This is a genomic window from Ruegeria sp. CF5 (genome assembly GCF_056537325.1).
Genome location: NZ_JBQFRI010000001.1, coordinates 1,247,629 through 1,295,020, shown reverse-complemented (window position 1 = coordinate 1,295,020; position 47,392 = coordinate 1,247,629). Strand labels below are relative to the sequence as shown.

The window sequence follows — 47,392 nt, the reverse complement described above, 5'->3', positions numbered from 1 at the left end:
GGTAGGCCCACCAAAAGTGTCGCGGGATGGAGCAGCCCGGTAGCTCGTCAGGCTCATAACCTGAAGGTCGCAGGTTCAAATCCTGCTCCCGCAACCAACTTTATAAGTCAGCCGCCGCAAGGCGGCTTTTGTCGTTCTGGGCCAGCCAGCCCAATCATTGCTGCCAACACGCCTTCAAGTTCGATTTGTACGCCGTCCTTCTCATGCTGGACCGTGACACGTTCGATCAGGCTCCGGATGGCTTCCAGCGCCCCGGTGCGGATCGCCAGCTCCAATAGAGCCTGTGCCAGATCGGCGACCTTGGAGCGATAGAGTTCCGACAGGTTCGGGTAAAGGCGCACAGGTGACGGGGTGGGTTCGGAGAGCTTTGCATCCGGGCCGGGATGGGTCTCCCCGTCTCCATTGTGCCCGGTTTATTCTTGCTGCTTTCCCAGGTGAGCGATCAAAAAAAGCGGTGACCACGGTACGTTCACGATCGACCTCCAATTGTGAATTATGGTTCGGGGACTACCGCCTCCCGCACCGACGCGACTCCTTCTGGCTAGGTGCAGAAACGCGACTACGGAACCCACCGTTCGACGAACGTCTTCAGACACTAGTCGGACCGGGGACCGCCGAGGCCGTGCACGGTCAGAGCGGGGCAGGTGAGAAGCCTGCGGGGAAGCGGCTGGCCTCCGACAAAAGGCATCGCGCGGATACGAACCTGAAAGCGAAGGGCCTACTCCCGCAAGCCGGGGGAAGGTGCGGGGGCCGGGTATTGTCTGATGAAGTCTTTCCAACTTGCGGGCCGCGGGTGACGTCTTCGTTGTGTGGGCTATGCCGCGCCGCCGCAGTCGGGAGCGGACCCTCGTCGCGGTCGCAGCATGTGATCCAGGTTCAAAGCCGGTAAGCGGACTTTGCTGCTGTTGGTCATTTTCATTCAAAAGCTGCTCTCAATACCTAAGCGGAACTTCGGCAAATCTAACGGGCCTAAGAAAACGACCTACTTATGGGTCAGAAAATGTTTCAGTTACAGGCCTCCCTGTGCCTCCCGCCACCGATCACGCCCGATACTTGGCAAGTTCATTCCAAACCAATTCAACCCCGGCAGACGTGTTCTGCGACTTGCGCGCTGCGCAAATGTTCCATGTAAGGTTCTGTTTCATCGACACGGGTTTTGCGGTCTTTGCACGGATCAGCTCTGCGAATATGTCCGGCATCCCTCCAACGATAAATTCAGGCTCTGCCAGCAGTCCAGTCAGGAGGTTGTAGTCGTCGCATTCGATATGCGGCTGCGCATTGACCTTTTCGACGGCCTCGGCACCGCCACCAAGTGCTGTTGTCAAAGCGGCTTTCCAATGTTTGTGGAGATGGGGTGATGCAAAGGGAAAATCGAAAATGCCTGCCATAGTTTGCGGGCCGCGCTGGTGAATCTCATGATCTCGATGGGCCACGAACTGGATGGGTTGTTTCTCCATCACCATGATCTCGACATCGTCGGCTTCGGGCGTATAGGTCAGATCACCGAGGAACACGTCGAATTTACCCGCCTGCAATAAGTCGAGTGGACGAGCGTAGGCGCTCACCAGAATTCGGAAGCGCAGGTCAGGCATTGTTCTTCTGACGGCCCGTAAGACGGGCAGGATCAGGGTCCTCGTGGTGAGCGGCCCGCAACCGATCAGCAAAGTGCCCGGCCCGGTTTCGCGCAATCCAGAAACACGGGTCGCATAGCGGTCCAGGTCTTCACGCAGCGCCTGGGCGATTGGCAAAAACTCCTGCCCCGCACGTGTCAATGTGCTGCTGTTGCGGCTGCGATGGAACAAAACAAGTCCCGTGTGCTCTTCAGCCTGCCCGACATAGCGGGACAAGGACGCGTTGGAGACACCCATCGCACGGGCAGCGTTCTGGAAGCTGCCGGTTTCAGCCAATGCGAGAAAGGCGGTCAAAGCGTTTTCGTTCATCATGCGCTCAAGCTCATTTCAGGTTTCGCGTTTTAGTTTTCACAATATGAAATCATGGTAAAGCACTGTTGCGACAAGAAACTCTCAATCGCTATCCCTGATGGACCCCTCGATATTTCCAACACCGATATCGTCTTCTAAGTCCACAGAGGTAACAATGTTCACCCTACGATCTATTGCGGTTTCCGCCACGCTGGCCACGGCGACGGTCTCTGCCTTGCCGGTTTTGGCCGAAACCGACCAGCCCAATATCCTTGTCATCATGGCCGACGATGTCGGCTGGGCCAGTCTGGGTAGCTATCATCAGGGTGTGAAAAGCATCAAAACACCCAACCTTGATCAGCTGGCCGCCGACGGTATGCGTTTGACGGATTATTATGCTCAGCCAAGCTGCACTGCTGGACGGTCAGCCTTTATCACCGGACAATTGCCAGTTCGTACCGGAATGCACACAGTCGGCCTGCCCGGAGACCCTGAAAAAGGTCTGAGCGAGGATGATCCCACTTTGGCCAATATGCTGAAATCTCTGGGCTACACGACCGGTCAATTCGGCAAGAACCATCTGGGGGATATGAACAAATTCCTGCCGACGGTGAAGGGGTTTGATGAATATTGGGGTTGGCTCTATCATCTGAACGCGATGGAATACACATCCGACCCGGACTGGCCGAAAGATCAGAAATTCAACGACACATTTGGCCCTCGGAACATCATTCACGCGTACGCCACGGATACAGTCGATGAAACTGTGGACCCACGCTGGGGTCTGGTTGGCAAGCAACGCATCATCGACGATGGTCCGGCTCCGCCCGAGCGGCAAAAGACGCTGGACGACGAGGTGACAGCCCACACGTTGGACTTCATCAACCGCGCAGTCGACAGCGATACGCCGTTCTTTGTCTGGATGGCACCGGCGCGCGCGCATGTCTGGACCCATCTGAGTCCCGAATACGAGGCCATGCTGGGTGACGGGCGCGGCTTGCAGGATGTCGTGATGAAAGAGCTGGACGACAACGTCGGCAAAGTCATGGCGCGACTGGACGAATTGGGCGTCTCGGACAACACGATTGTCGTCTTTACGTCCGATAACGGCCCCGAAACCATGACCTGGCCCGATGGTGGAACAACCCCGTTCCATGGCGAAAAGGGCACGACATGGGAAGGCGGCTTCCGCGTCCCTGCCATCATTCGCTGGCCCGGCAAAGTCCCCGCCGGAACCGTGAGCAACGGTATTTTTGCGGGTCTTGACTGGATGCCCACCCTTGTTGCCGCTGCTGGTGGGCCTGACGATCTGACCGGATCATTGCTGGAGGGCTACGAAGGCTATCAGGTGCATCTGGATGGGTACAATCAACTGTCGTTCCTGACTGGTGAGGGCGAGAGCAACCGGGACGAGATCATCTACTACGAAGGCCCGGACTTGCAGGCAGTACGCCACGGAGACTGGAAAGCGCATTTCACGATCCAAACCGAAGGGTGGGCTGGCCCCAAAGAGGAACTGAACGCGCCCCTGCTGTTCAACCTGCGTCGCGATCCTTACGAAAAAGCGGCCGAGGAATCGGGGATGTATACCCGCTGGATGGGCAACAAGATGTGGGCATTTGGGCCGGCGGCCAAAATCGTTCAAAACCACCTGTCTACGTTCAAGGACTATCCTCCACGGGGTTCGGACGTCACCAACCAAGGTCATGTTGAAGAACAAATCTCGACCGAAGGCGGGATGTCACAGTAGAAATCAATTCACGGGAGGCACCAATCCTTGCCTCCCGATCCTTACAAGAACTCGTGGGAAACACCTGCGGACGAAAGTCCGCTTATTCACCAAGATTGTCATTTGGACCCAGCGCAGCATCGGTCAAAGTGGGCTCTTCGCGATGCTTCGCTGCCGGATTCACCAATGGTTGGGATCGGACACCGCTGTCATTCACATCGTCAGCGCCGAACTGGCAAGGAGCGGACAAACCCGCCTTTCGTTCATGCCGCTATTGCTGATGCAGAGATCCCTCGCTCCCGCAGCGCGAGAGTTTCGGAAGTCCTGCGAACCTCCCCTTTGCGGCCATTCGCGCTCGCGGAAATCGGCGAGTTTCAAACCGCCCTTTCGCTGCAGCCAGGTCAGACTAACGAGACGCAGACGAAATGCGCTTTCGCCGCGCCGTCCATGAACGTCCGTTTGAGCCATGCAGTTCAGGGAATTGCGCAGCTTCCTAAATGTTGCTTGCAGCCGCTTTCCTGAAGGTGGGCGACGAACGGCCCGCTACGCACGATCTGTTATCGCCTCAGTTAGCGGAGCATTCGCCATACGCGGCGGCGATACAAGGCCCATGCTCCTGCCCCCAAAACGATCACGCAGAGTGCCCCTTTCGTCACGTCCTCCATCGCACCTTGGATTAGCCAGGCGTGTACGACTGTACCTGAGACGATCACGACCGCCGCCACGCTATGGCCGAGGCGCCAGATGCGCAGTCCCAGTTGCTTTCTCACGGCAGCAAGGATGGCGGTTGCGAAGAGGGCCCACATTGCCACCGCACCCCAGACGGAAAACGGAGTCGGAGAGCGGAACAGCAAGACATCTACCACGTCCGGCGGGCTCGTGACCCAAAGACCCGCCACGTGGACAACCACCGCGAAAACCAGTGCCGTTCCGGTCCAGATATGGATGCGCCGCGCCGGGATCCCCGGAAGCACGCCGGTGATTAGAAGAGGTTGAACAAGCAAAAGCGCCAATCCAACGATCCCAGAAAATCCGGCAATGACATAGAGCGGCTCGCGCCATTGCAGAAGCGGGCTTTGCGCTGCGGCGATCAAGGGCACCGCAATTGCCAAGGCTAGAGCCCCCCATGCGACCACGCCGCGCAATAAGCTCATCAGACAGGCCGCAAAACGAACTCAACATGCAGGCTCGTGTCCGATGCCCGCTCCATCACAGGCCGCAAAAAAACCGTCTCGAAGCCGCCATCATCGTATTCTGCATCGTAAGCCAGATGCGCATGCGGCTGACCGAAGGCGGGTACAATCTGTGGCATCTCGATGCGGAATACGCCGTCGGCGTCGGTGAGCGTCGCGCCATGAGACCGCGCGTCCCGTTCGTGACCTTCGGTCGTATGGGCCCACACCTGAATGCGCCGGCCGGCAAGGGGCGCACCGTCGCCCGCGCGTCGCACGGTTCCAGTGGTCCAAAAGCCGCCATTGCCGATCCTTTCCATGATCGGAGCGCCAGGGCGGTAATTGTTGGCTCCTCCCCGCATCGTCGGAGTGGCCGCAACAGTTTGCGCACGTGCCGGCAAGGTCAGGCCGGAGGCGCTAGTGAGAAGCGCGGCCCCCGCGGTTGAAACGATAGCTCTCCGGGTCAGGTGTGGGGTTGTCATGTCGATCTCTCCCAACTGCAGTATCCAATACGTACTTCTGCAATCTGCTATATGTATACAGGTGGAAGGAGCCATTCAAGCACAGCACCCGTCGCTCTGGGCTCTGACCGCCAGTCCAAGCGCACCGCAGTGAATGGCTGCAGTAGCGCCCTGAGCAGACCGTCCATGAGCGACGGGGTGGACCGCGCGACAGGGTCTCCCAATTTGGATGTACACTGCAAGCCATCAATCAGGGTCGTAGTAGGTGATTTCGCACAGCAAAATTTCGGAACATTCATTTGGAAAAGACTGCCCAGGATATTTGCGCTAGGCTTCGGATGGGGCTTGGCGTTTCTTTTCCGGCAAGAACTCGTCCACTACGACATATGCGATAATCACAAAGATCGCCGCGCTTGCAACTTGTAACACGCGCGTAATGCTTTTCACGTCTGCCTCGTCGGAAAAAGGTGCAATGGACCCGCCATAAACGATCAATGCTGTTGTAATGGCAGATCCGGCGGCGGCGGCGAGCGGTACCTGCGATTTTCCGAGCGCACCGAGCGTGAGGCAAAAGAAAAAGCATAGCAGGACGGGCGTCAAAAAAACGGGGGCTATTACGTTTACTTCATAGCAAATGATAGACACCGCGGCGCCAAGTAGGTTGGCGGTCAACATCGATTTGGCGACGGTTTTCCCCATGGCAGGCATCGCCGCTAGTTGCTGACTTAGAAGAGCCACAAAAAACAGAACCAAAAGCGCCGATGCGCCAGACACGAAGAACGCCATGGCAAACGGAACTGTAACAAGTGACATTCTTATAATCCGGCGATACGGATCGAAGTCGGGCGAAGCTGCTGTTTTTTTCTCGGCAGGTGTTTGGGGTTCAACGGGTATCAGAACAAACATCAACGTCGATACGAAACCTGCAAACAGCAGGTTCATCGGAATCCAAAACACAAGTACCAAAGCTAGATCTTGAGACTGCAGCACGAGGTTCGGGATCATTAAAGCGCCCATTAGTGCTATGACACCCGGCAAAACTCCGGCGCCAGAGACCGACCAAGTGAACGACAGGATGATCCCCAGCGCCACCAGAATGAGAAACACAACAGGATATGGCGCGAACACCGATGACAGCAGGAACGAAATAAACATCAGTCCAATCGAGAAGACGAAAAGTTTGCCAAATGCAGCCAAAGGAAGCGCTGCGGGCGCCTGAAGGAACAGCGCGGTGAACACTGCGCCTACAACCGCAAGTGGCCAACCAAAAAACAAACCCAACGAAAACACACCCGTCACGCCCAGCGTCAACCGCGCGACGGAGCGCTTGTCTTCAGTACGCATAGGAAAAGATCGAAACCAAGCGGATGTAGGCGCGACCGACCGTGTTTAGCAAGGAACTGTCGCTGAGATACATGATAACGTCCGCTTGTCCGTTCAACTGAAAACGAAGATCATCCTCGGCATTACCAGCCTCGTAACCGGGCAGAATTATCCGTACCGGGAACCGTTCGGGTTCGCGCAAAAAACCTTTGGTACTGGGTGCGCTTGCCAATTGGCCGGGTTCGTCCCCACCACTCAGCGAAACCGCGGCGCTGAAACTTTCGATTACACCGGGAATAATCTGACCGGGATGCATATCCAGCACCACATCAACAGGAGAACCAACCGACGCCCTGCCGAGGTTATTTTCGGTGAAATAGGCCTCGATCCAGATGTCTGTCGCATCCAGAAACGTCAAAAGATCTTGGCCAGACCTTGCATACGTCCCGGGGGCGATCAAAAGGTTGGATACGACACCTGTTGCCGGAGCACGTAGTTCTGTCCACTCCAGATTAAGTTCGGCATCCGCCAAAGCGGCCAGAGCTCGCTGGATTTTTGGGTTTTCGATTCCGTCATCGCCAAGCCTTTGCTTGGCTTTTTCCAAGTCCGCTTGGGCGTTCTCGAAATTGGCTTCGGACTCCGCCAATTGCCCGCGCGCATCATCGGCCTTTGAGACGGCGATCAAGCCTTTCTTTTCCAACGCAAAGACACGTTCGGTCTGTATGCGCATCGTGTCGAGATCGCTCTGAGCCCTGGCCAGTTTGGCTTGGGCCGCGCTGACTTCTGCTGAAGATGCGCCTACCTCTTGGGTGGCTGCTTCCAGATCGGCTTCGGCCTTGTCGCGATCAATTTCATAGGGTCTGGGATCGATCCGAACCAGAACATCCCCAGCCGAGACGACCTGGCCATTTTGGACAAGAACCTCAGTTACAGTACCAGTGACCTGCGGAACGATTTGGGTGGCAATGGCCTTTACTCTGGCGTTGCCGGTGAATGGGGTTTTTCGGTCCGCGACAAGGTACCAGACCAGAAAGAAAAGTATGATGGCCAGTGTCGTCCAAATTGTCTTTCTCATACAGCTGCTCCATCAGCAGCGTCTTTCGAATCCGTGGGGGCATCGATCCAGACCTTGAACAGTTCGTAGAAGACAGCGAACAGAACAGGCCCCATGAAAATACCGATCAAACCATAGGCCATCATGCCGCCGAGGACCCCGATTAGGATCACAAGCATCGGCGTCTCAAGGCCCTTCGAGATGAAGACGGGACGCAGGAAGCTGTCCATGATCGTCACTGGGACGGCCAGTATGGTGAAGACCAAGGCAGCACCACCTGACATCGAACTCCATGCGTAGATAATCACCGGTAGTAGAACCAAGCCGGGGCCAATCTGGATGATCGATAGTATCAGGCAAATGAATGCCAGCGTCGCCGCCGAGTTAATGCCGAACAATACCAAGAGTAGCCAAACAACAACAGCTTGTATGGCGGCGACGCCGATCACGCCCTTGGTGACGTTGCGGATCGTTGCGCCTGCCAATGTTACGAACTCACCGCCACGTGGGGCGAAGACACGATTGGCAAATCGTTGAAGGCCTTGCACAAGGTTCGGTCCGGGGCTGAACAGGGCGCCCATAATCAAAACGGAAAGCGCAAGGCCCAATAGTCCTATTCCAATGCCCAATACTTTTCCAAACAGAGACTTGGTGATCTCCAGTATTTGTGCCCCATATTTTGCAAGCGCACCGTCCAGGTTTCGTTCAAACATTCCCCAGACGTCAGCGATTTTTTCCCCGACTAGCGGCAGCTCTTTGATGCCGTCAGGGGCTGGCGGGATTTTCAATTCGCCTCTATCGGCTTGTTCGGCAAACTCAGAACCCAATTCAGCGGCACCAGAAACGGCTGTTGCGACGGGCCCCAATGTCAACACAAGGCCCAAGAGAACCAGTATTGTCGCTGCAAGTTTTTTCCGCCCCCCCAGCTTAGACTGCAGCCAATCAAAAACCGGATAAAGTGCCACACAAAGGATCGTCGCCCAGATCACCACACTTGCGAGCGGCGCGACCATTACCAATGCGCTGTAGAGGAATAGTCCGAGAAACAACAAACGAATTGCGAGATCGACAATCTTCGCGTCCTGAGTCTTTTCCATACCATCCCTCCATTGTTTTCTGAATGTTACACTCAAAAAACAAGATGTGTGATTTTTTTGGAAAGGATCGTGTAGTATGTTGTAATTGATAGGTATTTAAATTGATGACTTCAGCCATTAATCAGGGCGCTGCTTTCGAAAACGCCCGCTTTTAGTTCAATTGGGCACCGTCTATTTTTTCGAATTTTTGTCATCCTGAGATAGAATTGTATCAGCCACTGTAGTCGCTGCAGTCACGAAGATGCCGAGCCCCACAATGATGTATATCATTGTAAAAACCTTCCCTGCAGCGGTTTCAGGAGAGAAGTCACCAAACCCGACTGTCGAAATTGTAACAACAGAGAAGTACACGGAGTCGAGCCAACTCCAACCTTCGACGTAGTGATAAAACACCGACGCCCATAAGATCATGCCAGTTGTGAAAGCAAGAAGACCCTTCACTCTGCCATCCTTAAAGGCGACACTGATCCCTTTTGTTATCCTGGTGAGCGAGTTCATGGCTTGACCATAGCACCTAATGAACAATTACATAGTATTATCTGAATTTATTTGAAATCACTTGGCGCGTCTCCAGCCTTGGTACAGGGACGGAGGCGTCAAAAGTTTCTTTTTCGAAGATCTTGTAAGTCTCAAGGTTTAACGGGCCGATCTCGACGGCGCTTTCCCCTCGCTTGGCCTGCATCTTGCCCTTTACTTGCACATACAGCTGGGAAAATGAGCTTTTCTACACCGAGATCACATTCCGCGCATTTGAAAAGGCGGCTTTGGATTTACTTTGACGTGAGGGCAGTCATGTCGAGCATTCAGGCCACTCGATGCACCCTAATCAAACAACTTCGTCCATTCTTTATTGCGTACGTAGTTCTAGTCGCGGCAATCCAGTCATTCTTTTGCCGGAAGCAAGAGGGTGCGTGTTTTTTTGAATATCAGAAGAGGCACGGTACTTCCTCAGATTGATCTGTCGCGTTTGCGTGGACATTGAGCAAGAAAAAGACAGTGATGGGGGGCTTTAGGCTAACACAGCGCCCCACTAACTGGGATGTGGCGCGTGATGTCTACGGAAAGCCGCTGCTCTTCGCAGCACGCAATATTCTTCAACACCTGATCGCTAAAGCAAGGCAGAATTCTCTGGCCAATGAGTATCTCAACAAGTTCCTGTTGGAGGCATTTGGCGAATGGCTGGATGAGAACCCGACTTTGAGCATCACTCAGAACTACAGCGCCCAAGTAAAAGCAGCCGCGTAGATAGGTGGTTCAATATCCCTGACAATCTTCGAAAGGGCTGGCTAAAGAATACGGCCTGCCGGTCCTGTTGAGTGCTTGCAGAGTGAAGCGGGAAACGAGATCCTGGGCAATCAACCAACGAGGTGCAATAGCGGCCACACTAACAACACATTGCTTTTCTTGGAGAAAAGTGGTGCCCGGGGGCGGCACCAACACTTTGCTTTTTAATGTATTTATTCGTTCAAGAGGGCCTCAATCTCCCTTGAAAACATGGCAGCAACTGTCCGATCTTGTCTTGTCGCGTTTGGTGCCATCCAGTAACCTAAGGTGGATATTAGGGTGGATAAAAATTGCGGGCAAAAAAAAGACTTTCAGCTTCCTTCGTAAAAACAGCGCCAGTCGGAAAGCACTGCGATGGGGCTGGACTTTGGCTGGTCAAGCGAGAGGACGGTGGAGCACAATGGGTACTGCGCGTGACCGTTCATGGTCGGCGGCGTGAAATGGGCCTCGGCGGCTATCCAACGCTCTCGCTTGCTGGGGCTCGCGACATTGCTGCACGCTGGCGCACGGTCGCAGCGGCTGGCCGTGACCCGGTGAAGGAACGTGAAGTCGAAGCACAGGCCGCACGTCGCGAAGACATATCGCTTTCGGTGCTGACAACCGATGCCTTCGAAGCTCGCAAGGCCGAATTGAAGGGCGACGGAAAAGCCGGCCGTTGGCTTTCACCGCTTGATAGGCATGTGCTGCCCAAGCTTGGGAAGGTCCCGGTGACTGACATCGACCAACGCGATATTCGCGATACTCTGGCACCAATTTGGCATACGAAAGCTGACACGGCACGCAAGGCATTGAACAGGATCAGTATTGTACTTCGCCATGCAGCAGCTTTAGGTTTGGACGTTGACCTGCAAGCGACAGTGAAGGCCAAAGCGCTTCTGGGAAAATCCCGGCATGAACCAAAGCATATCCCAGCGATGGCATGGGCTGACGTGCCGGCCTTTTTCACCAGCCTTGAGGAACCGACGCTCACGCACCTTGCGATGAGACTTCTAATTCTAACGGGCGTTCGCTCAAAACCGCTGCGCTTCTTAAGGCTCGACCAAATTGAGGGAGACGTTTGGACCATTCCAGGCGAGGCTATGAAAGGTCGCAAGGGAGCGACAAGTGATTTCCGAGTGCCGCTTTCGCAGGAAGCAATGCGCGTTATAGAGCTTGCCCTCCCGCATTCCCGAAACGGTTTTCTGTTCCCGAACACGCGGCAAGGTGTGATTTCTGATATGACGCTCTCGCGGATGATGGAACGGCGGAAATTGGAAGCCCGCCCACACGGCTTCCGCAGTAGTCTTCGCGACTGGCTGGCAGAATCGACCGACGCGCCGCATGAAGTAGCGGAAGCAATGCTTGGACATGTAACCGATTCCGGCGTGGTGCGGGCCTACCGGCGTACCGATTTTCTTGAGCAGCGCAGAGTACTAATTGAGCGTTGGGCTGATCACGTCAGCGGTGGATCTGGGCAAGTCGTTTCGCTGGCAGTTCCGAAGTAAACTGCCGCGACAACCTAATAGCACCGCATCCAGTACATGGCCAGAATTGTGCCCTATATATTGCGCATCCAACATTCGTCCGATAGTGTACGAGACATTGCTGCGCAAGACGTGCGGTTCGTCATTCCCAAGAAGGGACACCCATTGGTGGGACGAACGGCTGTCTATAATAGTTGCGGCTGTCGTCCCGAGTAAGAAGGACGATAGGCGCAATGAGCACAACGTCGAAAATTTCTCCCAAATATCTGACCCTCAACGACCTGCGCGCAAAGCTCGCGAACCGCTCGCGATCTTCGATCTATGCCGACCTTGCTGCCGAACGGCTTCCAAAACCGTTCAAGCTCGGCGGTCGCCTGTACTGGATCGAAGAGGAAATTGACTCCCATCTCCGCGCTTTGCGCGACGGCGACCTCGCCTGACGGTCTGAGTTCGCGGAGAATTAGTCATGGCCATAATACTGATGCGTCGGGTTGAGCCGACCGTTTTTGCGGCACGAGCTTTACGAAGACATCAAATAGGACGCGAGGCGGAGGCTCACGATGAGTGACTTCAATGCCAAACGTGCGCGCACAAAGCGTCCTTGCCCGTTGTGGGTAGACGCGTTCCAGCGCGATACCCAACACCTCGCCGCCGATGAAGTCGGCGCCTACATGCTCGTTCTCATGGCAATGTGGGTGCGCGAGACGTGCGATTTTCCTGATGATGACCGCCGCCTTGCGGCGGTCTCCAGGGTATCTCTTCGCCTTTGGAAGTCGCGCATTGGGATAGCCGTCCGGGAGTTCCTTGATGCCAAGAATGGTGTGCTGATTTCCCGGAGGCTTCGAAAAGAAGCCGATTACGTCGAAGCTCGCTGCAAGGCACAATCCGACAGGAAGTCGGGCAAAAAAACAAATAACCCATTGGGAAATAACAATCCACCAGCAACCACGGATGTAACTGCGGTTGCAACGGCGGATGTGTCCACGGACCAACCTACCCAACTACCCAATAACCCAACTATTACCATTCCTGACGGAATGGACGGCAGCGCCGTCGATCCGACCGATTTTGTTTGGTCGAAGTGCAAGGATTGGCTGGTCTCGCAAGGTGTCGATGATCGACAGGCCCGCAACGTCATTGGCAAGTGGCTCAAGATGAGGTCAGCCAGCGAAGTTCAGACGGCATTCATTGACGCCTACCTCGCCAAAACCGGCGACCCGATCCCCTACATCACCGCAATTCTCAGTAAGCCTGAACAGCCGACCATGGCTGAACTGATGGCGATGGCGCAGGAGGTAAACGCAGGACGATGACCATGTTCGACCGCGAGCGGCGGGAAACATTCCTGACCGACAAGATCACCCGCTATCTCGAACGCAAGGCTCCTCCTCGCAGCCTCCGCGCTCAGGCTCAAGCCGACGAGGTGGCCTCACTGGTTCGTTGCTTCCTGCGCATTGCCCCGAAAGACGGTTACGAGGATTGGTGGCCGAACTTCGAAGATCGGCTTGACGAGGATGCCAAGACCCGCGCATGGCCCACCAACGGGGAAATCAAGGCGGCGGCTCTAGCAATCACCAGCCCGTCCTTCCGGCGCATTGCCGAGGGCAACGAAGTTGACTCGCTGGATGTGATCGCAAAGCGTATGGATGCCGGTGAGGCGGTTCCTGATAGCTATCTCTACGGCCCACGTGCTGTCGAATTGTTGGCAAATGGGAGAATAAGCGAAGACCAGATGCATCGCTATCGCACAGGGTTGTTCGTCCGGCTCAAGGACACCTACGGCGAACCTGTTGCGCTGGCGAAAGAGGCCGAGTTGAAGGCCCGCCACTTCACCGCTGAGGCTGCTGCGTGTAAGCCCTCGGAACCGCACGCCTAGCCCAAGCCGCAACCCAAGATGTTGACCAGACACGAATGGGACGGTGCAGCATGAACGCAATGGCAAAACTCGCTGCGCCGGAAAGCAGGGCGACCGGCGGCAACTCCTTCGCTTCGCGCCCATCATGGGGTTCGCAGAATATGATAACAAATGTTAATGTTTTCTGATGGGGCGACCGACCAAGCTGGAAGCCAAAGTGCGCGCACGCCTCCAACGCGAAACACTCGATTGGTGGGCACTCCGATCACGTTGGAGACCATGTTCAGCGGAAGCACATAAACACCCAAACTATCGTAAGCTGTGCTCGCGATGCCTCAGCCAAGCATGCAAGTGGATGGTTGAATTGGGCCTTGAAGATGACCGTGTTTCCTTGCCCAAGACAGAACGCCCAACATGTGGCGCAAAAACGCGGGCTGGAGGCCAATGCCAAGCCCGTGTAGTACCGGGAAAGCGGCGATACCGGTTGCATGGTGGTCTCAGTACGGGCTCGAAAGCATCCAGTTTCAGGAGTTCAAGCGCACCGAGCTGATGAAGCGCGCCGCCAAGGCCGGTATCGCCATGCCCTGTTATCCGATTATGCCCTTTGCCGACAAAACCCTGCGTATCGAGCGTCTGCAGCCGCCCATGGCTGCCGGTCTTGTCTGGCGGGATCGATCAACTACCAGATCAGCGGCAGCAGCTTGAAGATCGGCACCGGCAAGGAAGTCGAACACTACGCCGCCATTCACCAGTTCTTCACCCGGCCCAAGCCCGGCAGTCAGGTTGTCTGCCAGATGGATGCCAAGCGAGAAGCCGGCGTTTTCCTGGGCGCGGTCTACTCCGATGCGGATCCCGCCCCGAAGGACCATGAATCGCCTCATCGATCATACAAGTTGCCAACGCCCTCGACAGACCTAGAGGCTCGGATACCGTCAAGTCGCAGCGGATCGGCTAAATGGAAGCGGCGCTGTCACCACCGCGGCTTGAACTATTACGATCTTGTTAGTGGTGATTTTGGTTAGGCCAAATTCCGGATTCTCGGCGCGTTAAAGTTTGGTCTGGAGAAGGCCGCATTGAACCAGATTCGAGACAGATCCCTGGATATTCCTACTCTTTGCGCCACACGATCACAATCGGCAGGAGAATATGGCCATAGTCCAACGGAAATTTGGTCGCGGCCAGCACCCTCACTATCCAAAATCTCCGGTGACGAGCCGATGAGACGGTAAATTCTCACCATCCGTGCGTCGAAGACGCCTGCAATATGGGTCAACCCAAAACCCTTCATGACCTCGCCTCCGCTGAGCATAATCGCGCCAGCCACACGAGGAGAGGCATTTCTTGAGAGACAGAAGCGAGTGACCTCCCATATCAGTGGGCTGCGAATTGGCGTGCCGCCCGTCAGGTGTCCAAAAACTTCATTGACCATGACCGGTCCAGTGGTCGGCAGCATTCGCATCGAACCGCCGTGGCGACCATCCTCTTCTTCCCAAATCACATAGAGTGGATTCAGATTGTCGTATTTGTCTCGCTCGTGACCGTCATCGTTCACATCGACATCCCACCCGAGGCGGGTTTTAAACTGATCCGCACGATCACGGAACATTTCGTCAGCCAACCCTGGGAATTTGTACAACTCATCCGCGTAGATGTAGCGAAGCATTACTTGCACCCTCTGCTTTCTTTCCAGAAGCTACAGATGCAGGATTATGGTTAACGCTCTGTCATCAAGGGCGTTAGGCGCTAATGAATTGTTAATAAATGTAAAAACCGATTATTGAGTGCCAGGGTGAAATGGAGTTACTTATAGGAATTTGCTGCAACTTTGCTCCCTTTATCTGCGGTTAGATGGATATGTTAAAGGCGCTACGTATTTCGAATGAGGTTGAAGGTTGCGATTTCATTCAAGGGCGCACACTTTCCCACAGAGGTGGTCTTGCATGTGCTTTTCGTTTACCTACGCTACTCAGTTACTTAGGGATATCTGGAAGAAGTTCTGACGGAGCTGGGCGTGGTCATCGATCATGCGGCCTTGAATCGTTAGATCGCCAAGTATGCGCCACTGATCGCCGAAAAAGCACGCCCCCGGAAACGCATCTGTGTACGCACCTAGCAGGTGGACGAAACGTATGTGCGCGTTATGGGGGCGTGGACCTATCTCTATCGAGCCGTTGACAAGCACGGGAAGACGCTGGGTTTCATACTGTCCAACCGACGAAACAAAACTGCGGCAAGCATGTTTTTCGCCCGAGTACTCAACGTGAACGGGCTCTCCGGCAAAAATGTTATCAACAAGAGTAGCGCGAACACAGCCGGTATCATGCCCATTAACAAATTGCTGAATGGATTACTTGTCCGGTACTGATTGAGAAGGTCAGGCGGAACTTCATGAATAACATCATTGAAAAGGATCACCGACTCATCAAACGGCGTACCCGGCCCATGCCAAGGTTTTAGTCTTTCACATTTGCGTCCGCAACTTTGGACGGCATTGAAGTCGCACAGATGATCCGAAAAGGTCAATTCGAGGGCGCTGTCTGTCCGTTCATGCTATTCACGCGGTTTTCCAATTGAGAACCGTAAGGTTCGAGCGGCCTTTAAATTCCAGAGAATTTTGCGACAGCACCCAGCCGATTTGTGCAACAAAGCTATACGTTCCTGTTAACGGTCTGTTAAGCAAAATGTCTCAATTATGACTAAATTGGAAAGCTGCGCTATGGGTGGGGAGCACATGGACGACAACTTCTTGGAACGCGCCAATCAGGTCAAATTGAGATTAGAGGCAGAAGGCATGCATCAAACGGCGAGTGCAATTGAGTATGTCATTCAAGACTACAAGAACACGTTTAACGCGAAAGAAAGGCAGGTTCGTACCGCAACCCCCCAAATTCAAAGGCACAGTTAACCGCACGTTAACCTTCTCGACTTGAATATGCGTAAGCAGATTTCTCAAGGGGGCCTTTATGTGCAGTAGTCACTGGTTTGTGGATGCTTTTGTGGAACTCGCTGAAGAGGCCCGCAAAAATGGTGTTCCTAGCGTTTTGTTAGGTCTTGGCGTTGTCTTAGATGAATTCTGTGAAGAAGCGGCACTGACAAATGAGCAGCGTGAGCAAATCTCAAAACTGGCTAACTCGGAAAGACAGCGCAGCAGTGAGAAATATTGCAGCGAATGAAAACAGACGCCCTCTGAAAAGGGCACGGATTGTTCGGTTTACACTGCTTCTGGTTGGTGTTTCTCACATTGCTGCGCTTCTATTCGGGGTTATTGGCAGTTGGTGACTCTAATTTGAGGTTATGAAGTGCATTGTGCGGCCAATGATCAAGAATTGGCGGAATTTTCCAAATGATGTACCATAGAACCGCAATTTGTCTGTTATGATCTTCCTGGGATGAAGCCAAATCGACCTTTTAGACTGCGAGTAGCAGGTTCGCGAGCTGTATGTCCCCTTTTCGGTAAGAACTTTTCGTCCAGCACGACACCTTTTTGTTAAAAATACGCGCCAAAACCAATACTTGCGATCTGAGATTTTACGACAATTTCACCCCGATGCCCCCATTGCCTAGGCAGTATTGTCATTCCGGAAATTTGCGAGCGATCAACGGTCCGAATTTGATGAAGTAACGCCAAACAGTCTGACAGGGCACATCGATCCCACGTTGCAGAAGCATCTCCCCATCTTCCCGGAAGCCGAGATTGAACCATCAATGGAGCCACTCTACATGCGCAATGATGTCGGGCGGAAAGCGATTCTATCGAGAAATCTACGTTCAAATCAAAATAAGAGCAACCAAACGAAGGCTACCGTGACAACACGCATCTGGCCAATTAATTTGACGGACCTGGAACCCAGCTACCAAGCCGAAGCGAAAACCAGATCGCTCCAATCAATTGCCGAATTATTCAAATACTATTAAGACAAAAAAATTTATTGTCTAAAAATTGAATTGCGCATGCAACCTCACTTAATCTCTCGTTAACACAAAATTTGATAGTAACATTTGTGGTTATTGATTGGGGTATCTCGATGCATAAAGTTAGAACCGTCATGAATTCAAAAGGTGACTTTAGTGAGGTAATCACAAAGAACCACTTTGGCTCAAATATGCTATTCCAGTCGGACAGGCTAGATCACGACTCCGATTTTCGCGAGGTATTTGAAAAATCAGGAGCCAATTTTATTCGGTACCCAGGTGGAACGGTTTCCGAGGAGTATTTTGATTTATCCAATCCAAACTCAAACAGTCAAAAAAATGTTTTAGACGAGTTGTTTGGATACAAAACAGTAAGGGAGCGCGAAGTAACTCCACTCTCAGATTTTCTTGAATACTCGAAAGAAATCGGAGGAACACCAGTAATCGTACTCCCCACATATCGGTATTTTAACGGTAAAAATGGAAAAATTGGAAACGGTGCTGAAGAGGAAGTTCGAGGGTTTATCCGGGCACTTTTGTCCGGAGAACACGGTCCTGCGGATCAGGTTGTACTTGAAATAGGTAACGAATGGTACCAACCCAGATTTGACTGGAATGTTGGCCAGTTTGGGCGCTTGCAAGCCGAATTGGCATCGTTGATTGACTCCGAAGCTCGTCTTTTAGGAATGCGGAATGATGTCTCGATTTTGGTTCAATCCGGAAGGACCGAGGAAAACAATAGAGTTTTGACCTCGTTCTTTGACGAGGGCAACAAGTCCACGGTGGATGGCGTTATAACACATGCATACGGAACTAATTCTTCAGGGGACCCACTTGGGATAGGTGGCGGAATTGGCAGGAGATTGGAGCAAATCGATGACATGTGGTCTTCCGCACTTGGCAAGGAAATCGAGCTCGCGGTTACAGAATGGAACGTAGGTGAAAGCGGTGAAAGCACTACAGCGATCAACGGGACGATGCGATTGGCACCGCTCATGCGAATGTTCTCCGAGATGATCTCCAACGGTGTTGATCTAGCGTCGATTTGGTCCACTCAAACAAGGGGTCCGGCTGGTTTAACCACTACTCACAACGGTGACGACAACTTTACTCCGACAGGTTACCTATTTTCGTTGCTGTCCGATAGATTGGAAGGAAAGCGGCTGGTCAATCCAGACGAAGAGCCTTGGCTGAAAAATTCTTCAGGCGAAAAGGTTGGATATAACTACGCATTCCAAGAAAAAAATGAATCCACCGTAATTTTCGTTTCTGGCGTTAATGAAGAAATATCGTTAAGCGTGGATATTTCACAGTATGTTTCTGACGATGCATATGTCTTTGCCAGCAAAATCATTGGCGCGCCTGGTCAAATATGCACCAAGTATTGGTCAGACGCTTCAATTTCCTATGAAACAAATCTAGACTTGAGTTCGGGCGGCTCCGACTTTCGTTACAATTACACACTAGATCCGTACGAGTTTGTAGCTGTGCATATTGTCAAGGGCAAAGGCGTCACTATCGACGCAGACAATCAAAACGCAATTTCTGACAAATTGGTCGGAACAAGTTATTCAGATAGCCTCAGTGGAAATCTCGGTGACGATATTATCCTTGGCGGCTTCGGGCACGACATCTTGGAAGGAGGGTCAGGTGTTGATTATTTAGATGGTGGTTACGGGCATGATCAAATCAATGGCGGAGAGGGTAATGATGAATTGGTCGGCGGTAAGGGTAATGACAATCTGGCAGGTGGAATTGGGGATGATATACTGAGACCTGGAAATGGCGGCGGAAAAGCTGATGGCGGTGATGGTATCGATACTATGTCTTTTAAAGACGCCGGAGTTGGAGTAACCATTCACTCCCCAGATGGGAAGGCTGAAGTTGGTTCATTTTCTTTAAGGTTTTCTGGAATTGAAATCGTGCACGGGAGTAGTTGGTCTGACAAATTTTTCGGTGGAAGTGGGGGAGATACTTTTTTTGCAGCAGAGGGCAATGATCGCCTTTTTGGAGGAGCCGGAAATGACTTTCTAAAAGGGGGTCTTGGGCAAGACTATCTCGAAGGTGGCGACGGAGCTGATATTCTTGTCAGTGGCAGTGGAAACGATACACTGATTGGCGGAAATGGAGACGATCTCTTACGGGTCGGAAATGGGGGAGGAAGAGTTGATGGAGGTGAAGGTACTGATACTTTGTCATTTATGGATGCCGGAGTTGGAGTAACCATTCATTCCCCGGATGGAATGGCTGAAGTTGGTTCCTTTTCTTTAGGATTTTCTGGAATTGAAATCGTGCATGGGAGTAGTTTGTCTGACAAATTTTTTGGTGGAAACGGTGGAGATGTATTTATTGCAGAAGAAGGCAATGATTATCTTTTTGGGGGAACCGGCGATGACTTTCTAGAGGGCGGCCTTGGGCAAGATTATCTCGAAGGTGGTGACGGTGCCGATACCCTTGTCGGCGGCAGTGGCAACGATACATTGATCGGTGGGCAAGGAGACGATCTCTTACGGGTCGGAAATGGGGGTGGAAGAGTTGAAGGGGGGGAAGGTACCGATACTTTGTCCTTTGAAGATGCCAGTGATGGCGTTTCAATTTGGACAAATAATGGCGTCGTTGAAGTTGGCCTCAAGAACCTAGAATTTGAGGGCGTCGAAATCGTCCGTGGAAGCGATTATTCGGACACCTTTGAGATTAGTTCTGAGGGTGGAGATTATTTGGGGCAAGATGGAGATGATTTCTTTTTCATACAAGGTGGCGAGGATTGGGTGGCAGATGGTGGAGGCGGCAGCGACAGCTTTTTGGTATCGAATGGGAATGGGCAAGTATTTGGAGGCAGCGGAAATGACTTCTTCTATCTCCACGGAGGAAGTTCCAGGATAGATGGCGGTAGCGGGAATGACACATTCGTATTGGTTTGCGACGAGACCGACGTCATCGTATTTCGGGAAGGTGGAGAACAAGACAATATCTCAGGATTCACGTCCGGCAGCGATATAATTGAATTGCACGGTATGAGTAGGGACAAGCTTTCTATAATACAAGAAGAACAGGGAACACTGCTAGACTTCGGAAACGACGATTCGATATATTTGTTTGGTGTACATGATTTTGACGCCAATAGTGATCTGGTCTTCCTTTAACGTCACATGCTACTGCTGTAGACTATAAGAAAAGGCATTCCCAACTTGTTTGAGCGTATGTTTTGATTTGTTTAGAGCCAGGACTTATAGCCAATAGATGATGACTGTGACCAGAGCGATGGCCTAGAGGAAGACCTTCGAACATCGGTCGTATCTAGTTGCCACACGCTGCCAGTCTTTCAGTCTTCAAATCATGATCTCAATGCGGATGTGGCGTTTGTATTGGCCTTGTCATATTTGACGATGGTCTTGCGTTGGTTTCGACCCGGGACGCAGGCACGTGTACCTTAGTCTTTCGACGCTTCGCTGAACCAATCTGCGTCGTGACCAAGTTCTCCTTCCCCCAATCAACATCCGATATTCTACTCAGCAATGCTCACGCGCCGATGTAATCAGCTAACCTAACCGGCGGTGGCGAACGGGTTCAGCGGCCCCCTCTTGCTGTCACAGATTGCGTGCAGCTTAGTATTCATGCCGCCCTTCGTGTGGCCGGTCAGATGTCCGTGGCCCTCTTTTTCCCCTTCAAGCTGGAAGCGGCGCGTATTCAGGTAAGTTGCGTCGAGGGCGACAACCCAAAGTAAACAGTTTAAGCGTTACCCAACCGGCTTCTTCTACATTGATATCGGTGAGTTCAAAACGAGGAGGGAAGTATCCATCTCTTTGTTGCCATTGCTCGAACCAGCAAGTTCGCAATGGCCCAACTGGCGGAGAAAGCAAGCCGAAAGACGGTATGAGAGTTCCTCGAACGCCTGCTGGTTGCTGTGCCCTACCGCATTCACATGGTTCTTACTAACATTGGTATCCAATTCGCTGAACGGTCCCGAGTACCAAATACCATCTGTTTCAGGTCAACGCGGATAGACATGGCTTGTGAAGCCAATGGAATCGAACACCGGATGGCAAAACCGAACCATCTGTAGGTCAACGGCAAGGTCAAGCGGTACCATTTCGACAATCACGACCAGCTTCGTAGCAACCTCGCCGACTTCTTCAATGCGCACAAATACGCCTGCCGACTCAAGGCACTCGATGGACTCGCACCATACGAACACATTTGCAAAAGCTGGATTTCAGAACCGGACCGCCTCATCCTGAATCCAATCCACCAAATTCCGGGACTAAACACCTGGTCAACAACTTGGCAGCACCTGCGAAGTTTGCGACAACGCTGAAAGAAAACCAAATAAACATGTCAACGGGACTTGAGGATTTTTGCCTCTGCCGTTGTCCGCCGAGATATTTGCAAATGGAAGCCCAATGACCAAAACCATCCATATCCATTTGGGGCCGCACAAAACGGGGTCATCAGCCATACAGCAAACATTGCGGCAAGAACGTGACGTTTTGGAGAAGCGTTTTCAGCTGTATCCATTGATAGGTCAGGAGATCACGCAGGTTGCAGAATCACTGATGCGTTGTAAATGGGATCAGGCTGCACTTGATCTACGGTCATTGGCTCAATTGCTAGACGGTAAGCGAGGCGATTGTGTAATTTCCTGCGAAGATTGGGCCGGCGATTTGCCAGGCCGTTCAAAAAAAAGAAGACCTTACCCAAACCTCTGGAAGAACATTAACGTCATTCGAAAGGCGTTTCCTGACCATGTCTGCAAGTTCTATTTTTTCGTTCGAAATCCGGATGACTGGATCAAAAGTTCTTACACTCAACTCACAAAACACCACACAGTGTTCTCTTCAATGGAGCAGTATCGGTCGTTTCTACACTTCGACCAACTTTGGGAAGCGGTGTTAGAAAGACCTCGAGCCAAACTCAGATCAAACTTTATTACTATTCCTTATCGAGAAGAAGAGAGTTTTTGTTCCGCTCAAGCACTATTGCGCACGATTCTAAATAGGAAAAGCATAGAATTTCAGTCCTCCAAAGTGACACGCGTAAACACTTCTCCGCCAACGAGCACTCTGGCCATTTTCGAAGCTATAAACCGATCAAGTGCTTCACGAGAAGCAAAGAACACCGCCAAATCAAGGTTGCGGAGTGACGCAACAAGCATTGTCTGGGAGCCCGAAGAACTGGTACTCCCTATGTGGCCACCTAGTGAAACGAAACCTACATGGCTGTCAGAAGACTTAGAAAAACTGTGGACTCGTGCGATAGGAAGAGTGCCCTCCCAAAATCAACCTTGTTTGCTTCCGCGCCCATTTTCTGATCTGACCAAATTTCGAATGCGACCAGTATCCGGTTCAAAAAACCCGCCATTCGGTGAGCGTTCGGACATGAAAAAGCAGCTTAAAATTCTCAGCCACCGCTTCAATGGACAGCCTCGAACTTGCCTGGTGCTTGGGTTGACCATAAGCTACTTGCGCCGAAACACGGAACACACGGAACATGCGGCATACTTATTTCATCGCTTGTGGGAAGAAGAACATGAAATATTGCTCGCCACCTTGCCTACGAGATGGCTTATTTCGACTTTTCAGACATTCATAGATCATGGGGAGAACGAAAACCAACGAATGGTTGGTTCTTCAGCGTATTTCTATTCGAACATGATGAAGGCCTATGAGGCAGAACGCGCATTGGAGGCAATGCCATCAGACGCAAACTACGAAAATACTGAGCCAACAACCAAGTCCGGATTTAGGGGTTTAGACAGGTTTAAGCTCGGACAGACCGATCTTATGACAAATATTAATGCTTTGCTCTTGGAGCAATCATCAAAAGACAGGCGAATTGGGCGCGTTGTTCATGAGTTCTTACTGCGTACAAAACGCTCCCATTCGGTATTTTCGCGCATGGACCAAAGCCGAATTGCACTTGATGTTGATGAGATCCGCTTTTCGGATTGCTGGAGTTTCTATGAGAAGCCAAAACCTCGAAGATAGTAACATTCTGTCATTAGGTGTTTGTCAGGCGAATGGCGGACGTGTTGCGGTTTGCGCTTTTGAGCAATCACAATTTGAGGTCCCTCCTGCTTCTCATATTAGCTTCCTTGGTTGCGAAACCAAAGGGCATTTCACAAAAGGCAGACTGCTATCGACGCGGATTGAGGAAGTCGTTTATGTATTCGGAGACAGCCAGTTCGTCGGCGTGCCTCGGCGATGGGGGAATGAGGGCCTGCACTCCTTCCACGTCCACCAGATCACCCCTCGATTCAAAGAGTGTAACGTCTGAGCTGCCTCACTAGTTTTCGAAGAAGGTCTGATGTAGGGCCAGCTTGCCTGTATCGCGGAGGCAGTCCACATGGGCAAACACCGCTTGACATCTGGTCTTGACCCGACATGCCCAGCGAGATTTCGCTTCAGGTGAGAGTTTCAGACGAAACGCTGCAGCGCGTATACGGAGTCCTTCTTTAGTGTATAACTGAAACCGCGCACGAGGCCTTGCCGGCAATGGTGCTGACTTATTCCATCCTACCAACCAAGATGGATCACAATCCGAATTACATGAGATCCCCCCCGATTCAGGTTTTCCCGAAACGCTTTAGATCGCTGTTTTTGTGGGATTTGCGCCCGCTGCACTTGGCAGCGGCGCGTTGGCGAAAAATGAGCAATCGGTCAAGAGCTCAGATTACTTCCGCATGAGATGTTCCAAAACCGCGTTTGTTGCCGTCAATCACAACCCGGTACTGAAAGCACTTGCAAACCGTTTTAGCAACGCCGAGAACGCACACGCGACGATTATCGTCGCCGTCGCTCCCAAGCTTGTCACAATAGAAAGTGCATTGTGCAAGTCGAGCCAAAACTGGAGCGCTGAAGCTGGGTAAAAGATACAGTTGCTAAGTAGTACTCGCGACCAAGGAATTTTTTAGCAGCCTTTTCCTAACCTGTTGTAATACATCAATCACTTGTTTAGCTACAGTGGGCTTTATCTTGGCTTCTTTGACGGCGTCGTCTAAAATTTTCTCATCCATAAGTAGTTGAATCTGCCTGTATATCTGGGTTCTGTGTTGAGCACCCAGTGGATCGCCAAGGTCGTAGTTTTCAATGCATAGAGCGACTTCATTCGCAAGCATTGTTGAAGTTTTAATAAGCCGTTCCAACTCTATCGGCGTTGCTGAAAGTGCGATTAGCGCGCTCATGGCGAGGATATCGTAGAAGTTTGGAAGTGCTTCGTTGCGGCCGCATCCGAAGGTGACGCTTGTACCAAAGTGCGGTTGTAGAAGCATCCAGGCAAACTCGATTTGTGACACGGGCTGCTTGAGTACTTCTATGGCGTCTTTGAACTGGAAGGGCGTGGTAGTAGCGCAGATCATCGCCGTGATTCTCCCTAGGGTTGTGCAGATCCTTTAGGAGAATATTGAAATTTTTCTTAAATTTTTGGCGCAAAGATCTGATCCCATTACCATCTAAATCAGTAGCGTTGAGACCAAATTTTTTTTAAAAATTATCAAATCGTTAATCTATGCCGGCTGAATTTGTTCCAATCTTGCAATCAAGGAAAGCTGGTATGATGCAGTTCGTTTGGATCATGGATTTACTCAACGATCTTGAGTCGTTTTCTGCTATGAATGGATTTCGGCGACTAGAGCGCTCCCTGCGTGATGCAAAGGCCGCATATGAAAATGATATTCAGAACTTCGAAAATGCCAGCATATCAAAAGAAATGACAGTGAAGCTTTCTAGGCCTGACGCTTAAACTTGGACGGGTGCCATGGTTCTGAGTAGGTCAATCTTTGTTCGACCTGATGAGATTATGAAGTCGATAGTGCGTGTTCAGTCGTATTAAGCTGATCGTGCATAACATTCGATATGCCCGCCAATCGGCTGGCTTATCCAATGTTTGAAAGCACAGATCATGACTATGCTCGTATCCATCTGTCGTGTCTCTCACATCCCGGTCTGTAACGAGATGGCAGAATTTCACGCCGAACACCGAGAGGTTTTTGGCGACGCGGTCGGCAAAATGACGTTTCTGCGCGACCCGCAAGGTGCCAACCATGCAGCCGTCGTCAGCAAAGTGCGCGACCTTGAGAAAATGCGCCAGATCAGCCGGACGGTGATGCGTTGATGTGCAAGTTGGGTTTTCTCGAACAGCTCTGTTGTTACTTGGAGGACACGTAGGACATGCGGTTTTGACGGTCGGAAACGCGGCCCGTTAAGCAGCCCAGCGTGCCTAACAGCCTGAACCCCAGCGCTGAAATGTCGCCAAATGACCGCTTCGCTCTTCGACTGCAGCAGGTGACAATTGCGCAACGACATTGGGGGTTGTCTTGGATGCTTGTAATTTGACACTCTCTGGAGAACAATCAATACGTGCAATCCGCGTAATCACGCAGGTCGCGCGTCTTCCGAAATCTCGATTAACGACAAACCGATGACAGATGATGCGACGATAGTCATCCCAAGCAGTCATTCATTCTTGGCGCAGCACTGGTAACTTTGGGCTCGCTGCTGCCACTCTCTGCGGTTAGCTCAAATGGGTTTTATGAGCCCTTTGCCGCCGTCGACCGAGCTTCTGTCTTTTGCATGTGCGGCACGTAGCGAACCGCACATTCCGGACGTTCAAAACCAGAATACCAATATCGCGTGAGTGGACTTTGCAGCCGTTGCCCTTCCGGGAGTTTGCTTACGCAGCATCCGTTTGCCGATGCCGCACACTTGTCGCTGCATTGCAGCCGATGTCGCCATACCAGTCATTCAGGTCAGGTCGAAGCCCAGATCTGAAACCTCCCATTCGCTGCAACCAGGACCAACAGTCAAGGCGCGGACTTTGAATGAATTCACTGCTGTTGCTCGAATAGCAGCTGCTGGCGGATAGCGACGGCGACCCCAGCAGGTGTGGCGGAAAGCGGACTTTCGCAGCGATAGTGGAGTGGCTTGGTTCTGGCTGTCAAAGCCGACCTTCGATTTCGCATCATCTGTGGAAGCGCCTTTCGATCTAAACGATCCAGAGAGTGGCCCTGTCGAAAGCCAAAATGTCGATCCAATGCGTCATGACAGTGTTCGGTGCAGATTTCTTTGATGGCATGTCGAAAAACTGTGCAGACATTCCGCGGCACATAAAAATAAGCTGATAAAATAGGCATGCTGGTGGCCTGGTGAGATACTTGGTGGCCTTTGAATTGCGATCGATAAAGCTTGGGCTCACTTAGGTGCCTATGAAACAACACCTCACTGTCGTTGTCGTTGAGCGGAATCAAGAACGTGCGTTTGCCATTGTGGATGCCTTAAAGGAGTCCGGAGACGTAGACGTTTTTGTGATCGGCAATGTCTCAGGGCTGGCACGTAAAATTGCAATGCATAGCCCAGACATCGTTCTAATCGACATAGACAATCCATCGCGGGATATGCTGGAGGAGTTGACAGTTGCGTCTGGCCCATTGGACCGACCAGTGGCCATGTTCGTCTCGGGCGCGGCGGGCGGTTTGGCAAAAACCGCCGTTGAGGCGGGGGTGTCGGCCTATGTGGTCGATGGTTTGCAAGCCGAGCGCATCAAACCCGTGATCGATACCGCCATCGCCCGGTTTCAGGTGCTACGTCAGATGCGAACCGAACTGGCCGAAACCCGCCGTGCTCTGGAAGAGCGCAAGCTGATCGACCGCGCCAAGGGCCTGCTGATGAAGGCCAAAGGCATTCAAGAGGACGAGGCCTACGCCTTGCTGCGTAAAACTGCGATGAACCAGAACCGGCGCGTTGCAGACGTGGCCGAGGCCTTGGTGACAGCGTCGGGGTTGCTCTCATGAGGACGGTAACGCTGCCTGTCGCTTACATGCCTTTGGTGGACGCGGCCCCGCTGATTGTCGCGCGCGAGATGGGGTTTGACCATGCAGAAGGGATCTCGCTGGACCTTCGCCCCGCACCATCGTGGTCATCGTTGCGGGATATGTTGGCCTTCGGCCATGTCGACGCAGCCCATCTGTTGTCTCCGGTGCCCGTGGCGATGGCTTTGGGTTTGGGGGGTATCGCAACACCGCTTTCCGCCGTGTCGGTCCTGTCCCTGAATGGCAATGTCATCGGTGTCGGCACCAAATTGGCCAAGCGACTGGCGGATATGGGGTATGAGTTCGATTTTTCAGACGCCCAAGCCGCCGGGGATACATTGGCGCAAGCCGCTGGTGATATTCTTGTCTTTGGCGTTCCATTTCCGTTTGCGATGCATGTTGAACTGCTGCGCTATTGGGTTGCCGGAACGGGTCTAGCTTCAAAAAAGGTCGAAATCCGTACCGTCCCGCCGCCACTGATGGCGCAAGCTCTCGCCAGCGGTGAGATTGACGCGTTCTGCGTAGGTGAGCCGTGGGGATCCTTTTCGGTAGACGATAATGTTGGTGCCTTGCTTCTGCCTGGCCGAGCGATATGGACCTGCGCACCAGAAAAGGTACTGGCCGTCAGAAACGATTGGGCGGAAACTGAACCTCATCTTTTGGGCAGCCTCATGCGGGCGGTTTGGCGGGCGGGTCGGTGGCTGTCCAACCCGGACAGCCGGACCACCGCATCAGAGATGCTATCGCGCAAAACCTACCTCAATGTCTCGCCCGAGTTGGTTGACCGTGCCCTTATGGGTGAGTTCACGATCTCTGCGCGTGGAGAGCAGCGCAAAGTGGAGGGATTTGTCGAGTTCTTTGATGGCGCAGCAACTTTCCCCTGGCGCAGTCAGGCGAAATGGGTTGCGCATCAACTCGCAAAACGAAACGGGTTGGACCCTGCGACGGCTGAACGACAGGCCGCCAAGGTCTTTCGCAGCGATCTCTATCGTCGCGAATTGCAAGGACTGGGTGTTGACACACCAGGCGCATCCGAAAAGCTGGAAGGGGCATTGACCGAGTCGACGGCTGTCGCTTCGGCGACGGGCAGCCTGATTCTGCCGCAAAACATGTTTTTTGACCGACGCATTTTCGAGCCGACCGGATAAGGTTGCACAATTTTTTTGCACCGCAGCATTGAATCGCGCTGCATCGCAGAAATTTCCACGCCAATATGGCGAATTTTGGTGACCACCCGATATGCGGCTGGCTTAATCAGTTCATCGGCAGGCAACGATGCCCACCGAAGGAATTCGCCTAGAACGCTGGGCACCTCACAAGAGCAAAGCCGCTCGACCAACCGCCATTTCCTCCTGGCGGTGTGTGTCGGCGGCTTTTTTGTTTGCCCAATCGAAATGGGCTGAAACGAAAGGGACCGAGATGAAAAAGCTACTTCTGAGCCTCGCTGCGACGACAGCGATTGTGTCTCCGGCATTGGCCGAGCTGGAGCTTGAAAAAGATGAACTGACTTTCGGCTTTATCAAACTGACTGACATGGCACCGTTGGCGGTGGCTTATGAGAATGGGTATTTTCTGGATGAAGGTCTGTTCGTCACGCTTGAGGCACAGGCCAACTGGAAAGTGCTGCTGGATGGCGTGATCGACGGGCAATTGGACGGTGCGCATATGCTGGCCGGGCAACCTTTGGCCGCAACAATAGGTTACGGCACCGAGGCGCATATCATTACCCCTTTTTCGATGGACTTGAATGGCAACGGTATCACCGTTTCCAATGAGATTTGGGAAGAAATGAAGCCGAATATCCCCGTGATGGACGACGGCCGCCCGCAGCATCCCATCAGCGCCGAGGCATTGGCTCCGGTCGTTGAGAAATACAAATCCGAAGGCAAGCCATTCAATATGGGCATGGTCTTCCCGGTCTCGACCCACAACTACGAACTGCGCTATTGGCTGGCGGCGGGTGGGCTGCACCCGGGCTTCTACAGCCCTGAAAACGTAACCGGTCAGATCGGCGCGGACGTTTTCCTGTCGGTGACGCCTCCGCCGCAGATGCCTGCGACGTTGGAGGCTGGAACAATCTACGGCTATTGTGTCGGTGAGCCGTGGAACCAGCAGGCCGTGTTCAAAGGCATCGGCGTTCCGGTCATCACTGACTATGAGTTGTGGAAAAACAACCCTGAAAAGGTGTTCGGCATTACCGCCGAGTTTGCCGAGGAATATCCAAACACCACTCTGGCTGTGACCAGAGCGTTGATCCGCGCGGCGCAGTGGCTGGATGAAAACGACAACGCCAACCGCCCCGAGGCAGTCGAGATCCTGAGCCGTCCAGAATATGTGGGCGCGGACTATGACGTCATCGCCAACTCGATGACCGGCACATTCGAATACGAAAAAGGTGACAAGCGCGAGGTTCCCGATTTCAACGTGTTCTTCCGCTACAATGCGACCTATCCGTTCTACTCTGACGCCGTCTGGTACCTGACGCAGATGCGCCGCTGGGGTCAGATCGACGAATCCAAACCCGACAGTTGGTACGACGAAGTCGCTAAATCCGTCTACAAGCCTGAAATCTATCTGGAGGCCGCTCGCCTGCTGGTCGACGAAGGCCTTGCGAATGAATCCGACTTCCCTTGGGACAGCGACGGTTACAAAGCGCCGACCCCGGCCGAGGATATCATCGACGGCATCGCCTATGACGGTCGTACACCCAACGCCTATCTCGAAAGCCTCTCCATCGGTCTGAAAGACGGTCAGACGATCGTCGGTTCGGATGTGCAAGGCTAATCCCGAAAATCCGCGCCCAGCATCTGCTGGGCGTAGCCCAAACAGTGCCCCGCCATCGCAAGGACACATCAGATGACAACGGTCGATCCCGAATTCAACGCAGACGCCGCCCGAGAGGAACGTCGCGCCCGCCTTTTCACCCGCATCAACGCAGCTGACAAGTGGTTTCAGGTGCTGGGCCTCAGCTGGGCCACGCCCGTCCTAAAGGCCGCCGCCGGAGACAACCCACGTGCGCAGATGACCGAAATCTGGCGGTTGCTGATCGTTCCCCTGTTGTCGATCTGTGCCTTCCTGCTGCTCTGGGCCACACTGGCCCCCAAGGTGCAGACTTCACTTGGTGCGGTCCCCGGACCTGCGCAGGTTTGGAGCGAGATGGTCAGCCTGAACGAAGACGCAAAAGCCAAGACCGCCAAGCGCGCCAAATTCGAAGCGATGGTCGAAAAGCGCAATCAGAAGTTCATCGATGCCGGTCAGCCCGAAAAGGTGAAGGAAGTCGCCTTTACCGGGGCACCTTCGTATTACCAGCAAATCTGGACCTCGATCAAAACGGTGTTTTTCGGCTTTCTGATCGCCACAGTGGTCGCCGTGCCGCTTGGCATTGCCGCTGGTTTGTCCCCGACCGCCAATGCCGCACTGAATCCGCTGATCCAGATCTTCAAACCGGTGTCTCCGCTTGCGTGGTTGCCGATTGTGACCATGATTGTCTCGGCGGTCTACGTCACCAATGACGGTTGGTTTGCGAAATCCTTCCTGATCTCTGCCATCACCGTGACCCTGTGTTCGCTTTGGCCCACGCTGATCAACACCTCTCTGGGCGTGGCATCCATCGACAAAGACCTGGTGAACGTTTCCAAGGTTCTGAAAATGAACACTTATACCAAGATCACCAAGCTGGTGCTGCCCTCGGCCTTGCCGCTGATCTTCACCGGCCTGCGCTTGTCGCTGGGTGTCGGCTGGATGGTTCTAATCGCGGCGGAAATGCTGGCGCAGAACCCCGGCTTGGGCAAGTTTGTCTGGGATGAGTTCCAGAACGGCTCCTCCAGTTCGCTCGCCAAGATCATGGTCGCAGTCTTCACCATCGGCATCATCGGCTTCCTGCTGGACCGGGTGATGTACGCGCTGCAATCCCTGTTTACCTTCACGAACAACCGGTGAGCGCGATGAGCATTCTGAGCTTCAAGAACGCCTCGAAATCATTTGGCGAGGGCACCGCGCGCACGGATGTGCTGAAAGGCATCGATCTGGACGTGCAAGAGGGCGAGTTTCTGGTGCTCCTCGGCTTTTCGGGCACCGGCAAGACCACTCTGATAAACCTGATGGCCGGGTTAGACAGCCCGACCACTGGGGAGGTCACGTTCAAAGGTGCCCCGATCAAAGGTCCAGGCCCCGAGCGTGGCGTGATCTTCCAGAACTACTCTCTGATGCCCTGGCTGACGGTCAGCGGCAATGTGGGTCTGGCGGTGGATACGGTCTTTTCTGGCCTCAGCAAGGTCGAGAAAGCCGAGAAGGTCGCACATTATGTGCAGATGGTGGGTCTCAGCCATGCCGCAACGCGCCGCCCAGCGGAGTTGTCCGGCGGGATGCGCCAGCGGGTCAACGTGGCGCGCGCCTTGTCGATGAACCCCGAAGTTCTGCTGCTGGATGAACCTCTGTCGGCGCTTGACGTGCTCACCCGCGCCAATCTGGCAGATGAGATCGAACACATCTGGGAGGCCGACAAAAAGACCTGCGTGTTGATCACCAATGACGTTGATGAGGCGATCATTCTGGCCGACCGGATCATTGCGCTGAACCCTGATGGGACTTTGGGGCAGGAGTTCCGCGTGTCGATCCCACGCCCGCGGGATCGGGGTGCGATGAACAACGATGAGACGTTCAAACGTCTTCGCGCTGACGTCACCAAGTATCTGATGGATGTGGGGATCGAGGCCAAGGTCGAAGGCTCTCGTATTCTGCCGGATGTCACCCCGATCCACGGGGTTCCAACGGCGGTAGCCGAGGCGCAGAAGGGGATGATCGAGAACCGCTTCCTCGACTTTTCGCAGCTGCACAAGGTGTATCCGACGCCCAAAGGCCCTTTGACCGTCGTTGAGGATTTCGACCTTAAGATTGACAAGGGTGAGTTCATCTCGCTGATCGGCCACTCTGGCTGTGGCAAATCCACGGTTCTGACCATGGCGGCCGGGCTAAACGACATCTCTAAAGGCGCGATTAAGCTGGATGGTCGTCACGTTGAAGGGGCCGATCCTGAACGCGCCGTCGTGTTCCAATCGCCGAACTTGTTCCCATGGCTAACCGCCAAGGAAAACGTCGCGATTGGCGTCGACAAGGTCTATCCCATGGTCAGCATGGCCGAGCGGAAGGACGTGGTGGAGTATTATCTGGAACGGGTCGGACTGGCCGATGCGATGGACAAATCCGCCTCGGATCTGTCGAACGGCATGAAGCAACGCGTCGGCATCGCCCGCGCCTTTGCCCTGTCTCCAAAACTCCTGCTGCTGGATGAGCCCTTTGGGATGCTCGACAGCCTGACCCGCTGGGAATTGCAGGAAGTCCTGATGGAGGTCTGGTCCCGCACCAAGGTCACCGCAATCTGTGTGACCCATGACGTGGATGAGGCGATCCTACTGGCCGACCGAGTGGTGATGATGACCAACGGCCCGCAGGCGACAATCGGCAAGATCACCAAGGTCGACCTGCCGCGCCCGCGTGCCCGCAAGGCCCTGTTGGAACATCCGGACTACTACGCCTACCGGCAGGAAGTCCTCGATTTTCTCGAAGAATACGAACACGGCGCCAAGCCAAAAACACCCGCCCCCAAGGCGATTGCAGCGGAGTGAAATCATGAAGCAGAGACTTGTTGTCATTGGCGCAGGCATGGCCTCGGGTCGGGTGCTGGAACACCTGACCGACGCTGCGCCGGATGCATTCGACATCACCCTGTTCAACGCCGAGCCGCGCGGGAACTACAACCGCATCATGCTCAGCCCGGTCCTGTCGGGCGAGAAAACCTACGATGAAATCGTCACCCATGATGACACCTGGTATGCCGAGCGCGGAATCTCCTGCCGCTTTGGCGAAAAGGTTGCCAAGATCGACCGTGAGATGAAGGTGGTTGAGGGCGAGAACGGCCACGTTCCATACGACAAGTTGGTGATCGCGACCGGGTCGAACCCGTTCATGATCCCTCTGCCCGGGCATGATCTGGAAGGGGTGATTGCCTATCGTGATCTTGAAGACACGCAGCGGATGATGGGCATGGGGCCCGACAACAAGGTCGTCGTAATTGGAGGCGGTTTGCTGGGGCTTGAGGCGGCTGCGGGCATGGCGGCCCATGGCGTCGACGTCACCGTGGTCCACATCATGGGCCACCTGATGGAACGGCAACTGGACGAGGCCGCAGGCTACTTGCTGAAAAAGTCGTTGGAAGACAAAGGTATCAAGATTTGTCTGCAAGCGAACTCCAAGGAGATTCTAGGGAAGGAAGGTAAGGTCCGCGCATTACTGCTGGAGGACGGAACCGAACTGCCCTGTGACCTGCTGGTCATGGCCGTGGGCATCCGTCCCAACACGGCTCTGGCACAAGAGGCGGGGCTGGCCACCGGGCTCGGCATCCATGTGGATGACCAGATGCTGACCTCGGACCCGGATGTCTTTGCAGTGGGCGAATGCGTCGAACATGACGGGGCGGTCTTTGGTCTTGTCGCGCCGCTCTATGATCAGGCGAAGGTCGCCGCGCAGGCGCTGTTGGGCGAAGAGGCTGCGTTTGTTCAGAAAACCCTCTCGACCAAGCTGAAAGTCACCGGCTGTGATCTGTTTAGCGCGGGTGATTTCGCGGACGCGCCTGAGCGTGAGGACATCGTGTTCCGCGACCCCTCGCGCGGGGTCTACAAGCGGCTGGTCATCGAAGAGGATCGTCTGGTCGGCGCGGTCATGTATGGCGACACTGCCGATGGCAGTTGGTTCTTCGGTCTGATCAAGGATGGCACCAACATCGACGAAATGCGTGAGACGCTGATTTTTGGGCCCGCCTATCAGGGGGGCGACACCGCGGACCCTCTCTCAGCCGTTGCAGCATTGCCGCCTGAGGCGGAGATTTGCGGCTGCAACGGCGTATGCAAGGGCGAGATTGTTGAGGCGATCAATGCAGGGGCCGGTGATCTGGGTGCTGTGCGCGCCGGCACTAAGGCCAGCGCGTCCTGCGGGACATGCACGGGGCTGGTCGAGCAAGTCTTGCAAGTCACTCTGGGCGACGACTTCCAAATGCCAACGGCGCAACCGATCTGCAGCTGCACCGATCTGACCCATGAAGATGTACGTCGTCTGATCAAGGGGCAGGAGTTTAAAAGCCAGGCCGCCGTCTGGCAAGAGCTGGGCTGGACCACGCCCAACGGCTGCCATGTCTGCCGTCCCGCGATCAACTACTATCTTCTGGCCGATTGGCCGCTGGAATACCAAGACGACCCGCAAAGCCGGTTCGTGAACGAACGCAAACACGCCAATATCCAAAAGGACGGCACGTTCAGCGTTGTTCCGCGCATGTGGGGAGGCATCACCACCCCCGAAGAATTGCGGGCCATTGCCGATGCGGCAGACAAATACGATGTGCCGACGGTGAAGGTCACGGGCGGTCAGCGTATCGATCTTCTGGGCGTGAAGGGCGAGGATCTGCCCGCCATCTGGTCGGATCTGAACCAGGCTGGTCTGGTCTCTGGCCACGCCTATTCCAAGGGCCTGCGCACGGTCAAAACCTGTGTCGGCACCGATCATTGCAGGTTTGGAACACAAGACAGCACGGGTCTCGGCATCAAGCTTGAGAAAATCCTGTGGGGGTCGTGGACTCCGCACAAGCTGAAACTGGCGGTGTCAGGTTGCCCGCGCAACTGCGCCGAGGCGACCTGCAAGGATATCGGTGTGGTCTGCGTGGACTCAGGGTATCAGATCAGCATCGGCGGTGCCGCGGGTATGGACGTCAAAGAGACTGAATTGCTCTGTCAGGTCCCAACCGAAGACGAAGCGATTGAAGTCGTGATGGCCGTCACCCAAGCCTATCGCGAAGGCGGCAAGTATCTGGACCGTTTGTATAAATGGCTGGGCAAAGTGGGCATGGACTGGGTCAAAGCTCAGGTCGTGGAGGACCGGGAAAACCGTGCCGCTCTGGTCGAACGGTTCGAGCTGTCTCAAAGCATCTACCGTAAGGACCCGTGGGCGGAACACGTCAAGGACAAGGCGCAGACCTATGCGCCGATCGCAGATTTCACACTGGAGGCCGCAGAATGAGCTGGATCGACATCGGACATATCGACGACATCCCACTGCGTGGCGCGCGTTTGGTGAAAACGCATATCGGCTGCATCGCGGTCTTCCGCACCGCCGAAGCCGAAATCTTCGCTGCCACCAACAGCTGCCCACACAAAGGTGGGCCGTTGTCCGAGGGCATCGTGCATGGGCAATCCGTGACTTGTCCCCTGCACAACTGGGTGTTTGACCTGAACACTGGCGAAGCCCAAGGCACAGATGATGGGCGGATTGCAACGTATTCGGTGCGTATCGAAGACGGTCGCATCCTGCTGGACGACAGCGCGGTGACCCGTCGGAGCGCAGCTTGATGGACGGCACCGGCTTACCAGAGGTTCGTTCGACTTGCGCCTATTGTGGTGTAGGTTGCGGCGTTCTGCTTCGACCTGATGGTGCAGGGGGGCTGACCGTGGAAGGCGATCCCGACCATCCAGCGAACTTCGGTCGCCTGTGTTCAAAGGGTTTGTCACTGAGTGATACGGTTGGGTTGGACAACCGCCTGTTGGCCCCGCGTGTGTTTGGACAGGATGCAGAATGGCACGATGCGCTGCAACTGGTTGCAGATCGGTTTTCGTCAACGATTGCCGAACATGGTTCCGACAGTGTCGCATTCTACGTCTCGGGGCAGTTGCTGACCGAGGACTACTATGTCGCCAACAAGCTGATGAAAGGTTTCATTGGGTCGGCGAACATCGACACCAACTCAAGGCTATGTATGGCTTCAACCGTGGCAGGGCACAAACGCGCCTTTGGCACCGATACGGTGCCCGGAACCTACGAGGATCTGGATCAGGCTGATCTGGTTGTCCTGGTTGGCTCGAACCTGGCTTGGTGCCATCCCGTTCTTTATCAGCGCGTCATTGCCGCACGGCGTAAGCGTGGCACGAAGATTGTGGTTATTGACCCACGTCGAACCGCGAGCTGCGATCAGGCCGATCTACATCTGGCGTTGCAACCCGGCAGCGACGTCGCTCTGTTCAACCGCCTGCTGCGCAGCATTCACAAGACGGGGCACGTTGCCGCAGATTTTCTGGATCGCAGCGTTGGATTCTCGGAAGCCCTCGAGCTGGCACAGCTTGACGATCCTGATGAGACGGGGCTTACCTCAGATGAGATTGAAGCCTTTTGCGATCTGTGGATTGGCACCGAGCGCGTTGTCACAATCTTCAGTCAGGGCGTCAATCAATCCTCTAGCGGAACCGACAAGGTCAACGCGATCCTGAACTGCCATCTGGCCAGTGGTCGGATCGGGCGCCCAGGAATGGGGCCATTTTCGGTAACCGGTCAACCAAATGCCATGGGTGGTCGAGAGGTGGGCGGCCTAGCCAATATGCTAGCCTGCCATTTGGATATCGAAAACGATGCCCACCGCGCAGCAGTCCGGAAATTCTGGAACGCACCGAAGATGCCGCAGAAGCACGGTCTCAAAGCTGTCGACATGTTTCGCGCCATCGAAGATGGCCAGATCAAAGCACTATGGATCATCCACACCAATCCAGCAGTCACAATGCCGGACGCCGATCGAGTCAAGGCGGCGATCAAAAACTGCCCCTTCACCGTAGTAAGCGATCTGACGGCCCAAACAGACACTGCGCGCTTAGCAGACGTTTTGCTTCCAGCCGCAGGATGGGGCGAAAAAAGCGGCACAGTAACCAACTCTGACCGCACGATCAGCAGGCAACGTGGTGTTCTGACCCCTCCGGGACAGGCACGCGCGGATTGGGATATCTTGGCCGATGTGGGTCGCCGTATGGGTTGGACAGAGGCTTTCAGTTATGAATCTCCGGCGCAGATTTTTCGAGAATATGCGGACATGTCCTCGCTTGCCGTTTTATTCGGTAAAGACTTTGAGATTGCTAGGTTTTCGGACATCAGCGACGAAGACTATGATGCCATGTGCCCGACACGGTGGCCAACGACATCGCCGAAAGCTGACGGTCGTTTCTTCGGTGACGGGAAGTTTTTTCATACTGACGGCAAGGCGCGGTTTGTGCCGGTCATCCATCGAACGCCCAGGGCAGAGCCATCAGAACGCTACCAATTCCTGTTGAACACAGGGAGAAATCGGGATCAGTGGCACACCATGACCCGATCCGGTTTGTCGCCTCGCTTATCGGCGCACCTGGCCGAGCCCTATTTGGAAATGAACCCGAAGGACGTCGATCAGCTGGGGTTTTATCCCGCCGATTTGGTCGAAGTTAGCAGCTCAGTCGGAAGCGGCATTTTTCGGCTTCGCATCACTGAAGCTATTGCGCCTGGAAATGTGTTCGCGCCCATTCACTGGACTGGAGAAACGGCCCCGGCCGCCCGTGTAAACGCCATAGTTCCCAGCGTTACTGATCCGATTTCCGGACAACCGGAGAGCAAGTCAACAGCGGTATCTGTACGACGTATGCATGCTGCATGGTACGGTTTCGCCGTTTCAGTTGAACCAGTGTTGCCTAGGGCGGAGTATTGGGCAGCTGCAAAAACAAGCAACGGCTACAGAATGGAGTTAGCTGGGAAGCAGATCGTAGAAGACTGGGAAAAGACTGCGCGCGATTGGGTCGGGTTGCCGGATGCAACGGTGACTTCAGTACAAGATTCCAAACGCGGTTCGTACCGAATTGCGCTCTCAGACGGGCGGCAAATTTTGGCAGCGCTCTTTGTTTCTCGCCAACCGACAACACTTATGCGAGATTATTTGGCGGCTTTGCCTGAGGTTGCGCCCCAGCAAATTCTCTCTGGTCGGTCATCTGCTGATTCCGACGACTGCGGACCAATCGTCTGCTCGTGTTTCGAGGTCGGTCTAAACACCATCATCCGCGCTATACACGACAGGCGATTGACCGATGTTGATAGTGTCGGAGATGCTCTTCAGGCTGGAACGAATTGCGGGTCCTGCCGGCCAGAATTGGCTGATTTGGTCGCACAACATTCGAAATTGATCCTCCACAAAACGAAGAACTGTCCGCAAGGACAAACAGCTTAGTCTCAGGATCGCATTGAACAGGACTGCGGCCCGCGTTAGAGATCTAAACAGGTGTCCAAGTTTTGCGTTTCCCCGAATGTCTCATGTGATGTGTGCCACAACAGCTAGATTGACCGAAGCCGAATGACGGTTATCGGCCGTCCTTTTGCAGGCCAACGGCGGCAATCAGTGCTTCGAAGTCACTCGTGCAAGATGCAGAAAAGGCAGCTGAGGGCTCAGCACCGACCAATGCCGCAAAAGGGACGGACACCCGCTTCGGAATGGCGAACGGCAGGACCGTTCGCCAAGGTAGTTCAGATATCGATACGCTCAGCGATGCTTAGGGCATCTTCAAGTTCAACGCCGAGATAGCGAACAGTGCTATCGACCTTGGTATGGCCGAGCAGCAATTGGACCGCGCGGAGGTTGCCGGTCTTTCGATAAATCACCGCCGCCTTTGTTCGCCGCAGTGAATGGGTTCCGTACGCACTCGGTTCAAGGCCAATTGCCGTCACCCAATCACGCACCAAGCGCCCATACTGGCGGGTTGAAAGGTGTGGACGGTCGTGGAACCTGCTTGGGAACATGAACCGGCACGCAAACATCTCGGGTGATTTGATCCACCTCAAGACAGTTTCTCGCGTGTTTTCTGTTAGTTCGAACTGGACCGGTCGCTTGGTCTTGCTCTGGATGACCAATACACGTTCCCGGACGCGGCCATCTTTGACAAGGTCGGAAACGGCCAGTTTGACTAGGTCACAACCTCGCAGCTTGCTGTCGATGGCGACATTGAACAGAGCCAGATCGCGCAGATAACCTGCCAATTCGAGTCGTGCCCGGATTGCCCAGGCCTGCTTCGGCAGCAGCGGCCTCTTCTGACCGATGATGCGTCCTTTGTTCCAAGCCTTGCGCTTTGGGGTGACTGCGGGAAGTTGGACTCTTGGCATGATATGCCCTCCGATCCTCCCTCCACACCCAATCATCAGCACCGCACTGACGGGACGAGTCTACGGTCTGAAGGAATGGCCGGTGTCAGAGCCGCACGACGTTGGTTGTTGCCGTGCTGGCATTGGTCCGTTCTGAGCCCAATCCTACTAATGCTGCGCCGTGCTCGAATGTCCGCATTTCGAGAGCGCGCGAGATTATCCAATAAACAAGTCTCGGAAAAGACGTAACGTGGCAAGGGATTTGGCCTAAAATCAAACGCACCAGGTGCTTGTCTAAAGCACTTCGCTCGCCTCTGGTGGCAAAAAGCGGGTTGCAAAAATTCGTTGTAGAACTCGAGTCCTTGGGTGGGACTAAAAAAAATTCGTCACCCGCGCACACAGATGGAAGAGTGCATTCTTCGCTTCTATTTGGCTCGTTGTGTCAGTTCATGACGCAAACGCCAATTTCGTCTGATATCTTACCCATTGTGGGACGCCCATAGATATTCCATCGCACTGTCGGTATTTGGATGCCACTGTGGTGGCGGGGGCATCCTTTCAAAAACTCAATTCGGAAAGGTTGATTTTTTTCGCGAGTTAAGAAAGAAATTCCTGTGTAAATATTGCAGCGCAGAAGAAGTGAACATGCGTAAAGTAAACACGATGGAGGAATTTGCGCAGGTCAGCGGGATTTCCAGACCAACGCTTTCCAAATACTTCAACGACCCCAACTCGGTCCGCGCCTCGACCCGCAAACGAATTGAAGAAGCGCTGGAAACCTTTGACTACACTCCCAACGTTTATGCCATCAACCAAAACCGCCGGACGACGCGAAATATTGGCATCATTGTTCCAAACCTTGCGGACCCGTTCTTTACAGAAATTGGACGTGAAGCTGAGCTGGCTTGCATCGACGCTGGATACCGCCCGATCATTCTCAGCTCTCACGGGGATCCTGAACAGGAGGTCGCCAATTTGGCGTCCCTGGCTGCATTAAAACCGGCAGGCGTACTGTTGGCACCTTTTGGTCGCATATCGCAACAGGATGCAGTTCTGGAATTCAGCAAACGTCTGCCGATAGTTCTCTTCGATGCCAACATTGAAGGAAGCGGGCTGCCTTTCTACGGAACCGACAATTTCCAAAGCATCGATCTGATGGTGGAATACCTGTGCCGCAGTGGGTCACCTCCTTGCTTTTTTGAGATGAAGACGCCCCTGAATCCAAACGCACGAAAGCGTCATGCGGCCTATCTGGAAAGTATGGAACGCCTGGGTTTCACGCCGAACATTTATCAGGCGGAAGGGGAAGGTTGGGCTTTTGAAGACATCGGATTCCGAGAAGGAGGGCAGATGATCAGCAAGGGCCATTTTGCGACTGACACGGTGCTTTGCAGCAATGATCGTCTGGCCATCGGCATGCTGGCGGCAGCCTACGCGCATGGGGTTCGAGTCGGTTTGACCGAGGCCAGTACGCTGCGAATTGCGGGGCATGATGATCATCCATTTGCCCGTTTCACTGGACCCCGTCTGACGACTATTGCGCAAGACTACAAAGCAATTGCGAAATCTTCCGCTCAGCGGCTTGTTGGAATTATTGAAGGTGAAACAGATGGTTCTGATGCTCTGTTGATTGAAAACCCGGGACAACTGGTCATGCGGGAATCGGCATAAATCAAAAAATTTACGCGCGTAAAAAATAAGATTGACGCAGCGAAATGTTTCGATCTAGGATTGTCCATTGTCTATCTTTGGGAGGAATCAGGATGACATTGCGAGGTTCACTGCTCACCGCGACCGCATTGACGCTGGTCGGTGTTGCGGCCAACGCAGATACCATCACCATTGCTACCGTGAACAATGGCGACATGGTTCGGATGCAGGGCTATACTGACGAATTCACCGAGGCGACCGGTCACGACGTTGAATGGGTCACGCTGGAAGAAAACGTGCTGCGCCAGCGCGTGACCACCGACATCACCACCAAAGGCGGCCAGTTCGATATCATGACCATCGGCATGTACGAGACGCCGATCTGGGGTGCAAACGGCTGGCTGGTACCGCTGAATGACCTGAGCGCCGAATATGATGCAGCAGACATCCTCCCCGCCATGGCTGGTGGCCTGAGCCATGACGGCACGCTCTACGCCGCGCCGTTTTACGGTGAAAGTTCCATGATCATGTATCGCACTGATTTGATGGAAAAGGCAGGGCTGGAAATGCCCGACAGCCCGACTTGGGAGTTCATCCGTGAAGCGGCCGCAGCGATGACCGATCGCGACGCCGATATCAACGGCATCTGTCTGCGCGGCAAGGCCGGTTGGGGTGAAGGTGGGGCGTTCATCACTGCCATGTCCAACTCCTTTGGTGCGCGATGGTTCGATGAGGATTGGAAACCTCAATTCGACACCGAGCAGTGGGCGAACACGCTCAATTTCTTCAAAGGTATGATGGATGAAAGTGGCCCCACCGGCTATGCCACCAACGGCTTCAACGAAAATCTGAACCTGTTCCAGCAGGGCAAATGCGGCATGTGGATCGACGCCACTGTTGCGGCATCATTTGTGACCAACCCGACCGACAGCACTGTAGCTGACCATGTCGGTTTCGCGCTGGCGCCGAACACCGGTCTGGGTAAAAACGCCAACTGGCTGTGGGCCTGGGCCCTTGCCATCCCGGCAGGCACCCAGAAGGAAGGTGCCGCAAAAGAGTTTATCGAGTGGGCCACCTCCAAGAACTACATCGAACTTGTTGCCGCCAACGAAGGATGGGCCAACGTTCCGCCCGGCGCACGTCAGTCTCTCTATGATAACCCGGAATACCAGAAAGTACCCTTCGCACAGATGACGCTGGACAGCATACTTTCAGCTGACCCGAGCAACCCAACGGTTGATCCGGTGCCATATGTCGGTGTCCAGTTCGCTGCGATCCCGGAATTTGCGGGGATTGCCAGCCAGGTGAGCCAGGAATTCTCGGCCGCTTACGCTGGTCAGCAGAGTGTCGAGGAAGCGCTTGAAAAAGCGCAGGCAATTGCCACTGAAGAGATGGAAGCCTCGGGCTATTGATCTTCCTCCCGGAAGGGGCGGCACACCTGCCGCCTCTTTTCCGCTAAGTTTTCGTTCAATACGACGCGAAAAGGAGCTTTGTCATGGCGACACGGCATTCTCGATCTGCGGCCCGATTGATGATGGCCCCGGCAGTTGTGCTGCTTTTGGGGTGGATGCTCGTGCCTCTGATTATGACTTTGTACTTCTCGTTCCGAAATTACTTTCCTTTACGCCCTGACCGGGTGCCAAGCTGGGCTGGATTTGACAACTATATACGGTTCATCTCCTCCAGCGCATTCTGGCCTGCTGTCTGGACCACGCTTTTGATTGTTGGGTGCGTGCTGGTGATTACCGTGGTGCTTGGAGTATTACTGGCGCTATTTCTGGATCAACCGATGTGGGGTCAAGGCGTGGTCCGCATCCTTGTGATTGCCCCGTTTTTTGTGATGCCCACGGTGTCGGCTCTGGTCTGGAAAAACATGTTCATGGACCCGACCAACGGGCTGCTTGCGCATCTATGGCGGTTCTTCGGGGCCGAACCCGTGTCTTGGCTCTCGGAAGCCTCGATCCCGTCCATCGTGATGATCGTATCCTGGCAATGGCTTCCCTTCGCCACACTGATCCTGCTGACAGCCGTGCAGTCGCTCGACGGTGAACAATTGGAGGCTGCCGAGATGGACGGAGCACCGCCATTCGCGCGGTTCACCAACCTGATCCTGCCTCATCTCAGCCGGGCTATTACCATCGTCGTGCTGATCCAGACGATCTTCCTGTTGTCGATCTTCGCAGAGATCTTCGTCACCACCGGGGGCGCCTTCGGCTCTCGCACGCTGACATACCTGATCTTCCAGCGCGTGCTGGAAAGCCAGAACGTGGGTCTGGGCTCTGCGGGCGGTGTCTATGCAATCATTCTCGCCAATATTGTGGCCATCTTCCTGATGCGCATCGTTGGCAAGAATCTGGACGCGTGAGGAGGCGGACATGGCACGCGCAGTTACGACGCAACGCAAAATGATCAACACCGTGGTCGCCTGGGGAATTGGTCTGCTCATCTTCTTCCCAATCCTCTGGACAATTCTCACCAGTTTCAAACCCGAAGCTCAGGCAATTGCGGACCCGCCGCTGTTCCTGAACTTCGACTGGACGCTGGAGAACTACGCCACAGTGATGGAACGGTCGAACTATGCACGCTTTCTGTGGAATTCGATCTTCATTGCGGGCGGTTCCACGATCCTTGGGCTTCTCGTCGCCATTCCGGCGGCCTGGTCCATGGCCTTTGTGCCCAGCAAACGGACCAAAGATGTCTTGTTGTGGATGCTGTCCACCAAAATGCTTCCGGCGGTCGGGGTTCTTTATCCGATCTACCTGATCTTCATCAGCCTCGGGTTGCTGGACAGCAAAGTGGGCCTTGTCTTGGTACTAATGCTGATCAACCTGCCGATCATCGTCTGGATGCTCTACACCTATTTCAAGGAAATCCCTGGTGAAATCCTTGAAGCGGCCCGAATGGACGGCGCGAGCCTTAAGGAAGAAATCCTCTACGTGCTGACGCCCATGGCGGTGCCCGGTATCGCATCCACCTTGCTGTTGAACTTCATCCTCGCATGGAACGAAGCCTTTTGGACGCTGAACCTCACGGCGGTCGATGCAGCCCCGCTGACGGCCTTTATCGCCAGCTATTCCAGCCCCGAGGGCCTGTTCTTCGCAAAACTCAGTGCCGCCTCGACCATGGCGATTGCCCCGATCCTCATACTCGGCTGGTTCAGCCAGAAACAACTCGTCCGTGGTCTGACCTTCGGCGCAGTGAAATAAGGAACGAAATCATGGGACAAATCAAACTTACACAAGTCACGAAGTCCTTTGGCGACGTCAACGTTATCCCACCTCTGGATCTTACCATCGAAGACGGAGAGTTCACTGTTTTTGTCGGCCCTTCGGGCTGCGGGAAGTCCACGCTATTGCGGATGATCGCAGGGCTCGAAGATCTGACAACCGGCGCGATCCACATTGACGGGACCGAGGCGACCGACACACCGCCCGCCAAGCGCGGTCTGGCCATGGTGTTCCAATCCTACGCGCTCTATCCGCATATGTCGGTGCGCAAAAACATCGCGTTTCCGATGCGCATGGCCAAGGTGCCGGAGGATGAGCAGAACCGGCGGATCGAGGCTGCTGCCAAGGCGCTGAACTTGACGGATTATCTGGATCGCCGCCCGGGCCAACTATCCGGTGGCCAGCGTCAGCGTGTTGCCATTGGGCGGGCGATCGTGCGCGAGCCTCTGGCCTTTCTCTTCGACGAGCCGCTGTCAAACCTTGATGCCGCGCTGCGAGTGGGGATGCGGCTTGAGATCACCGAGATGCATGAGCGGCTGAAAACCACCATGATTTATGTGACCCACGACCAGGTCGAAGCCATGACCATGGCCGACAAGATCGTCGTGTTGCGCGCCGGCTTGATCGAACAGGTGGGCAGCCCGCTTGAGCTGTATCACAAACCACAGAATGAGTTTGTTGCGGGGTTCATCGGGTCTCCCAAAATGAACCTCATCAAAGGTGACGAAGCGGCCAAACACGATGCGGTCACCATCGGTATCCGACCTGAACACACCAATGTTTCGACGACCGAAGGGCTGTGGAAAGGCCGCGTTGGTGTGGCCGAGCATCTTGGTTCTGACACTTTCGTCCATGTTCACGACACCGGGCTTGCAGACATGGTCACCGTGCGGATCAGCGGCGACATGGCGGTCAAACACGGCGACCCGATCTTTTTGACCCCGCAGGCGGACAAATTGCACAGGTTTGATGCCAATGGACAGCGGATCGGCTGATGCATCTGACCGGCAATTCAGTCCTGATCACTGGCGCCACCCGAGGCATCGGGCGCGCGTTCGCCGAGCGCTATATCGCCGAAGGTGCGAGCGTGGCGATTGCGGATATTCACCCCGGCGTGGTCGAAACCGCCGGGAAAATCGGGGCGGTGGCAATCACGCTCGACGTCGCTGATGAGGCCAGTATCAAAGCAGGCGTGGCTGAAGCTGTCGTCGCGCTTGGCCAGGTCGACATCCTGATCAACAACGCCGAGTTATTTGCTGCAGCGCCCATCGTGGATGTTACCCATAACGACTATGATCGCACTTTCGTGGTTAATGTCGCGGGCACGCTCTTGATGATGCAAGCCGTCGCCCGCCACATGATTGACCGCGAGCTGCCTGGCAAGATTATCAATATGGCTTCGCAAGCCGGTCAGCGAGGTGAACCGCTGGTTGCGGTTTGCTGCGCCAGCAAGGCAGCCGTTATTTCACTGACACAATCTGCGGGGCTCAACCTGATCCAGCATGGAATAAACGTGAGTGCCATCTCTCCGGGTGTGGTTGACGGGGACCATTGGGATGGCGTTGACGCCCATTTCGTACGCCTTGAAGGCAAAGCGCCGGGTCAAAAGAAAGCAGAGGTCGGGGCGGATATTCCCTATGGCCGCATTGGACGGGCGGAAGATCTGACTGGCATGGCCGTGTACCTGGCCAGCGATGAGGCCAACTACGTTGTCGCGCAAACCTATAATGTGGATGGCGGACAATGGATGAGCTAATCCCCCTTTCAGACCAGAACCTGACCCGGATGGCGGTCGATGTCCCACGCTATGACCGCAGCGCGCTTAATCCGGGCATCGTCCATATTGGCGTCGGCAATTTCCATCGGGCCCACCAGGCCTGGTACGTTCACCGGCTGATGCAGCGCGGTCTGGCGCAGGATTGGGCGATCGTCGGGGCTGGTGTACGGTCCTATGACGCGGCCATGCGTGACAAACTTATGGCTCAAGACTGTCTGACGACTTTGATCGAACTGGACCCAGATGGCATCTCTGCCGAAGTTACCGGCGCCATGATCGATTACCTACCCATCGAAGATGGAAACGGCGCGCTGATCGCGCGGATGGCAGACCCGGCTATTCGGATAGTGTCCTTGACGGTTACCGAGGGGGGCTATTTTATCGATCCGTCAAACGGCCGTCCGGACCTGTCTCATCCGGAACTGGTGGCAGACATCGACCGGATCGACGCCCCGAATTCCGCCTTCGGCGCCATTGTCCGGGCTCTGGATTTGCGACGGGCAGCGGGGCATCAACCATTTACGGTGCAAAGCTGCGATAATCTCTCCGGAAACGGGGCGATCACTCGCAGCCTTGTGGTGGCACTGGCAGAACAGATCGATCCTGATCTGGCTGCGTGGATCGATACACATGGTGCCTTTCCCAACTCGATGGTGGATTGCATCGTCCCTGCGACCGGCCCCCGAGAAATTACCCATTCGCACAGTTTTGGTATCGATGACGCTGCTCCCGTAGCCCACGAAAACTACCGCCAATGGGTCATTGAGGACGATTTCTGCACCGGTCGCCCGGAATGGGAAAAGGTCGGCGCAGTGCTTACTGACCATGTGCATGCATATGAGGCGATGAAAATTCGCATCCTCAACGCAGGTCATCAGGTTCTGGCCAATGCAGGGGAGCTATTGTCGGTCGCCACCATCGCGGACTGCATGGCGCATGAAACGATCCGGGCCTTCTTCGCCAAAGTGCAGTTCACCCAGATTGCCCCAACCGTCGAACCCGTGCTGGGTATGACGCCAGAGAACTACGTAGACTTAATTGAGCGGCGTTTTGCAAACCCGCAAATTCATGACACGACACGCCGGGTCGCATTCGACGGCTCCTCCCGCCATCCCGGTTTTGTGCTGCCGATAATCCGCGATCTGCTTGCACAAGGGTCTGAAATCGACGGGTTATGCCTCGTCGAGGCGCTCTGGGCACGCATGTGTGCGGGGTTTCGGGATGACGGGTCAGAGATTGTTTCGAATGATCCGAACTGGGCTGTACTCTCCGAAGCAGCCCGCATCGCGCGAAGCAATCCCCAACACTGGCTGGCGCAAGAGGAAATTTATGGAGAGCTGGCGCAGAATAATGTGATGGCCGAAAGGTTCGCCCATTGGCTGAACAGGCTCTGGTCGGACGGGTGTCGGACAACGCTGCACCGGTATGTCGAAGAGGACGCATTGGAAACGTTCCCAATCCGAACCCCAAGGCTGGTCGTCAAATGATCTTGTGTTGCGGGGAAGCCCTGATTGACATGATTCCGACAGAAATCGTCACCGGCGAAACAGGATTTGTCCCCCATTCTGGGGGCTCTGTCTTTAACACCGCGATTGCATTGGGGCGTCTTGAAGTGCAGGTCGGCATTTTCACCGGTCTGTCTATGGATTTCCTCGGTCGCCAGCTTGAAGCGGCTTTGCGGGCCAGCCATGTGGACACACGTTCCG

General features: G+C 54.2%; 42 protein-coding genes, 1 tRNA gene and 2 pseudogenes (1 of these 45 cut by a window edge). 31 read left to right on the top strand and 14 right to left on the bottom strand.

What is annotated here, in order from left to right:
- Positions 1-20: 20 nt before the first annotated feature.
- A tRNA-Met gene (locus ACR0NW_RS06175) sits at positions 21-97 on the top strand.
- Positions 98-107: 10 nt separating this feature from the next.
- Here ACR0NW_RS06175 and ACR0NW_RS06170 read toward each other — a convergent pair.
- Positions 108-341, bottom strand: a complete 234-nt coding sequence (locus ACR0NW_RS06170) for a hypothetical protein (protein ID WP_480448354.1) — start codon at positions 339-341, stop codon at positions 108-110.
- A 699-nt stretch (positions 342-1,040) separates the two neighbouring features.
- Positions 1,041-1,943: a LysR family transcriptional regulator gene (locus ACR0NW_RS06165; protein WP_480448355.1), complete on the bottom strand. Its 903-nt coding sequence runs from the start codon at positions 1,941-1,943 to the stop codon at positions 1,041-1,043.
- 154 nt (positions 1,944-2,097) lie between these two features.
- On the opposite strand from ACR0NW_RS06165, the gene ACR0NW_RS06160 reads away from it, so the two are divergent.
- Positions 2,098-3,672, top strand: a complete 1,575-nt coding sequence (locus tag ACR0NW_RS06160; RefSeq protein WP_480448357.1) for an arylsulfatase — start codon at positions 2,098-2,100, stop codon at positions 3,670-3,672.
- Positions 3,673-4,220: 548 nt separating this feature from the next.
- Here the strand turns inward: ACR0NW_RS06160 and ACR0NW_RS06155 are convergent.
- The 6 genes from ACR0NW_RS06155 to ACR0NW_RS06130 all read right to left on the bottom strand — a co-directional run bounded on the left by ACR0NW_RS06155 (position 4,221) and on the right by ACR0NW_RS06130 (position 9,256).
- Positions 4,221-4,805 carry a ferric reductase-like transmembrane domain-containing protein gene (locus ACR0NW_RS06155; protein ID WP_480448359.1) on the bottom strand — a complete coding sequence of 195 codons (585 nt, stop codon included), beginning with the start codon at positions 4,803-4,805 and terminating at the stop codon, positions 4,221-4,223.
- The gene (locus ACR0NW_RS06150) at positions 4,805-5,305 is read right to left on the bottom strand and encodes a twin-arginine translocation pathway signal (RefSeq protein WP_480448360.1); all 501 of its coding nucleotides are present in this window, start codon (positions 5,303-5,305) and stop codon (positions 4,805-4,807) included. The genes ACR0NW_RS06155 and ACR0NW_RS06150 overlap by 1 nt, the downstream gene beginning before the upstream one ends.
- Before the next feature lie 306 nt (positions 5,306-5,611).
- Positions 5,612-6,628 (bottom strand): hypothetical protein, encoded by a 1,017-nt coding sequence (locus ACR0NW_RS06145; RefSeq protein WP_480448361.1) that lies wholly within the window; start codon positions 6,626-6,628, stop codon positions 5,612-5,614.
- Positions 6,618-7,682 carry an HlyD family secretion protein gene (locus ACR0NW_RS06140; RefSeq protein ID WP_170651246.1) on the bottom strand — a complete coding sequence of 355 codons (1,065 nt, stop codon included), beginning with the start codon at positions 7,680-7,682 and terminating at the stop codon, positions 6,618-6,620. Before ACR0NW_RS06140 ends, ACR0NW_RS06145 begins: the two co-directional genes overlap by 11 nt.
- The gene (locus ACR0NW_RS06135) at positions 7,679-8,758 is read right to left on the bottom strand and encodes an AI-2E family transporter (RefSeq protein ID WP_480448362.1); all 1,080 of its coding nucleotides are present in this window, start codon (positions 8,756-8,758) and stop codon (positions 7,679-7,681) included. The genes ACR0NW_RS06140 and ACR0NW_RS06135 overlap by 4 nt, the downstream gene beginning before the upstream one ends.
- A 171-nt stretch (positions 8,759-8,929) precedes the next feature.
- Positions 8,930-9,256 carry a potassium channel family protein gene (locus ACR0NW_RS06130; protein ID WP_480448363.1) on the bottom strand — a complete coding sequence of 109 codons (327 nt, stop codon included), beginning with the start codon at positions 9,254-9,256 and terminating at the stop codon, positions 8,930-8,932.
- Between the two features lie 480 nt (positions 9,257-9,736).
- Here ACR0NW_RS06130 and ACR0NW_RS06125 point away from each other — a divergent pair, with 480 nt between their 5' ends.
- From ACR0NW_RS06125 to ACR0NW_RS06100, 6 genes are all read left to right on the top strand, one after another.
- Positions 9,737-10,003, top strand: coding sequence for a hypothetical protein (locus tag ACR0NW_RS06125; protein WP_480448364.1), 267 nt, complete (start codon positions 9,737-9,739; stop codon positions 10,001-10,003).
- A 329-nt stretch (positions 10,004-10,332) separates the two neighbouring features.
- Positions 10,333-11,526 carry a tyrosine-type recombinase/integrase gene (locus ACR0NW_RS06120; protein ID WP_480448365.1) on the top strand — a complete coding sequence of 398 codons (1,194 nt, stop codon included), beginning with the start codon at positions 10,333-10,335 and terminating at the stop codon, positions 11,524-11,526.
- A gap of 212 nt (positions 11,527-11,738) precedes the next feature.
- Positions 11,739-11,945 (top strand): helix-turn-helix transcriptional regulator, encoded by a 207-nt coding sequence (locus ACR0NW_RS06115; protein WP_480448367.1) that lies wholly within the window; start codon positions 11,739-11,741, stop codon positions 11,943-11,945.
- 120 nt (positions 11,946-12,065) lie between these two features.
- Positions 12,066-12,818, top strand: coding sequence for a DUF1376 domain-containing protein (locus ACR0NW_RS06110; RefSeq protein ID WP_480448368.1), 753 nt, complete (start codon positions 12,066-12,068; stop codon positions 12,816-12,818).
- Positions 12,815-13,381 (top strand): hypothetical protein, encoded by a 567-nt coding sequence (locus tag ACR0NW_RS06105; RefSeq protein WP_480448369.1) that lies wholly within the window; start codon positions 12,815-12,817, stop codon positions 13,379-13,381. Before ACR0NW_RS06110 ends, ACR0NW_RS06105 begins: the two co-directional genes overlap by 4 nt.
- Before the next feature lie 166 nt (positions 13,382-13,547).
- A complete protein-coding gene (locus ACR0NW_RS06100) occupies positions 13,548-13,910 on the top strand; it encodes an HGGxSTG domain-containing protein (RefSeq protein WP_480791513.1) in 363 nt (120 codons plus the stop codon).
- Between the two features lie 37 nt (positions 13,911-13,947).
- Here the strand turns inward: ACR0NW_RS06100 and ACR0NW_RS06095 are convergent, their stop codons facing one another.
- Both ACR0NW_RS06095 and ACR0NW_RS06090 read right to left on the bottom strand, forming a co-directional pair.
- Positions 13,948-14,229, bottom strand: a complete 282-nt coding sequence (locus ACR0NW_RS06095; protein WP_480448371.1) for a hypothetical protein — start codon at positions 14,227-14,229, stop codon at positions 13,948-13,950.
- A gap of 149 nt (positions 14,230-14,378) precedes the next feature.
- Positions 14,379-15,023: an acyl-homoserine-lactone synthase gene (locus ACR0NW_RS06090; RefSeq protein WP_480448372.1), complete on the bottom strand. Its 645-nt coding sequence runs from the start codon at positions 15,021-15,023 to the stop codon at positions 14,379-14,381.
- A gap of 216 nt (positions 15,024-15,239) precedes the next feature.
- Between ACR0NW_RS06090 and ACR0NW_RS06085 the strand changes: the two are divergent.
- The 4 genes and pseudogenes from ACR0NW_RS06085 (at position 15,240) to ACR0NW_RS06070 (ending at position 20,415) form a co-directional block, all read left to right on the top strand.
- A pseudogene (locus ACR0NW_RS06085) lies at positions 15,240-15,934 on the top strand (IS6 family transposase).
- 157 nt (positions 15,935-16,091) lie between these two features.
- A complete protein-coding gene (locus tag ACR0NW_RS06080; protein ID WP_480448373.1) occupies positions 16,092-16,265 on the top strand; it encodes a hypothetical protein in 174 nt (57 codons plus the stop codon).
- 91 nt (positions 16,266-16,356) lie between these two features.
- Positions 16,357-16,533 carry a hypothetical protein gene (locus ACR0NW_RS06075; RefSeq protein WP_480448374.1) on the top strand — a complete coding sequence of 59 codons (177 nt, stop codon included), beginning with the start codon at positions 16,357-16,359 and terminating at the stop codon, positions 16,531-16,533.
- 852 nt (positions 16,534-17,385) lie between these two features.
- Entirely contained in the window at positions 17,386-20,415 is a 3,030-nt protein-coding gene (locus ACR0NW_RS06070) for a calcium-binding protein (protein ID WP_480448375.1), read from the top strand.
- Positions 20,416-20,538: 123 nt separating this feature from the next.
- Here ACR0NW_RS06070 and ACR0NW_RS06065 read toward each other — a convergent pair.
- Together ACR0NW_RS06065 and ACR0NW_RS06060 are read right to left on the bottom strand one after the other, a co-directional pair.
- A pseudogene (locus ACR0NW_RS06065) lies at positions 20,539-20,984 on the bottom strand (transposase family protein); the annotation flags it as partial.
- Between the two features lie 279 nt (positions 20,985-21,263).
- On the bottom strand, positions 21,264-21,416 hold the full coding sequence (locus ACR0NW_RS06060) for a hypothetical protein (protein WP_480448376.1): 153 nt from the start codon (positions 21,414-21,416) through the stop codon (positions 21,264-21,266).
- 256 nt (positions 21,417-21,672) lie between these two features.
- Here ACR0NW_RS06060 and ACR0NW_RS06055 point away from each other — a divergent pair, with 256 nt between their 5' ends.
- Positions 21,673-23,256, top strand: coding sequence for a hypothetical protein (locus ACR0NW_RS06055; RefSeq protein ID WP_480448377.1), 1,584 nt, complete (start codon positions 21,673-21,675; stop codon positions 23,254-23,256).
- An 893-nt stretch (positions 23,257-24,149) separates the two neighbouring features.
- On the opposite strand, the gene ACR0NW_RS06050 is transcribed toward ACR0NW_RS06055, so the two are convergent.
- Positions 24,150-24,626: a hypothetical protein gene (locus ACR0NW_RS06050; protein WP_480448378.1), complete on the bottom strand. Its 477-nt coding sequence runs from the start codon at positions 24,624-24,626 to the stop codon at positions 24,150-24,152.
- Between the two features lie 194 nt (positions 24,627-24,820).
- Here ACR0NW_RS06050 and ACR0NW_RS06045 point away from each other — a divergent pair, with 194 nt between their 5' ends.
- The 10 genes from ACR0NW_RS06045 to ACR0NW_RS06000 all read left to right on the top strand — a co-directional run bounded on the left by ACR0NW_RS06045 (position 24,821) and on the right by ACR0NW_RS06000 (position 38,127).
- Positions 24,821-25,009 carry a hypothetical protein gene (locus tag ACR0NW_RS06045; protein ID WP_480448380.1) on the top strand — a complete coding sequence of 63 codons (189 nt, stop codon included), beginning with the start codon at positions 24,821-24,823 and terminating at the stop codon, positions 25,007-25,009.
- A 159-nt stretch (positions 25,010-25,168) separates the two neighbouring features.
- The gene (locus ACR0NW_RS06040; protein WP_480448381.1) at positions 25,169-25,381 is read left to right on the top strand and encodes a hypothetical protein; all 213 of its coding nucleotides are present in this window, start codon (positions 25,169-25,171) and stop codon (positions 25,379-25,381) included.
- A 1,090-nt stretch (positions 25,382-26,471) separates the two neighbouring features.
- The gene (locus tag ACR0NW_RS06035) at positions 26,472-27,056 is read left to right on the top strand and encodes an ANTAR domain-containing response regulator (protein WP_480448382.1); all 585 of its coding nucleotides are present in this window, start codon (positions 26,472-26,474) and stop codon (positions 27,054-27,056) included.
- On the top strand, positions 27,053-28,222 hold the full coding sequence (locus tag ACR0NW_RS06030; protein WP_480448383.1) for a CmpA/NrtA family ABC transporter substrate-binding protein: 1,170 nt from the start codon (positions 27,053-27,055) through the stop codon (positions 28,220-28,222). The genes ACR0NW_RS06035 and ACR0NW_RS06030 overlap by 4 nt, the downstream gene beginning before the upstream one ends.
- 271 nt (positions 28,223-28,493) lie before the next feature.
- Complete coding sequence (locus tag ACR0NW_RS06025) at positions 28,494-29,858, top strand: CmpA/NrtA family ABC transporter substrate-binding protein (protein WP_480448384.1); 1,365 nt, start codon at positions 28,494-28,496, stop codon at positions 29,856-29,858.
- Between the two features lie 72 nt (positions 29,859-29,930).
- Positions 29,931-31,013, top strand: coding sequence for an ABC transporter permease (locus ACR0NW_RS06020; protein WP_480448385.1), 1,083 nt, complete (start codon positions 29,931-29,933; stop codon positions 31,011-31,013).
- A gap of 5 nt (positions 31,014-31,018) precedes the next feature.
- The gene (locus ACR0NW_RS06015) at positions 31,019-32,698 is read left to right on the top strand and encodes an ABC transporter ATP-binding protein (protein ID WP_480448386.1); all 1,680 of its coding nucleotides are present in this window, start codon (positions 31,019-31,021) and stop codon (positions 32,696-32,698) included.
- 4 nt (positions 32,699-32,702) lie between these two features.
- Positions 32,703-35,138 (top strand): nitrite reductase large subunit NirB, encoded by a 2,436-nt coding sequence (gene nirB, locus ACR0NW_RS06010; protein ID WP_480448387.1) that lies wholly within the window; start codon positions 32,703-32,705, stop codon positions 35,136-35,138.
- Positions 35,135-35,467 carry a nitrite reductase small subunit NirD gene (nirD, locus tag ACR0NW_RS06005; RefSeq protein ID WP_480448388.1) on the top strand — a complete coding sequence of 111 codons (333 nt, stop codon included), beginning with the start codon at positions 35,135-35,137 and terminating at the stop codon, positions 35,465-35,467. Before nirB ends, nirD begins: the two co-directional genes overlap by 4 nt.
- Positions 35,467-38,127, top strand: a complete 2,661-nt coding sequence (locus ACR0NW_RS06000) for a molybdopterin-dependent oxidoreductase (RefSeq protein WP_480448389.1) — start codon at positions 35,467-35,469, stop codon at positions 38,125-38,127. Before nirD ends, ACR0NW_RS06000 begins: the two co-directional genes overlap by 1 nt.
- A 293-nt stretch (positions 38,128-38,420) precedes the next feature.
- Here the strand turns inward: ACR0NW_RS06000 and ACR0NW_RS05995 are convergent, their stop codons facing one another.
- Positions 38,421-39,053 carry a tyrosine-type recombinase/integrase gene (locus ACR0NW_RS05995; RefSeq protein WP_480448391.1) on the bottom strand — a complete coding sequence of 211 codons (633 nt, stop codon included), beginning with the start codon at positions 39,051-39,053 and terminating at the stop codon, positions 38,421-38,423.
- Positions 39,054-39,677: 624 nt separating this feature from the next.
- Between ACR0NW_RS05995 and ACR0NW_RS05990 the strand changes: the two genes are divergently transcribed.
- The 8 genes from ACR0NW_RS05990 to ACR0NW_RS05955 all read left to right on the top strand — a co-directional run.
- Complete coding sequence (locus ACR0NW_RS05990; RefSeq protein ID WP_480449579.1) at positions 39,678-40,703, top strand: LacI family DNA-binding transcriptional regulator; 1,026 nt, start codon at positions 39,678-39,680, stop codon at positions 40,701-40,703.
- A 92-nt stretch (positions 40,704-40,795) separates the two neighbouring features.
- Positions 40,796-42,094 (top strand): ABC transporter substrate-binding protein, encoded by a 1,299-nt coding sequence (locus tag ACR0NW_RS05985; protein ID WP_170651126.1) that lies wholly within the window; start codon positions 40,796-40,798, stop codon positions 42,092-42,094.
- Between the two features lie 83 nt (positions 42,095-42,177).
- Positions 42,178-43,047 (top strand): carbohydrate ABC transporter permease, encoded by an 870-nt coding sequence (locus tag ACR0NW_RS05980; RefSeq protein WP_170651125.1) that lies wholly within the window; start codon positions 42,178-42,180, stop codon positions 43,045-43,047.
- A 10-nt stretch (positions 43,048-43,057) separates the two neighbouring features.
- Entirely contained in the window at positions 43,058-43,888 is an 831-nt protein-coding gene (locus tag ACR0NW_RS05975; RefSeq protein WP_480448392.1) for a carbohydrate ABC transporter permease, read from the top strand.
- Between the two features lie 11 nt (positions 43,889-43,899).
- On the top strand, positions 43,900-44,904 hold the full coding sequence (locus ACR0NW_RS05970; protein WP_480448393.1) for an ABC transporter ATP-binding protein: 1,005 nt from the start codon (positions 43,900-43,902) through the stop codon (positions 44,902-44,904).
- Positions 44,901-45,665, top strand: coding sequence for an L-iditol 2-dehydrogenase (locus ACR0NW_RS05965; protein WP_480449580.1), 765 nt, complete (start codon positions 44,901-44,903; stop codon positions 45,663-45,665). Before ACR0NW_RS05970 ends, ACR0NW_RS05965 begins: the two co-directional genes overlap by 4 nt.
- Positions 45,653-47,173, top strand: a complete 1,521-nt coding sequence (locus ACR0NW_RS05960; protein ID WP_480448394.1) for a mannitol dehydrogenase family protein — start codon at positions 45,653-45,655, stop codon at positions 47,171-47,173. Before ACR0NW_RS05965 ends, ACR0NW_RS05960 begins: the two co-directional genes overlap by 13 nt.
- A 29-nt stretch (positions 47,174-47,202) precedes the next feature.
- Positions 47,203-47,392, top strand: partial view of a carbohydrate kinase family protein gene (locus ACR0NW_RS05955; protein ID WP_480448395.1) — the 5' portion only. Its footprint extends 716 nt past the window's final position; only the first 190 of its 906 coding nucleotides appear in the window; it begins with the start codon at positions 47,203-47,205; its stop codon lies beyond the right edge, outside the window.

Bases quoted from the DNA above. Each gene is read 5' to 3' on its own strand.
- ACR0NW_RS06020 (WP_480448385.1), top strand. From the start codon at position 29,931: ATGACAACGGTCGATCCCGAATTCAACGCAGACGCCGCCCGAGAGGAA.
- ACR0NW_RS06045 (WP_480448380.1), top strand. From the start codon at position 24,821: ATGATGCAGTTCGTTTGGATCATGGATTTACTCAACGATCTTGAGTCG.
- ACR0NW_RS05960 (WP_480448394.1), top strand. From the start codon at position 45,653: ATGGATGAGCTAATCCCCCTTTCAGACCAGAACCTGACCCGGATGGCG.
- ACR0NW_RS06050 (WP_480448378.1), bottom strand. From the start codon at position 24,626: ATGATCTGCGCTACTACCACGCCCTTCCAGTTCAAAGACGCCATAGAA.
- ACR0NW_RS06000 (WP_480448389.1), top strand. From the start codon at position 35,467: ATGGACGGCACCGGCTTACCAGAGGTTCGTTCGACTTGCGCCTATTGT.
- ACR0NW_RS05990 (WP_480449579.1), top strand. From the start codon at position 39,678: ATGCGTAAAGTAAACACGATGGAGGAATTTGCGCAGGTCAGCGGGATT.
- ACR0NW_RS06135 (WP_480448362.1), bottom strand. From the start codon at position 8,758: ATGGAAAAGACTCAGGACGCGAAGATTGTCGATCTCGCAATTCGTTTG.
- ACR0NW_RS06035 (WP_480448382.1), top strand. From the start codon at position 26,472: ATGAAACAACACCTCACTGTCGTTGTCGTTGAGCGGAATCAAGAACGT.
- ACR0NW_RS05995 (WP_480448391.1), bottom strand. From the start codon at position 39,053: ATGCCAAGAGTCCAACTTCCCGCAGTCACCCCAAAGCGCAAGGCTTGG.
- ACR0NW_RS06095 (WP_480448371.1), bottom strand. From the start codon at position 14,229: ATGGTCCTTCGGGGCGGGATCCGCATCGGAGTAGACCGCGCCCAGGAA.
- ACR0NW_RS06070 (WP_480448375.1), top strand. From the start codon at position 17,386: ATGCATAAAGTTAGAACCGTCATGAATTCAAAAGGTGACTTTAGTGAG.
- ACR0NW_RS06165 (WP_480448355.1), bottom strand. From the start codon at position 1,943: ATGATGAACGAAAACGCTTTGACCGCCTTTCTCGCATTGGCTGAAACC.
- ACR0NW_RS06030 (WP_480448383.1), top strand. From the start codon at position 27,053: ATGAGGACGGTAACGCTGCCTGTCGCTTACATGCCTTTGGTGGACGCG.
- ACR0NW_RS06145 (WP_480448361.1), bottom strand. From the start codon at position 6,628: ATGCGTACTGAAGACAAGCGCTCCGTCGCGCGGTTGACGCTGGGCGTG.
- ACR0NW_RS06080 (WP_480448373.1), top strand. From the start codon at position 16,092: ATGGACGACAACTTCTTGGAACGCGCCAATCAGGTCAAATTGAGATTA.
- ACR0NW_RS06130 (WP_480448363.1), bottom strand. From the start codon at position 9,256: ATGAACTCGCTCACCAGGATAACAAAAGGGATCAGTGTCGCCTTTAAG.
- nirB (WP_480448387.1), top strand. From the start codon at position 32,703: ATGAAGCAGAGACTTGTTGTCATTGGCGCAGGCATGGCCTCGGGTCGG.
- ACR0NW_RS05970 (WP_480448393.1), top strand. From the start codon at position 43,900: ATGGGACAAATCAAACTTACACAAGTCACGAAGTCCTTTGGCGACGTC.
- ACR0NW_RS06155 (WP_480448359.1), bottom strand. From the start codon at position 4,805: ATGAGCTTATTGCGCGGCGTGGTCGCATGGGGGGCTCTAGCCTTGGCA.
- ACR0NW_RS05975 (WP_480448392.1), top strand. From the start codon at position 43,058: ATGGCACGCGCAGTTACGACGCAACGCAAAATGATCAACACCGTGGTC.
- ACR0NW_RS05980 (WP_170651125.1), top strand. From the start codon at position 42,178: ATGGCGACACGGCATTCTCGATCTGCGGCCCGATTGATGATGGCCCCG.
- ACR0NW_RS06015 (WP_480448386.1), top strand. From the start codon at position 31,019: ATGAGCATTCTGAGCTTCAAGAACGCCTCGAAATCATTTGGCGAGGGC.
- ACR0NW_RS06160 (WP_480448357.1), top strand. From the start codon at position 2,098: ATGTTCACCCTACGATCTATTGCGGTTTCCGCCACGCTGGCCACGGCG.
- ACR0NW_RS06110 (WP_480448368.1), top strand. From the start codon at position 12,066: ATGAGTGACTTCAATGCCAAACGTGCGCGCACAAAGCGTCCTTGCCCG.
- ACR0NW_RS06100 (WP_480791513.1), top strand. From the start codon at position 13,548: ATGGGGCGACCGACCAAGCTGGAAGCCAAAGTGCGCGCACGCCTCCAA.
- ACR0NW_RS06150 (WP_480448360.1), bottom strand. From the start codon at position 5,305: ATGACAACCCCACACCTGACCCGGAGAGCTATCGTTTCAACCGCGGGG.
- ACR0NW_RS06115 (WP_480448367.1), top strand. From the start codon at position 11,739: ATGAGCACAACGTCGAAAATTTCTCCCAAATATCTGACCCTCAACGAC.
- ACR0NW_RS06055 (WP_480448377.1), top strand. From the start codon at position 21,673: ATGACCAAAACCATCCATATCCATTTGGGGCCGCACAAAACGGGGTCA.
- ACR0NW_RS06090 (WP_480448372.1), bottom strand. From the start codon at position 15,023: ATGCTTCGCTACATCTACGCGGATGAGTTGTACAAATTCCCAGGGTTG.
- ACR0NW_RS05985 (WP_170651126.1), top strand. From the start codon at position 40,796: ATGACATTGCGAGGTTCACTGCTCACCGCGACCGCATTGACGCTGGTC.
- ACR0NW_RS06025 (WP_480448384.1), top strand. From the start codon at position 28,494: ATGAAAAAGCTACTTCTGAGCCTCGCTGCGACGACAGCGATTGTGTCT.
- ACR0NW_RS06040 (WP_480448381.1), top strand. From the start codon at position 25,169: ATGACTATGCTCGTATCCATCTGTCGTGTCTCTCACATCCCGGTCTGT.
- ACR0NW_RS06140 (WP_170651246.1), bottom strand. From the start codon at position 7,682: ATGAGAAAGACAATTTGGACGACACTGGCCATCATACTTTTCTTTCTG.
- nirD (WP_480448388.1), top strand. From the start codon at position 35,135: ATGAGCTGGATCGACATCGGACATATCGACGACATCCCACTGCGTGGC.
- ACR0NW_RS06105 (WP_480448369.1), top strand. From the start codon at position 12,815: ATGACCATGTTCGACCGCGAGCGGCGGGAAACATTCCTGACCGACAAG.